This is a genomic window from Solibacillus sp. FSL K6-4121 (assembly GCF_038002585.1).
GTDB lineage: Bacteria > Bacillota > Bacilli > Bacillales_A > Planococcaceae > Solibacillus > Solibacillus faecavium.
This window is the reverse complement of sequence record NZ_JBBOCS010000001.1, coordinates 286,261-343,931: the sequence shown is the minus strand read 5'-3', so window position 1 is coordinate 343,931 and position 57,671 is coordinate 286,261. Positions and strand designations below refer to the sequence as shown.

The window sequence follows — 57,671 nt, the reverse complement described above, 5'->3', positions numbered from 1 at the left end:
TTGGTATGACACGAAGTGGTTTGAAGAAAACGGATGGGAAGTACCAACGGACTTTGACAGCTGGATCAGCTCTATGGAAAAAATTAAAGCCGATACAAAAATTGCACCATTTGTAACGACAGGTCAGCATACACAATACTTCCACCGTGGCGTATTGAATCCTGCTTTTGCTGCAGCAGGCGGTGAAGAGTTATTAAACGATCTAAACAATGGTGTTATAGAGGCTTGGAAAAAACCTGAAACGCTTGAAGTTTTGAAGAAGGTTGAAAAAATTGCAAAAGCGGGCGTAATCGATAGCGGTTTTGCGGCTTACAATCATACGCAATCACAAATGAACTTCTTAATGCATAAAAATGCTTATATTCCAGTAGGTTTCTGGTTGCCAAATGAAATGAAAAATGATACGCCGGACAGTTTTGAATTTGGCTTCACACCAACACCGATGAATGACCCTGGTAAGCCATTAGCACTTGTACCGGATATCCGTACAATTGCCATTGCTGAAAAATCGCAAAATCCGGAAGCTGCAAAGGCATTTTTAGAATTCATCTTTACGGAAGAATATGCGCAGGCATTTGCTGAATCAACGGGTGCGATTATGAACATGAAAGACGTTGACTTGTCTTCGAATACAAATGTTCAGGATTTCTTGAAAAATATTAATGAAATGATCAATAATCCAGGTGCTGTTCATACGTATAAACGTTACACACCAGATGCTGAACTGCAAAAAATTGCAGTTGAAATTACAAATGAAATTAAATTATTAATTATTGATATTTTACTCGGAGATATTACTGCAGAAGAATTCGTTGACAAGATGGTTAAAAAAGCAGAGGAACTAAGAAAATAAGGATCGATGCATATTTTAAATAAGTAATTACAGGAAATAAGGTTGCTAAAAACTTTTTAGCAACCTTATTTAATCAATAGAGGAAGGAGTAACGACAATGACCTTTTCTTCCAAAAGCAAATATTTGTTTTTAGCATTTTGTTTACTGCCGACTTTTCTGCTCTTTTTAATTTTTACTGTTTATCCTATGTTAGGTGGTTTGTATTATTCATTTTTTGATTGGTCCGGAACAAGTGCAAATAAAACATTTATCGGCTTAGATAATTATATTCGTCTATGGAACGACTCCATTATTAAAAAGGCGATAATAAATGACTTTTTCTTCGTATTTGTAAAAGTCATTGGGATCATGACACTTGCTCTATTTTTTGCGGTGGCATTAACACAGTTAAAAATAAAAGAAGCGCCATTTTACCGGATTGTATTTTTCTTTCCTAATATTATGTCTGTAGTAGTTATCGGGATTTTATGGCAGTTTATTTATGATCCAAACATGGGAATTGTAAACAGCTTATTAAATCAAGTCGGATTGACAGAATGGGCCCGCCCTTGGTTAGGAGATAAAACGTGGGTACTTCCTAGTATTGCTATTCCTGCAATTTGGGCAGGGATTGGATTATTTATGCTACTTATTATGGGAGGTATTTCAAATGTGCCGAAAAGTTTATATGAAGCGGCAGATATTGATGGTGCATCCGAATGGCAACAATTTTGGCATATTACGGTCCCACTCGTTTGGCCACAAATAAAAACATCCATCCTTTATATCATTATTACATCTCTTAACGGTTCGTTTGTCCTTGTGCAAGTAATGACAGGTGGTGGCCCGGGAAGCGCTTCAGAAGTAATGGGTTCATATTTATACCAGCGTGCTTTTGAAGATTTCCAATTTGGCTATGGTGCAGCGATTGGTGTTCTAATCTTGGTCGTGTCGCTCATTACCGTTCTCGTGTCTCAATTTATTTTGAAAAAAGAAAAAGTCGAATATTAACGGGGGAATTTAGATGAAAGTAGTTTCACAAATTTTAGTACGTATCCCGTTAATCCTATGGGCGTTTATTGTGATATTCCCATTAATATGGATGTTTATGGGTGCGTTTAAATCGAATGCAGAAATATTCACGTCACCTTGGTCAATACCGACTGATTTTAGTTTTACAAATTTTGAGCGTGCATGGAACGACTATAATATTGGCCGTGCATTTTTAAACAGTTTTTTTGTAACAGTGCTTGGCTCGTTTTTAACACTCATTTTATCCATCCCTACGGCTTATGCGCTAGAACGTATTCGTTCAAAATTTGGTGAAGTGCTGATTAATGTTTATTTAGCTTCAATGATGATTCCATCCGTTTTAGGTTGGATCCCTCTATTTTTCTTATTAATGAAGTTTAATTTACTAGATAATTTGTGGGCGTTATCTCTTGTTTATGCCATTTCACATGTTCCGTTTACGATCTTCATTCTCGTTGGATTCATAGGAAATATTCCTAAAGAGCTGGAAGAAGCAGCAGTCGTTGATGGTATGAGTCCATATGGAATTCTATTTAAAATTGTGACACCGCTTATAAAGTCTGGAATCATGACAGTTACAATCTTGAATGCCATTTCATATTGGAATGAATTTTTCATGGCGTTAATTTTACTGCAAACAGAAAGTAAAAATACGTTAGGTGTTGCGATGAACTTACTGAAAATAGACGCGCAATACGATAGTGCATGGGGTGTGTTATTTGCAGGTCTATGTATTGCTGTTATTCCGGTAATCATTTTCTATTCGATTTTCCAACGCCATATCGTAAAAGGTATGACAGAAGGTGCAATCAAATAGGAGGGGAATCATGTCTTTTTCACGAGTAGAAGAGTTTATTGAAACAGCAATCCATAACAAAGAACTGCCTGGTGCGGTATTGGCTGTGGCAAATGCAAAAGATGTCCTTTACTGTAAAGCATTTGGTATGGCACATACGGAACCCCAAATTTCAATGACGGAACAGACGATTTTTGATTGTGCTTCATTAACAAAAGTAACAGCAACGGCAAGCTCGATTTTATTATTGCTTGAGCAGGGTTTTATTGATTTAGATGATTCCATTAGCTACTACTTTCCGGGGCTTAAATTGATGCATGAAGAAGTTAAGATTCGTCATTTATTAACACATACTAGTGGATTTCAGGCTGAAATTAAGTTTTATAAAGAAGGGATAGCTTATGCTGATGTCATTGAACGGATAGCGCAGGAAACAGGACGGAAAAAAGTTGAACAACAGGTGATTTATAGTGATGTAAACTATATTTTATTAGGAAAACTAATAGAACAGGTTACCGGAATTTCATTAGCAGAATATGCCGATAAAAATATTTTTCAGCCGCTTCGTATGCACAATACCGTATTTAATCCGTCTGTCCAGTTAAAGGGGAAAATTGCTGCTACTGAATATCGTACCTATTTAAAGAAACATCAGTGGGGTGAAGTGCATGATGAAAATGCACTGTATTTTGGCGGAGTAAGTGGGCACGCTGGGTTATTTTCAACTGCAGAAGACTTGGCAAAGTTTGCTCAATCGTTTATGGAAAGTACCCATTCAGTTTTTCACGAGCATACCAAACAATTAGCAAAGCAAAATTTCACTAATAAGCTTGAAGAACAGCGTGGATTAGGGTGGCAATTGTATTCTTCACCTTCATTTTCCGGCCAATATTTAAGAGAAGGTTTTGGGCATACAGGTTTTACGGGCACTTCGCTTTGGATATCGGATGAGAAGCAAATAGCAATTATTTTGTTAACAAATCGCGTTCATTTTGGACGTAGTTGTGAAATACAACGGTTTCGACGGATCGTGCATAACTTAGTTGCACTTGAAAATGAATAGATAAGGTGAGCATATGTCAGAAAAATTATGGATTGGTATAGATGGTGGCGGCACGAAAACAACCGCTGTAATTGGTGACGAAAGTGGACATTTACTTGCAGTTGTCAAAGGAAGTTCCGGCAATTTAACAGCGATTTCAACAGAGCAGTTGTACACACTGATAAATGAATTAATCAATCAGTTGTTAATAAAGACGGGGGCCGCATTTACAGATGTAGAAATGGTATATGCTGCAATGGCAGGAGCAGATCGACAAGCTGAACAACAGAAAATATATGATGCTTTTAAGCAATCAACAGTTCTGGAAAAGCTTAAAATCCAGAGTGATATCCATGCCGCCTTAGCAGCGGGAACTTGGGGCAGAGAAGGTACTTTACTTATTGCCGGGACCGGAGCTATTATATTCGGTTATGAGCAGCAAAAAACTTTTCGTGTTGGTGGCTGGGGCTATTTATTGGGTGACGAAGGAAGTGGCTATCATTTAGGGAAGCTTGCCATTCGTTCCGTATTAAAAGCGCATGATGACAAAGTGCCTTTGAAACCTTTTCAAGAAAAGATATTGACCCATTTTAATGTACTGTCTCCTGACCAGCTCATTACAAAAATTTATGGCAGCTCGAATCCCATAACAGCTATTTCTTCTGTGAGCATGATTGTGCTAGATGCTTTTGAAGAAGAGTTATCAAAATTTATCGTTAGTGCCGTACAAGAAGCTTTACTGGAACTTATTGAAAGTGCCTATTCACGAATTGATCGGACAAAGCCGGTTGTATTTCACGGCGGATTATTTTCGAATAATACATTTTATGAAGCGTTTACCTTACGTTTTTCATCGCGATTCCCGGATTTGATTGCTTTAAAGCCAACAATTTCGGGGACAGTAGGAGCTTACTTATTAGCATTACATGAAAGTAAAGTTGAAGTAAGTGATCCAGTTAAACAAACGATTCAACAAACATGGCGTCTATTGGAAGGTGAGATAACATGAATTACGATCAATTAACGACTGAAAAACGAAATAATGAAACAATGAATTTGGATGTAATGCCTATCTCGAACCTACTTCAAATCATGAATAAAGAAGATATGCAGGTTGTGAAAAGTGTCGAACAAGTTTTACCTACCATAGAGAAAGTAATTAAAAGAGTGGTTGAAAACATAAATAATGGAGGTCGCCTTTTTTATATCGGAGCGGGAACTAGTGGTCGTTTAGGAATGCTTGATGCATCTGAATGTCCTCCTACTTTTATGACCGATCCGGAGCTAGTACAAACGATAATGGCAGGCGGAAAGGATGCATTTTTTCAGGCAGTTGAAAATGCTGAAGATAGTTTGGAAGATGGAAGACACAGATTAAAGGAAAAAAACGTAACGCAGTTCGATTCTATTATAGGTATTACAGCAAGTGGTACGACACCATTTGTAATTGGTGCTTTAAAGTATGCGCAATCTGCTGGTGCCTACACGGTAAGTTTGACGAGCAATATTAATTCTGAAGTAAGCCGCTATGCGGAAGAAGCGATTGAAGTCGTCGTAGGGCCAGAAATATTAACAGGGTCAACACGATTAAAAGCAGCTACATCACATAAAATGATTTTAAATATGATCAGTACGGCATCGATGGTTCAATTAGGCAAAGTGTACGAAAACTTAATGGTCGATGTACATGCAAGCAATAATAAATTAATAGAGCGGGCTAAAAGAATTGTCATCGATGCAACGGACTGCAAATATAAGGAAGCAGAAGAGGTACTTGTAAAAACAAAATTTGCTGTTAAGCCGGCAATTGTCATGCTAAAAACAAATGAAAATTATGAACGAGTAAAACATGCGTTAGAACAAGTAAATGGCCATACAAGGAAAGCTATTTTACTTTTAAACAATAGTTAATATCGAGAGTTGTCATGAGTAATTCTGGCAACTCTTTTTGTTTTTTACTAGAATTTCTGTATAGTGCAATAATATTTCTTATAAAACCATTGTTTCCATTTTTTGTGCCTGTTAAAATTGAAGTGTACTAATATTCAGAAAAAACAAAGGGGGCGGGGAAATGGGCATTTATACAGAAGAGCATGAGATGTTTAGAAAAGCTTTACGCAAAATGCTGGATAAAGAGGCGTATCCTTATTTTGAACAATGGGAAAAGGATCGGGATATTCCACGTGAGTTTTGGCTGAAGCTTGGGGAGAATGGCTTTTTATGTCCAATGGTGAGTGAAGAGTATGGGGGACTTGCACTGGATTTTGGCTATTCTGCTATATTAACGGAGGAACTTGAGCGTGTTGGCGCAGGGTTAGCAAGCGGGATTTCACTTCATTCCGATATTGTGACACCTTATATTGAAGCATACGGGACAACTGCACAAAAGGAAAAATGGCTTCCTAAAAGCATTACAGGCGAGTACATTTCAGCTATTGCTATGACGGAACCGGGTGCAGGCTCTGATCTTGCAGGCATTCAAACGACAGCGAAAAAAGATGGCGAGTTTTATATTTTAAATGGTGAAAAAACGTTTATTACGAATGGCATTCATGCTGATTATGTTGTTGTCGTTTGTAAAACAGATCCGCAGGCAAGTCCGGCATATAAAGGGGTTAGTCTGCTTATTGTAGAGAATGGTACACCTGGTTTCAAGCGCGGAAAAAAACTCGATAAAATCGGGATGCACAGTGCAGATACGGGAGAGCTAATTTTTGAAGATGTACATGTACCGGTAGAAAACTTATTAGGGGATGAAAACCGGGGCTTCTATTATTTAATGGAAAAACTGCAGCAGGAACGATTAATTGTAGCTATTGAAACTCAAATAGAAGCTGAATGTTGTTTACAGCTAACTGTAGATTATGTAAAAGAACGTAAAGCATTCGGGAGTCGTATTGCAGATTTCCAAAACACACAATTTAAATTAGCGGAAATGGCGACGGAAATTGAGCTTGGACGTACATATGTCGATAGTTTAATCGAAAAACATATTGCTGGTAAAGATATTGTGAAGGAAGTATCCATGGCAAAGTGGTGGATTAGTGAAATGGCTAAACGCGTCGTAGCTGATTGCCTACAGTTACATGGAGGATATGGCTATATGGAAGAATATGAAATTGCGAGACGTTACCGAGATATTCCCGTAGCGGCGATTTATGCTGGTACGACGGAAATTATGAAAGGGATTATCGCAAAGCAAATATTAAAATAGATAGACTAAGGGGATGGAATCATGAAAAACGTATATATCGTAGACGGTGCACGTACAGCATTTACAGCATTCGGAGGTTCATTTGCAACAACAGATGCAGTACAGCTTGGTACAAAAACTGCAGTGGAGGCGTTAAAGCGGGCAAACGTACAGCCTGAGCAAGTCGATCATGTCATTTACGGTGGTGTAATTACAACAGGTGCCAACTCGGCATATTTAGCCCGTCATATCGGTCTTTATGCAGGTGTCCCAAAGGAAGTGCCGGCATTAACGTTAAACCGTCTTTGTGGATCGGGTATGCAATCGGTTGTATCGGCTGCTCAGATGATTCAGCTAGGTGAAGGGGATGTTGTACTCGCTGGGGGAGCGGAAAATATGTCCCAATCGCCATATTCAAATTTCGAACAACGCTTTAGTGGTTCGAAACTAGGTAACCTGGAGTTTACAGATATGCTTCAAGCGACATTAACTGACCAGTATACAGGCTCAGGGATGGGCTTGACGGCAGAAAAACTTGCTGAACAATATACGATTTCCCGCGAGGAGCAAGATGCATTCGCACTTCTATCAAATGAACGTGCTGCAAAAGCGCGTCAGGACGGTACCTTTGCAAAAGAGATCGTGCCAGTTGCTGTAGCTACGAGAAAAGGCGAGATTTTAATAGATCAGGATGAACATATTAAAGAAGGCGGCACGTTGGAAAGCTTGGCTAAATTACGCCCGGCATTCAAAAAGGAAGGGTCCGTAACTGCTGCTAACGCTTCCGGTATTAATGACGGGGCAGCAACATTAGTTGTCGCAAGTGAAGATTTTGTAAATGAACAAGGATTAAAACCGTTAGCCCGCATTGTATCATGGGGAATAGCGGGTGTTGACCCGACGATTATGGGAATCGGCCCAGCTCCGGCAATTCGTCAAGCATTGGAGCGTGCGAATTTAACAATTGAAGACATGGATTTAGTTGAAATTAATGAAGCATTTGCAGCCCAATATATCGCAGTGGAAAAGGAACTTGGACTTGACCGTGAGAAAACGAATGTAAATGGTGGTGCAATTGCACTCGGCCACCCAGTTGGTGCAAGTGGAACAAGAATCATCTTATCCGCTGCATACGAACTGCAACGACGCAATGGGAAGTATGCTGTTGCCAGTCTTTGTATCGGTGGCGGACAAGGAATTGCTTTAATTATCGAAAGAGTATAGAAACTAGGCATGCTAGGAGGAAGTTTCTGGCATGCTTTTTGTTGTGGGCGTTTTTATTAGAACAACAATTTCACATATTAGAAAAAGGTATGGGTGGTATTAGAATATCAAAAAATGATTTTAGAACAAGGCAAACCTTTTTTAGCACAATGAAAGGATATATTAGAAAGTCGTAACTTTATTAGAACAAATAAAAATATATTAGACGATATCAAATTATATTAGAAATCCTTGCAACTTTTTCGCCTCAACTTTCTAAAGGAAAGCATACTGAAATAGATTTTTTCATTTGCACTCTACTGCGAAAAATTCAAAACGATTTTAATTTGACACAAACCTTCCTTTTTTTGCTGTAAACCACCGAATCACACCTCGCCAAATTTTACGCATTAATTGCGGAATATGTTACACTAAAGCCAACGAATAAAAGGTGGTAAAACAATATGTCAGCAATCAGTTTATTAAACGAAGATCTTCAAAATAAATGGTCTTTTGAAACGACAATGAAAATTCAGGATGAAATGATTCCAGCGATGGTTGAAGGGAAAGATATCGTAGCAGAATCCCCGACCGGCTCAGGAAAAACATTAGCCTACACATTACCAATTCTAAATAAAGTAGACGGTAAAAAGAAACAAACCCAAGCATTAATCGTAGCACCGTCACAAGAGCTTGCAATGCAAATTGTTGAAGTGATCCGTGATTGGACAGCTGGAACGGATATTACTGTGCAGCAACTAATCGGTGGTGCGAACTCGGCACGCCAAATTGAAAAATTAAAGAAAAAGCCAACGATTGTTGTCGGGACACCAGGTCGCTTAAATGAATTGGCTCGCCAAGGGAAACTAAAGCTTAGAGAAATAGAAACAATTGTTTTGGATGAATGTGATCAGTTACTAAGTCGCGAATACCGAGTAGTTGTAAAATCATTTATTGAAAATGCCGCATTCGGTCGTCAAGTTGTTGTAGTATCTGCAACGATTACAGAAGAAATAAAGCTTGTAGCAGAACGTTTAATGTTCGAGCCAATCAGTATTGAGATTAAGCCAGAAGATATGGTGAAGTTCGGTAAAGTTGTTCACTCCTTTGTAAAAGTAGAGGAACGAGATAAAACAGAGATGCTTCGTCGACTTGCTAATATTGAAGGATTGCGCGGTTTGGCATTCGTCAATAATATTGACCAAGTACTTATGAAACAAAACAAGTTGGAATACCGCGATGCACCAATCGTAGCACTTCATTCAGATATGAAAAAAGACGAGCGTAAAAAAGCGTTGGATGCTTTCAGAAAAGGTGAAGCACGTATTTTAATTGCGACAGATATTGCAGCACGAGGTTTAGATATTTCGGGTTTAACACATGTTATTCATGTCGATGTTCCTCGTACAATTGAGCAGTATACGCATCGTTCTGGCCGTACAGGTCGTGCAGGTGCAGACGGAGAAGTATTAACATTATTATCTTATAAAGATGAAAAGACTTTCAAAAAATGGTTGCGTGATCTTTCATTAAAAGGTGTTCAAAAAGTTTGGACTCAAGGACAGCTTATGGAGGGAAATGCTAAAACAGTTTCGTCAAAAACGGCGCCTCCAGTAAAGAAAGCAACAGAGAAAAAGCCTTATCAACCAAAGACAAATAAAAAAGGCATGACTTTCAGTAAGAAAAAGGAGAAATAATAATTGATGACATTCCAAGAGAAGTTAGAGCAATATGCAGATTTAGCTGTTCGTATCGGAGTAAATGTTCAAAAAGGGCAATACTTATTAATTAATACATCAACAGATACGTTGGATTTCACACGAATTGTAGTGAAAAAAGCATATGAGGCAGGCGCAAGTCGTGTTCATGTAAATTTAACTGATGCAAGCTTTGAACGTGCCTATTATGAAAATGTTACTGTAGAAGAAACAGCCAATTTTCCAAAATGGGTCGTTGCACAACGCGAAGAATTAATCGAGAGTAAAGGCGCACTTCTTTGGATTGATGCGGAAGATCCTGATTTACTGGCAGGCATTGATTCCGAGAAAATAGGTGCTCAGCAGAAGGCAGCAGGTGCAGCGCTTGTAAATTATCGTAAAGCGGTAATGAATGATGATATCGCATGGTCAATTATTGCAGTCCCTTCTCCAAAATGGGCGGCTAAAGTCTTCCCTGATTTAGCTGAGCAAGAACAAGTACCGGCATTATGGGATGCAATTTTTAAAACTGTGCGTATCGGTGAAGGTGATGCGGTTGAAAACTGGAAAAATCATATTGAAACTTTACATGCACGTGCAGCTCAGCTTAATGCTAAGAAATATGCAAAATTACACTACGTGGCACCAGGTACAGACTTAACAATTGAATTACCTGAAAAGCATTTATGGAAAAGCGGTAGTAGTCAATCTCCGAGCTGTACAACATTTATTGCGAATATGCCGACAGAAGAAGTATTTACATTACCTGCAAAGTATGGTGTAGATGGATACGTATCAAATACAAAACCACTTGTATATAAAGGAAATATTATTGATGAATTTAAGCTTACTTTTGAAAAAGGAAAAATTGTGAGTGCTGAGGCAAAAGTGGGTGAGAAATTACTGCAGCAGCTTATCGCTTCAGATGAGGGTTCTACTTATTTAGGGGAAGTCGCATTAGTACCGCATGAATCACCAATTTCAGCATCTAATATTTTATATTACAACACATTATTTGATGAAAATGCATCTAATCATTTAGCGATTGGTGAAGCATATCCAACTTGTTACGAAGGTGGCAAGGAGCTAGAAAAAGGCCAGCTAGAATCGTTAGGCATTAATACATCGATTACACATGAAGATTTTATGATCGGAAGCGCTGAAATGGACATAGACGGTATTTTAGCGGATGGCTCAAAAGAACCGATCTTCAGAAAAGGAAACTGGGCATTCTAATTATAGAAGTGGGGTGAGTAAATGCGGAAAATAATACTTAGCATTATTTTTTGTGTCGTCTTATTTCCAACTGCAACATTAGCCGATGAACGGGAAGTGTATATAGCGCTTGGAGATTCATTAGCAGCAGGACAAACGCCATATAATGAGATTGATGCGGGCTATACGGATTTTAGTGCTTTACAGCTCATGCGCAATGGAAAACTTGCTCATTTTTCAAAAGAGCTTACTTTTCCGGGTTATCGTGTTCAAAATGTCATTGAAACAGTTCAATCTGATAAAGCAAAACAGTTACTAAGTGAGGCAACTTTGATTACTATTTCTGCGGGGGCCAATAATTTACTCCCTCTTATAGAGCATAATCCGGAACAAGGGACAATTGCCTTTTCCCAGCTCAGTGCGGACTTTGCATTAAATGAAGTGCGGATTCAAATGAAGGAACTCCTTTCTTTAACTAAAGAAAAAGCACCGAATGCAGAAATTTATGTATTAGGTTATTATTTTCCTTATGTGAGCCTTCATGAGGAGCAAAAACATGGTGCAGAAAAAGCAGTAAAGTTATTAAATAAAATATTAAAGCAGGAGACCGAGCAGGCGGGGCATGTTTTTGTTGATGTGTTTGATGATTTTAATTTAGGGCAAGCGGATTATTTACCAAGCATTCAAGATATTCATCCGAACCAGCTTGGCTATCGTATTATGGCTAATGAAATGCTAAAGAAATATAGTGGAAATAATATTCTTTCGTTACCTATAGACGCATTGCCTGCGCCAAATCCAAAAACATTTGAAGAAATGTTGCAGATGCAGGAAAATGAATTAGCTGTACAGGAAGAGCAATTTATTGCCCAGCATCATCCGGATAAACCAAAACCTATATATGTATAAATAAAAAGCATTCCAACAAGAAAATCTTGTAAGAATGCTTTTTTAGTATCAATTACTCGCTAATTTTAACTTCACGTAATTGATAGATACTGTCTGTACCTACGTTGAAGCCAGAAACTTTATCCGATACACCTGTTAAAGTATATGGGTGTAATACGAATGCCATTGGCGATTCGTCAGAAATTAATTGTAATGCTTCTTTATAAATTGCTTCACGTGCAGCTGGGTCTGCTTCGCGACGACCTTTTTCTAATAACTCATCCACTTTATCGCTTGAGTAGAATGAACGGTTACCTGGGTCACCATGTTGTGAAGAGTGGAATAATGCATATAGACCGTAATCCGCATCACCAGTAGGGTTAGACCAGCCTAAAATGAACATGTCATGCTCACCAGCAGCTGTTTTTTCCAAGTATGAACCGAATTCCATTACTTCGATTTCAGCTTGAATGTTTAATTGCTTCAAGTTTTCTTGTAAAACAATTGCAACTTGTTGACGAGCAGGGTTATCATTCGTCCAAATTGTCGTTTTAAAGCCGTCCGCATAGCCTGCTTCTTCAAGTAATGCTTTAGCTTCGTCCATGTTATAAGCCATAGAAGTCACATCTTCTGTGTATCCGAAAATACCAGGAGCTAAAGGTGAAATCGCAGGAATACCATAGCCTTCATAAATACCTTCAATTAAAGTCGGGCGATCAATTGCTTTAGAAATTGCTTGACGTACTTTTGGATCGTTGAAAGGTTCTTTTTCAGTATTGAAACCAAGGTATGTTAAAGATGAAGAAGCTGTTTCCAATACAGAAGCGCCATCAAAACTATTAACATTTGCTACTTGACCAGGCTCAACTGCACCAATAATGTGTGCATAACCTGATTGTATTTCCGCAACACGAGTAGCACTTTCTGGTACTACTTTAAATGTTACAGAATCAATGTGTACTGGAGTGCCAGCGTATTCTGCGAACTTAACTAATTTAATTTCAGTACCAGGAGTCCAGCTCTCAAATTTGAATGGACCAGTACCAACCGGGTTTGTTCCGATTACAGAACCAGCTTTAACTGATGAATCAGCTTCCATTGCAGCGTAATCTTCTTCAATCGATTTAGGTGAAATAATACTACCACCATTATGCGTTAAGTGGGCAAGTAATGGTGAGAATGGGTATTCAGTTATAAATTGAACAGTAGATTCATCTACTACTTTTACTTCTGTTACCATTTCGAATAAGAAAGCACGTGGAGATCCAACTTCAGGATCTAATAAACGATCGAATGAAGCTTTTACAGCTTCTGCGTTAAATGCTTCACCGTCATGGAAAGTAACACCTTGCTTAAGCTTAAATTCCCAAGTTAAATCGTCAACTTGATTCCAAGAATCTGCTAAACCAGGAACTAATTCCCCGTTTGCGTCACGATTTACTAAAGTTTCGTAAAGGTTTGATTGTACGTTAGATGATGGTACGTCATTTGAACCATGTGGATCTAATGAACTCGCATCTGATAACTCAGCGATAATTAAGTCACCGCCAGCCGCAGCTTCATCTGTAGTACCAGAGTCTGTATTTGTTTCAGTTCCAGTGTCCTCGCTTTTTGATGTATCTTCTGAATCATCTCCACCAGCACATGCAGCTAACACAAGAGCAAGTGTAAATGTAAGAAGTAGCATCCAAAGCGACTTTTTAGAAAATGACATGTTGGAAGTCCCCCCATTTAATGTTATTTTAGAATATTACAAAAATGTAATTTCTTTAAATAGAATAGCACATATGAGTACAAAGCATCAATATCCAAAAAAGATAAAAAATAGTTAAAGTAGAAAATCAGGACATGATATAGTATTTTATAATAATTATTAATTATTCGGTAAATTGTTATAGTGCTTATGGCTGTAAGAGTAAGTCATAATTTGCATTAAAATAGTATACTATGTTAGTATAATCAAATTATTAAAAAATATAAAAATAATAAAATATTCAGAATTTTAATAAAACATTATTATGTTGAAATGTATACTTTTTACTCTATATACTATTATTTATACTAACTATTTAGAATTTATAGAAGGAATTAAAAATTTGAAAGGATGATTTATATTGAGTACGGTACAAACAGAGAAAAATCCTTCTACAATGAAAAAAAGTAATCCACGTTCGGAAGCTTTTAAAACGTTTATGAAGCGTTTATTAAAAAACAAAGCAGCTGTTGTTGGTGGAATAGTAATTCTTTTTATCATTTTAGTAGGGATATTCGGTCCATTTTTAGTTAAGACCGATCCGAATGCACAAAATATTTTAAACAAACTTCAGCCACCTTCAAAGGAACATTGGTTTGGTACAGATAACTTCGGTCGTGATATTTTCTCACGTATTGTTAATGGAACAAAGCTAACATTAACAGTTGGATTTTTATCAGTATTTATTGGAGGTGTAATTGGGGTAGTATTAGGGATTGTATCCGGATATTATGGCGGTGCAATTGATACGATAACTATGCGTCTTATGGATATCCTGTTGGCGTTTCCTGGTATATTACTAGCTTTAGCAATCGTTTCTGTATTAGGCGGTAGCTTAATAAACGTTATTATTGCGGTCGGTATATTCTCCATACCCGCATTCGCACGTATCGTACGTGGTTCAACGTTACAAGTAAAAAACCTCGAATATATTGATGCAGTAAGAGCACTCGGGGCATCGGATATACGAATTATCTTTAGACATATTTTACCGAATATTATGTCACCAATTATCGTTCAAGCAACTATGCGTATTGCAACGGCAATTTTAACAGCCTCCGGTTTAGCATTTTTAGGTTTAGGCGCTCAGCCGCCAGCAGCGGAATGGGGAGCGATGTTGAGTGATGGCCGTACGTATATGCATAATGCAGGACATATGGTTTTAATTCCTGGCATGATGATTGTTGTCGTAGTATTGGCATTTAATATTTTTGGTGACGGGTTACGTGATGCACTTGATCCAAAGATGAAACAATAGGAGGTGGAACAGTAAATGACTAAATATATTATCCGTCGTTTATTACAAACGATTCCCGTATTGTTAGGGGTTTCTATTTTAGTATTCTCATTGATGTTCCTAATTCCTGGTGATCCTGCTCAAGTAATGGCAGGGGAAGGTGCATCTGAACAAACGGTAGAAAATATACGTGAAAAATTAGGGTTAAATGACCCTGCATATGTACAGTATGGTCGATTTTTAGGGAATGCACTGCAAGGCGATTTAGGTAATTCAATTCGTAGTGGTCGCCCTGTAATGGATGAAATACAGGCGAGATTTTGGATTACGGTGGAAGTAGCTGTTTATGCAACAATAGTCGCTGTGTTTTTAGGTTTAATTGCAGGTATTATTTCTGCTGTACGTCACTATACATTAACTGACGTTTCAATTATGCTTATTGCGTTATTTGGTTTATCAATGCCAAATTTCTGGTTAGGATTATTGTTAATTCAATGGTTTGCATTGGGTAATTTACCATTTGGATGGGATTTACCGGAAATTCTGAAAATGAGACCATCCGGATGGGGTGACTCATGGCGACAAATTATTCTACCGGTTATTACACTCGGTACAGGTGGCGCCGCAATTATTGCACGTATGACTCGTTCATCAATGCTTGAAGTTATTGGACAAGATTATATTCGTACTGCTCGTGCAAAAGGGGTATCCGAACGAATCGTGATTTACCGTCATGCACTTAAAAATGCACTTATTCCAGTCGTAACAATTATTGGATTAGAGTTTGGTGGATTCCTAGGTGGAGCAGTGTTAACAGAAACAATTTTCGCTATTAATGGTATGGGCCGTTTAACAATAGATGCAATTAGGCAAAGGGATTTCCCAATCGTTCAAGGGACTGTACTCGTAATTTCACTTTTATTCGTAATAGTAAACCTGCTAGTGGATATTTCATATAAATTCTTGAACAAACGAATTGACTTAAACTAATAAACGAAAAGAGGTGTGGCATATGAATGAAATGGAAAGTATTTTAGTTGTAAATAATCTACAAACATCATTTGGTACGGACGCTGGAGAAGTCCGTGCAGTTGATGGTGTAAGCTTTACTGTTCCAAAAGGAAAAACTATTGGGATTGTAGGGGAATCCGGTTCCGGGAAAAGTATTACATCTCTTTCGATTTTACGATTACTAGCATCAAATGGTAAAACAAAGGGCGGTGAAGTACTTTTCAAAGGTAAAGACTTACTGAAACTGTCGGAAAAAGAAATGCGTGAAATTCGAGGAAATCAGATTTCGATGATTTTCCAAGAGCCTATGACATCGTTAAATCCAGTTTATACAGTGGGACAACAAATTAGTGAAACAATCAAAATCCATAAAAAGCTAGGTAATAAAGAAGCGATGGCCCAGTCGGTGGAAATGTTGAAACTGGTTGGTATACCATCACCTGAAAAGCGTGTAAAGCAATATCCACACGAACTATCAGGCGGGATGCGTCAGCGTGTAATGATTGCGATGGCATTAGCATGCGATCCGGAAATTTTAATTGCGGATGAGCCAACAACAGCGCTCGATGTAACAATTCAAGCGCAAATTTTAGAGCTAATTAAAGATTTACAAAATCGCTTAGGAATGTCTGTAATTATGATTACCCATGATTTAGGGGTAGTGGCCGAGACATGTGATTATGTTGCGGTAATGTACGCTGGGCAAGTAGTGGAATATTCAGATGTTCGCACACTATTTAAAAATCCTAAGCATCCATATACATTAGGTTTACTAAATTCATTACCACGTCATGATGTGGACCAGGAAAAACTAATTCCGATAAAAGGAATGGTACCGAGCCCACATGAAATGCCGGTCGGTTGTCGTTTTGCTCCTCGTTGTCCAGCGGCGACAGAGCTTTGCCATAAAAAACAGCCGGAGTTGTTGAACACCGGGGCAGACAATTCGGAGCAAATCCGTTGCTGGATATACTCAGAAGAGTGGGATGGAGAATCGGAGGTGACGCTATATGGCGAAAAAAGAACTGTTAAAGGTTGAGGGATTAAAGCAATATTTCCCAATTAAAGGTGGTTTTTTAGGCCGTACCGTCAACCACGTAAAGGCAGTAGATGATATTTCATTTACGATTTATGAAGGGGAAACTGTAAGTATCGTAGGGGAATCTGGTTGCGGTAAATCTACAACAGGTAGAGCAATTTTACGTTTGGAAGAGCCGACAGATGGGTCTGTTGTATTCCAAGGGACAGATATAACAAAAATCCCTAAAGGTGAAATGCGTAAATTCCGTAAGGATTTACAAATCATTTTCCAAGATCCATACGCTTCAATTAATCCACGTCAAACGGTTGCAAGCGTCTTAAATGAAGCGATGCATATTCAGAATGTATTACCGCCGGACCAGCGCCGTGCACGGATTGAACAACTTCTTGAAACGGTTGGATTACGTCCATATCAAGCAGACCGATATCCCCACGAATTCTCTGGGGGGCAACGTCAGCGTATCGGTATTGCCCGTGCATTATCAGTTGACCCAAAGCTTATTATTTGTGATGAAGCGGTATCTGCACTTGACGTTTCAATTCAAGCACAAGTATTGAACTTATTAGAGGAATTACAGGATGAATATGGATTAACATACTTATTCATCTCTCATGACTTAGGGGTAGTACGTCATATTTCTGACCGTATTATCGTAATGTACTTAGGGAAAATTGTTGAGATTGCAGATAAAAACAGTTTGTTTGAAAATCCTCAACATCCATATACGAAAGCGCTTTTATCGGCAATTCCTGTACCAGATCCGGATGCAGTGAAAAGTCGAATCGTATTGAAAGGTGATGTACCGTCACCAATTGATCCGCCACAAGGTTGCCGCTTCCATACACGCTGTCCATTTGCGACAGATAAATGCCGTACGGAAGAGCCAGTTTTACGTACATCTGCCATTATGAAAGATACACATGAAGCTGCGTGTCACTATATGGAAGAAATTTCAGCTGGAAAAATGACAGCAAATTATTAATAATAAGTATAACCACACTGTACGAATATTCGTTCGTATAGTGTGGTTTTTTTAATTTTAGTCATGTACACTTATAGTAAATAAAATAGGAGGCGTTATTCATGAAGATATTTCATACAGCAGATTGGCATTTAGGAAAGCTCGTACAAGGTGTATCAATGACGGAAGATCAGCAATATGTAATCGAACAGTTCATCGAGGAAATAAGAACAGAAAAGCCAGACGTAGTCATTATAGCGGGAGATTTATATGACCGATCAGTACCACCTACTGATGCAATTCAGCTTTTAAATAAAACTTTTAAACAAATATTAATCGATGAAAAAACACCGATTGTCGCAATTGCTGGAAATCATGATAGCGCTACACGTTTAAACTTTGGTAGTGATTTAATGAAGGCAAGTGGATTGCATATTGTCGGTCATCTTGAAAATTACTTTGAACCGGTTATTATGCATGATGAGTATGGGGAAGTGCATTTTTATTTAGTTCCCTTTGCAGAGCCTTCAATTGTACGAAATATTTTTGGTGATGAATCGATTACGACCCATGAAGGGGCAATGGCACGGATTATTGAAGAAATTAAGTTAACAGTTGATCCGGAAAAACGCAATATTATTGTTGGACATGCCTTTGTTACAAAAGATGGGATGCCCGAACAAAATACAAGCGATTCAGAACGTAAATTGACGATAGGTGGTACAGAGTGCATTGACTCAGCATTGTTTGAACCATTTTGCTATACAGCGCTGGGACATTTACATCAGGCGCATTTTGTGGCAAATGAAAAAATACAGTATGCAGGATCACCACTAAAATACTCCGAATCTGAAGTAACACATAAAAAAGGTTTTTTAATAGTTGACCTGAAAGAAGATGGCTCCGTAGCTGTGGAAAAAAAGTTGCTGACGCCGATTCGGGATATGCGCATTGTTTCAGGACTACTTGATGATATTTTACAACATGATAAAAATGATGATTACGTTTTCGTAAAGTTGCAGGATGAAAGTTTTGTTAAAGGGGCCGCTGAACTTGTTCGTACTGTTTATCCGAATGCTTTGCATATTGAAAGAACGGTCGTTTATGAAAAGCTTGAGCAGCAGGCGGATACTTTAAACCGTGTACAAATGAATGATTCGGAATTGTTTGAGCTGTTTTACACAGAAATGACTGGTAAGCATCTAAGTGAGGAAACTAAAGCAATTTATACAGACATTCTTCAGCAACTGATCGATAATGAACGAGAATTACAGGAGGTGCTGTAACGATGAAGCCTATTAAATTATCGATGACAGCATTTGGACCATATCAAACAAAGGAAGTTATCGACTTTACGAAACTTCATGAGCATGGAATATTTGTCGTTTCAGGGGCTACTGGTGCGGGAAAAACGACTATTTTTGATGCGATAACATTTGCCCTTTATGATTCAGGCAGTGGGGAAGACCGTGAAAAGTCTCTTTTTTTACGTAGTGATTTTGCCGATGAGACGATTGATACTGAAGTTGAGCTTGAATTTGAAGTGCGCGGACGTTTATATCGGATTTGGCGAAAATTTGGTCATAATGGGACGAGTGCGAAACGGGAGTTTTTTGAAATTACGGGTGGCGTAGAAGTTCCGGCTGTAGAAAAGTTTCAAGTAAAGCTAATTCAAGCGAAAATAGAAGAGCTGATTGGCTTAACCCAATCTCAATTCAATCAGATTGTGATGCTCCCACAAGGAGAATTTCAGAAACTATTGACATCCGAATCGAAACATAAAGAAGAAATCTTCCGTAAAATATTCAAAACAGAACGATTTACAAAAATGGTCGAGCTTTTGCGTGAGAAAAAAAAGTCTGCCGAAAAGCTATATGATCAATCAATTATGCAGCAAGACAATACCATTCATGAAATTCTATCGCGCCTACCTAATAGAGAATCAGAGCTATTTTCAGCGGTAAATCAAGATGTGATAAATCTATATCAAGTAAAGCAAGCCTTATTATTGGAACAGCAATATTATGAAGAACATTGCAGAACATTAAAAACGGAATATGAGAAATCCAAATTACAATTACAGCAATTAAATGAAACGTATAGTGAACAAAAGCTATTAAATGAGCGTATTGAAAAATACTTATTAAGAAAAACAAAACTTGCAGAGCTCCTGCAGCAGGAACAAACTATGGAAAACGAGAAACAACGTCTTGAGCTTGCAAAAAAAGCAACACATATCGAACCTATAGAGCGTGAACATGAGAAAGTAAAGCTTCAGCTTGAAAAAGCAGAAGTAGCATTACAACGTGCAAAAAAGGATTTTGAACAGGTAAAGTTGCAGCTTCAAAATGCATTGAAATATTATGAAGAACAAAAGCAACATGAACCTTTATTGGATGAGTATTCAAAAACTATTTCACAGTTAGAACAGCTATTACCGATTTATCAATCGATAGATGACCAGCGGAAATCCGTTTTAAAAATAGAGGAAAATCAAAATAACGCAAAACAATTATTTGAAAAGCTTCTAAAAGAAGATATTGCATTAAAAGAACAGCATCAGGAGCAGCGTACAATTATAAATGACCTGGAACAAAAAGTGGCTTCGTACCAGGAAACGTTTGAAGCACATGCAATGATGACTAAGAAAATTGAGCTTGCGAAAGAAACTTTAAAGCTCCAATCTAACGTAGCGGCATTAACGAAAACACTGGCTGAAAAACAACAAATTGCAAATCATTCCCAGGATAAATTAAAGAAGCTGGAACAACAGATACGCAGTAATCATGCTGCATTTCTCGCTACATCTCTTCAACATGGGGAAGCGTGTCCTGTATGCGGAAGCACAGAGCATCCAGCGATCCATAGCAGTGAAGCAATGGATGTCGACGATAATGAATTGACCGTATTACGCCGTGAAAGTGACAATGCACTGCAGAACTTTTATCAAATAAGTTCGAAATTGGAGGTAGAACAAGCGGCATTAAATGAAAAACAGTTGATACTTCAACAGCTGGAAATTGACCCTTCATCTCTTGACGAATACGAGCAGCAACTATCTATATTGACGAATCAATTATCGATGCAAAAACAGCAACAAGCGCAATTAGTAATAGAAAAGAAAAAGTTGGAACAGCTATTGGAAAACAAAGAAGTGCTTCAAGGTCGGATTGAAAAAGGGCAGCAATATGTATCGGAAATTGATCAACAATATGCACAAGAGAAGGGAAAGCTTGAGCAAAGTGAAAAGTCTTTACTGCCGCAATTTTCTACGGTTCAACAAGTTACAGAAGCATTGACAAGCCTCCAGCAAAAGTATCATCATTTGAAAAATACAATACAAAAAGCGTTGGAAGCATTGCAAAATATCCAATTAGAAGAAAAGTCTTGTGAAGTTAATTATCAACATGCAATGAATAATTTAACTGACAAACAACAGGAAAATAAAATAACGCAAGCTTCATTTGAGTCTGTACTCATACAAGAAGGCTTCCATTTAGAAGCATATAAGCAAGCACTGCTTCCATTGCATGTTCAACAGCAAATTCAGGAAACTTTAGATAACTATAAGCAAAGTTTTCATACTTTAACAGTGCAAATTGCAGAAGAACATCAAATGCTAGAAGGAAAAGAATTGGTGGACTTAAAAGCTTTTGAGCAACAAATTACGCTTCTTACAGAGCAAGTAGAAGCACAATATTCAGAAATGAAGTTAGTTCATTCTTACACATTGCAGTGTGGGAAAACTTTAGAAAAGCTTGAAAAGTCAGCTCGACAAATAGAAGATTATAAAGAAAAATTAATGCAAGTTGAACATGTTTATGATTTAATTCGTGGACAGAATGAAGCGAAAATTTCTTTTGAGCGATTCGCGCAAATAGGTTATTTAGAAAAAGTAACACATGCTGCAAACGAGAGACTTCGAGTTTTATCAAATGGTCAATACTTTTTAAAGTCAACGGGTCGCAAGGAAGGAAATGCTCAAAGCGGGTTAAGTATTGATGTATATGATAGTAATACAGGGCAAACACGCGATGTAAAAACATTGTCCGGCGGTGAGAAGTTCAATGCATCACTTTCATTAGCTTTAGGAATGGCGGATGTTATCCAAAGTGTTCAAGGTAGTGTGCATATCGATACAATGTTCATCGATGAAGGCTTTGGTACATTGGATGAAGAGGCATTGCGCCGCGCTATCGATATTTTAATCGACCTACAGCAGACAGGACGCTTAATCGGTGTCATTTCACATGTCGCCGAACTTAAAGCAGCTATGCCGGTCATTTTACAAGTACAAAAGTTAAAAGAAGGCTATAGTAAAACGGAAATTATTATTAAATAAAAGTTTTCAAAAAAAAAAGACATTTCACTCGAATGATAGGGTGAAATATCTTTTTTACGTTAGCGTTTTGTAGCTCGGCGTGTAGCAGTTGCGGGTTGTGGAGTAGAAGATTTTTTATCCATCATTTTCTTTATGATTGGATAAAGTATTGGACCATACTTAATTGCTGTTTTAACAAGTTTGTTAATTTTCATAAGTGTTCACTCCTTAACGAATATCATTTCGTATAAGAAATATACCCAATTATGAAGCTTTCATAAACATTAACGTAGAACTTTAATAGCTTTCACTAAATTCCAAATCCCTACTATTGAAACCATAATAACTAAAACTACAATGGCAATAAAATGTGAACTGACAAAGAAATCTTGCATAGTCAACGTTTCATGCGTTAAAAAAAGTGAAACGAAAAAGTAAATAATATACAAAATACCAAAAGCAATCGGGATAAACTGTGTAATAAAAGCCTTTTTGGAGTGCGCCCTTACAAAATCATCTTTTGAAACTATATATATAATAAACGGCAAGATAGACGGTGCAAAATAAAAGCTTAAATAGCTTAAAGCACTCAAACCTTTTGATTGATTCATTTCATTCACTCCTTTGCTTGTATACGCATCTGTCTGGAATTTAGTTTCAAAAAAATCGGCTGTTGAAAGTTGGAAAATTATTCGATACAATAAGTTTGTTCAAACAATAATTATTTAGATGTACCACAAGGGGAGCCGAGTAAGTCGGCTGAGATTGTGCACGTAACTGCACTGACTCTTTGAACCTGTAAGTTAGCACTTGCGTAGGGATGTGGATAGAAACCGACTGTTCAAACGATAGTCAGGCTTTTGTCCTGATTATCGTTTTTTATTTTTGCAGATGAATTTCTATTCCTTCTTCACTTCTGTTACATCGGAAAAAAGAAAGGAGCATTGTTATGGACAAAAAAAGATTACTTATGATGGTGGAAATAGCGATTTTCGCTGCCGTCGGACTGGTGTTGGATCAAATATCATTTAAAATGTGGGCACAAGGTGGATCGATCAGCTTTGTAATGGTTCCTATTATTTTAATGGCAATTCGTTGGGGGCTAACAGCAGGTCTTGCAACTGGCCTACTAATTGGAATAATGCAAATGATGTTTGGAGCGTATATCGTCCACTGGCTTCAGGCAATTCTGGATTATGGTCTTGCTTTTACTGTAGTAGGTTTAGCCGCAGTTATAAGAAAGCCTTTATTGCAAGCAACACAGTCACTCCATAAAACAAAGATGGCACTCTATATTATAATAGGTACGTTATTAGGTGGAGCTTTACGATTCGTTTGCCACTTACTTGCCGGAGTTGTCTTCTTTAAGGAATTTGCAGGCGACGATAATGTATGGACATATTCAATTCTCTACAACGGTTCCTACATGCTGCCAGCAACAATTATTACAGCTATTATTGCCGTTCTGTTATTCACTTCTGCACCACGTTTATTGCAAAAAGTACAATAAATTAAATTATTATAATAGAACTAGGTTTGCAGTGCGGATTTCCACACTTCAAATCTAGTTTGTTTTTTATTATAAATGTACATTAATCTATATATCATTTTTGCACATAATTCCTGTATTTAAACACATCATTTAAAAAAACAATGAACACTTACAACCGATTTTAAGTATGTTATAGTTAAGGGTAGACATTGTTTAAGAGGAAGGAAGTTACACATGATTGTTACAACTCAAGAAGAAATCCAAGCGTTTAAAAAAATAGGACGTATTTGTGCTGAAATTCGTGAAGCGATGAAAGCTGCGACAGTACCTGGCGTGACGACAAAAGAATTGGATGAAATTGCAGGACGTATGTTTGCTGATGCTGGCGCTATTTCAGGCCCAAAAGGTGAATATGACTTCCCAGGCTATACTTGCATTTCGGTGAATCATGAAGTGGCACATGGTATTCCAGGTAATAAAGTGATTCAAGAAGGAGATATCGTCAATATCGACGTATCAGGTTCTTTAAATGGATATTTTGCAGATACAGGAATTTCCTTTGTTGTTGGAAAAGGCTATGAAGATAAGGAAAAACTTTGTGCTGTAGCAAAATCTGCATTTGAACGTGCAATGACAAAAGTTAAAGCAGGTTCAAAATTAAATCAAATTGGTAAGGCAGTTGAGCGTGAAGCGCGTGATCACGGCCTAACGGTAATTATGAACTTAACAGGTCATGGTTTAGGTAAATCATTGCATGAAGAGCCTAACCACGTATTAAACTATTATGATGCTTGGGATACAACAATTATGAAAGAAGGGATGGTTTTAGCAGTAGAGCCGTTCATTTCTGCAAAGGCAGAGCATATTGTTGAATCCGGAGATGGTTGGACATTTATTACTCCGGATAAATCATTAGTTGCACAAATAGAACATTCGATTATTGTAACGAAAGATAAACCAATTATTTTAACAACATTAGAAGACTAATTAAAAAACGTGGAAGCATATAATGCGGCCACGTTTTTTACTTTTGTTCTATAGGGAGATTAGATTAACATAAAATAATCAAACGATTCAAATAAATTACAGCAACAATTACCATTTCTAAACACTTTCAAGTAAAATATATATAATGATTCGCAATAGAGGGGGCCGTTGAATGCAAAACCTAAACGATCTGGATCTGACATTAAAATTGGATAAGAAGCTCTACAAAAAGCAATTGAAAGAGTTGCAGTATGAAATGCTTAATATACAGCAATTTTTATACAACAATAAAATCGGTCTCATCTTCGTATTTGAAGGCATGGATGCAGCAGGCAAAGGGGGCGCAATAAAGCGATTAACAGAACACATTGATCCACGTGGTTTAATCGTTTCACCAATTTCCGCGCCACAGCCACACGAAAAGCGTTATCACTATATGCACCGTTTTTGGCGGAAGCTGCCTCAGCATGGCCAGATTGCCATCTTTGACCGTTCTTGGTATGGTCGTGTATTAGTGGAACGCATTGAAGGCTTTGCAAAAGAACATGAATGGAAGCGTGCTTATAACGAAATAAATGACTTTGAAAAGCAATTAACGGATGAAGATTATATTATAGTTAAGTTCTGGGTTCATATTGATGCGGATGAGCAATTGAAGCGCTTTATGGAAAGAGCGGCAGACCCATATAAATCATGGAAACTCACAGATGAAGATTGGCGAAATCGTGAAAAGTTCCATTTATATATGGAAGCGGCAGATGAAATGTTTGCTAAAACAAATACAGAAAATGCCCCTTGGTGTTTAATCCCTGGCAACGATAAATTTTATGCTCGAGTACAAGTGCTAAAAGAAGCGGTTGCTCAAATCGAAACACAAATTACTAAACGAGGTCTTCAGCTTACCAATGTTTTTGAAAAACATAAGGTACTTGCGGCAGATAGTGAAAAACCTGAATTTATAGAAATACAGCCAAAGCCAAAAAAGAAAAAATCAAAAACAGATAAGTAAGTTTGGCTGTGAAATGTAGGTGAGTTAAATGAAAAGCTTAATCAAGCTATTTCGAAAGAAGGAGGGTCCAATGGTTCAACTTATTGGGCAACAATGTTCATTGCGTACATTTACACTGTCTGATGCAAGAGCATTGACTAAGCTATTAGTGGATAATAAATTTTATTGGTCAACATACGAGCCGTTACATCGGGATGAATTTTATACAGAAGAGACACAGTACAAGAAAATAATGGAAAGCATGCATCTTTTGCAAACAAATAGAGAGTTTTCGTTTGGGATCTTCCATAATGAAACAGGTAGACTGATTGGTCATATTTCGCTCTATTCAATAAAACGATTGCCATACTCCAGCGGTTTTATCGGATATTCTATGGATGAAAAATTTATAGGAAGAGGCATTGTAACCGAAGCGGTACGTTTAGTAATGGAGTTCGCATTTTCAACTTTAAATATTCATCGTATTGAAGCATATGTCGCTCCTCAAAATGTGGGATCTATACGCGTTTTAGAGAAGTCAGGATTTACGAGAGAGGGTTTACTCCGAGAATTATTATTTATTAATGGTAAATGGGTTGACCATTATATGTACGCAATATTACAGCGAGAATATATAAATAGGTGATTTTATACAGTTGTATGATTATAAAAAAAGCTATAGCACTTACCCAAAAAAGTCCTGTGGGTAAGGCTATAGCTTATTATTTTACTTCTTCAGATCCATCAGTTACTAAATCTAATTTACCAGTTGCAGGATCAATAATAAGACCGTGTACAGGAACACCAGCAGGCATTAATGGATGTTTTCTTACTAAGTCAACGCTTTTTAAAACACTCGTTTTAATATCGCCGAAACCACGTAACCATTCTTTTAAATCTACGCGTGCATAATTAATAACATCTATCGTTTCTTGTTTTACTCCACGTTCAAGCATATGACCGATCATAACATTTGAATCAACGGCACTCATACCGCAATCATAATGACCAATAACATATACTTCATCAGCCTGTAATTCATACACGGCTACTAATATACTGCGCATAATGCCACCAAATGGGTGATTTACGATTGCGCCAGCACTTTTAACAACTTTTACATCCCCGTTGCGCAAGTTCATTGCTTTTGGTAATAATTCTACTAAACGCGTATCCATACAAGATAAAACAACAATCTTTTTATCAGGGAATTTCGTTGTTGCGTATTCTTCATATTGCTTTTCAGCAACAAACTTTTCATTAAACTCTAGAATATTTTGTAATGCAGACATTTATTCGTACCCCTTTCGTTTCTGTATTCATTTTAAAATATTATTTAGATAATTCAAATAAATGCGCACAATTATAGTTAAAAATCCAATAAATAAAGAGAACTAAAGCAGTAATTCAGCAATAAAAAACAACCGCTCAAATAGAACGGTTGTGAAAAATATTAATGATGGTGGTGACCATCTAGTGATTTTTCGTTTGGCGCGAATGCATTAGCCTTTGAATCTACTATAACAGAGTCATGAGATTGTAATCCGATTCGTAAGTACATAATAAACATTACTAAAAGAACGAGAATAACTGCTGAGAAACCTAAAACTAACGTATAATAATCAGACAAAAACGGATGACGGTGATCAAACATCATAAAAACTCCTCTCTATTTAATAATAAGAATCATTAACCAATTATAACCTAATAAATTGGAACATTGTAGGGGGATTTATGCATTTACTACAGAATAAATTGTAAATATGGCGACATCTTGAAGATTTAGAATGCCCAGTTTCCATCACGGAAAACAGCTTCTGCCTGACCATCTTCAGTAATGCCATCGATATTCATTTGCGCAGAACCAATCATAAAATCAACATGCGTAATACTGTTATTTAATCCGTGTTTTTCTAATTCTTCCTGTGACATCGTTTTCCCGCCTTCTAAACAAAATGCATAAGCACTGCCAATGGCTAAGTGGTTTGATGCATTTTCATCGAATAGTGTATTGTAAAATAAAATATTCGATTCAGAGATAGGTGAATGGAAAGGTACAAGTGCCACTTCCCCTAAATAATGAGAGCCTTCATCTGTTGCTACAAGGTTTTTCAAAACTTCTTCGCCTTGTTCAGCTTCAACTTTTATAATACGCCCTTTTTCAAATGTAATTTTAAAATTATCAATTATATTGCCACCGTAGCTAAGTGGTTTTGTACTAGATACATACCCGTTTACACCATTTTTATGCGGTACTGTAAAAACTTCTTCAGTTGGCATATTAGCCATGAATTCTTCGCCTTTTTCATTGACACTGCCTGCACCGCACCATAAATGACCTTTAGGAAGCTCTATCGTTAAATCCGTTCCAGGCGCTGTATAATGCAGCTTTGCATAGTTTTTATTATTTAAGTAATCTACTTTTTCATGTAAGTTATCATTATGCTCTGCCCATGCTTGAACAGGGTTGTCTAAGTCAGCTCGTGTCGCTTTAAAAATAGCCTCCCATAATGCTTCCACTTGTTCATTTTCAGGTAAATCTGAAAATACTTTTTTAGCCCATTGTTTAGAAGGAGCTGCAATGACAGTCCAGCTGATTTTATCTGACTGTACGTACTGGCGGTATTTATTTAACGCGATTCCGGCTGCTTTTTGGAAAGTAGCAATACGTTTTGAATCGATACCAGCTAGTAGATCAGGACTTTGCGAAACGATGCTCATAAATGCTGCACCTTGTTCAGCCAGCCACTCACGCTCCTGGACTTTCCATGGAGGGAAGAAATCAAAAGAATCATCCGGTGCTAACTCGTAACGAGTACGCGTAATTTGGTCATCTGTATAATCTACAAATACTTGCTTTGCTCCAGCCTCATAGGCGATTTTAGTCACGACCTGTACAAAAGGTGCTGATTCAATAGAAGCTGCGATATACAAATATTGATTTGGTTGAATATTTACACCGATTTTTACAGCTAATTCCGCATACTTTGTTAACTTACTTTCGAACATTGAATTCATTTAAACATTCCCCCAGTAATTGTTATAAAATGTGTTATTTTTAAATACACCCTTATCAAAACAATGAAGATTGTGATAAAAATAATAAATGTATCGAAAAATATAAAAATTGTTCTAATACTAGTGTAAAGGAAGTTAATAAAAAGATAAATATACCGAAATAAGAAAAGACATAGTAATTTGGAGGTACTACATATGGATATATCATCGGTTGTTGGGATTATACTTGCCTTTTTCGCTCTTTTACTAGGGATGTTTATGAAAGGCGTAACACCTGACGCATTATTAAATCCTGCCGCTATTTTAATTATTATCTTTGGTACGATTGCAGCGGTAACAATCGCGTTCCCAATGAAGGAATTAAAACGAATTCCAAAACTTTTTAAAATTTTATTTACAGAAACAAAATTAGCTAGTGATATTGATTTAATCAAAATGTTTTCACAGTGGGCAGATTTAGCTCGCCGTGAAGGGTTATTGGCTCTGGAAAGCAAGGCATCTGAAATTGAAGATCCCTTTCTGAAAAACGGCTTAACACTAGCAATAGATGGTCAAAATGCAGACTATATTCGCGATGTGCTGTCAGAGGAAGTAGAAGCAATGGAAGACCGTCATGGAAGTGGTGCCGCGATTTTTACGCAAGCAGGTACATATGCACCAACTCTAGGTGTATTAGGGGCCGTAGTAGGCCTTATCGCAGCGCTAAAAGATATGGGGGATATCGATAAATTAGGTGTAGCAATTTCTGCTGCCTTTGTTGCTACCTTATTGGGTATCTTTACAGGGTATGTGTTATGGCATCCATTTGCCAATAAGTTAAAACGTAAATCTTCTGTAGAAGTTAAGCAAAAGCAGATGATGATTGAAGGTATTTTGTCTGTACTTGAAGGTGAAGCTCCTCGAGTAATCGAGCAAAAGCTTGCTTCATATTTAACAATGGAAGAACGTAAGCAAATTACCGAAAGCGGGGCGGGTGGCCTTGGCAAAGAAGCGTAAAAGACATAAAAAGCATGAGGAACATGTTGATGAGTCCTGGTTAGTTCCCTATGCAGATATTTTAACATTATTATTAGCATTATTTATTGTACTATTTGCATCAAGTTCAGTAGATGAAAAAAAACTACAGCAAATGTCTGCTGTATTTAATGAAATTTTCACTAGTGGTACTGGAGTTATGGACAACCCTTCAGTAGTTCAAACGCCTAATGGTTCGACTTCCAATATTCAATCAGGTGCTTCTAAATATATGGAAGACCAAGAGCGGCTATTAGAAACACAAAATCGTGTGGACGAATTCATTGCAATTAATGAATTAGAAAATCAGTTTGAAACGAAATTGACAGAAGAAGGTTTACTAATTACGATTCGAGATAGTATTTTATTTGATATGGGGCGTGCCGAAGTAAAGGGCGAGTATGCGACTATTGCCGATGAAATTGCACAACTGTTAATGTTTGACCCACCACGTAATATCGTTATTACTGGTCATACAGATAATGTTCCGATTAATAATTCAGAATTTGAATCTAATTGGGATTTATCAGTTATGCGTGCAGTGAATTTTATGAAGGAAATTGTTACGAGTAACGAAAATCTTGACCCCAAATACTTCAGTGTAAAAGGCTTCGGGGAATTCCAGCCAATCGCCTCCAATGATACTGAAGATGGTAAAGCAAAAAACCGCCGTGTTGAGGTTCTTGTTCAACCACGTATAGCTGAAAATGGAGATTTAATAGTAGAGTAGTAAAATGCTGTTTAGAGAGAGTTCTTTCTAAACGGCATTTTTTATTTTGACATCCACTAAACAAAAGTTTATAATCATAAACAAATGTTTCTTTCGAGGTGAAGTAGTTGAATGAAAAAGAAAAGCTAATCTTCCAATTGATAAAGAAAAATCCTTATCTGTCTCAACAGGAGATGGCAGAGCAATTAGGGATGTCGAGGCCAGCACTTGCAAATATCATCTCCTCACTGATTAAGCGCGGAGAAATTCTAGGACGAGCGTATGTCTTGCCAGAAAAAAAACATATTATCGCAATTGGCGGTGCCAACGTCGACCGTAAATTTACAATTGAGCAAGATGTTCAGTTAGGTACGTCCAATCCTGCTTCTGTAACTGAAACGGTTGGTGGAGTAGCTCGTAACATTGCTGAAAATATAGGACGATTAGGTAACCATGTTTCATTAATTACCGTGATGGGTGATGATCATGATGCCACATATATTGAACAGAATTGTAATGCTACGATGAATCTTGATTTAGTTGAAAAATTAAAGGATTATAAGACGGGATCTTACACAGCTGTATTGGCGCATTCTGGGGAACTAGTAATATCCATGGCGAATATGGAAATATATGATCAACTCTCACCAACTGTTCTAAAGAAGTATGAATCCATAATGCAAAATGCGAGCTGTTTAATAATTGATTTAAACTGCCCGTTGGAAACAGTGGAATATGTAAAGGAGTTTGCCCATGAGCGCAAAATTCCATTCGCTATTATTCCTGTTTCATCCCCTAAGATGAAAAACATGCCAGAAGATTTACAAGGGGTTCATTACGTTATCTGCAATCGTGATGAAGCAGAAATGTATTTGCATATGAATTTGGAAACATATGGTCATTATGAAAAGGCAGTAAAAGCTATGTTACAAAAAGGGGCAGAATATGTTGTCCTTACATTAGGAGAACATGGAGTAATGGCTGGTCATGATAACAAAGTGACGCATTATAAAGCCATTGCAACAAAAAAAATTGTAGATGTTACGGGTGCGGGAGATGCTTTTGTAAGCGCATTTTTACATGGAGTATTAAACAATGAGGACTTTAAAGAAGCAATACAACTTGGTTTAACGAATGCATCAAAAACATTACAATCAGACAAAACAGTACGCGAAGATTTAACAAAGGAAAAATTAATTGAGTGGAGGAATTTATAATGGAACAATATTTATCATATTCACAAGAGGTATTAGAAGCAAAAGAGAAAGGTTTACCAATTGTAGCTCTTGAATCAACAATCATTTCTCATGGTATGCCATATCCTCAAAACGTACAAACAGCTCGTGAAGTAGAACAAATTATTCGTGATGGTGGTGCAGTACCCGCAACAATCGCATTAATCGACGGGAAAATTAAAATTGGTTTATCCGATGAAGAGTTGGAAATGTTCGGTAATGCACAAGGTGTAGCAAAAACAAGCCGTCGCGATATTGGCTATTTACTTGCAACAAAAAAAATTGGAGCAACAACTGTAGCAGCAACAATGATCTGCGCAGAGTTAGCTGGTATTGAATTATTCGTAACAGGCGGTATTGGCGGAGTTCACCGTGGCGCCGAAACAACGATGGATATTTCTGCAGACTTGGAAGAATTAGCAATGACAAATGTAGCTGTTGTATGTGCAGGTGCAAAATCCATTTTAGATATCGGCTTAACATTAGAATATTTAGAAACAAAAGGTGTACCAGTAATCGGATACGGCACTGACAAATTACCGGCGTTCTATGCACGTGAGAGTGAATTTGATGTAAACATTCGTGTTGATTCAGCAGAAGAAACTGCAGCTATTCTACGCGCAAAATGGGATTTAGGCTTACGTGGTGGGGCATTAATCGCCAACCCAATTCCAGTTGAGGATGCTATGGAATCAAGCGTAATGGATACTATTATCGACAATGCACTAAGAGAAGCAAAAGAACAAGGTATTGCAGGTAAAAATGTAACACCATTCCTACTGGGCAAAGTGAAGGAACTGACTGAAGGTAAGTCACTTGATGCAAATATTGCATTAGTAAAACACAATGCACGTGTAGGCGCAAAAATTGCTGTCGAACTTAATAAGTAATCGTATTTCCTGGGGAATAGTTATGAAATAAAAGGAAGCTCGTCGAAAAATATCGATGAGCTTCCTTTTGTTGCTTCCTTTTATTTACGAAGGGAGCCTAATTCTGCAACAATAGCATTCATTTCGCTAGGGCTGAACGAGTCTCGTTTCATAACCATTTCATATAGATATTGTAGATCCTCGTATTTATCTTCATCGAATGCCTCTGATTGCATAGCGTCAACGTTTACCATACGTAGTTTTTCTTTGATTTGTTCTATCATATAATTGACATTTTCTTGTGATGGGTTGGATAAGTCCATTTTTTTGCCCTACCTTTCAATGTTTACAAAAATATCATTTCATGCAAGGCACTTCTTGTCAACCCGTAAAAATTTTGAGAATACTTTTAAAAATAGCGAACATTCGCTAAAATGAGTGTAGATAAGTTTTATAGGAAATTTTTATGGGAATATGAAAGCATACACAGGAGGAGAGTAAACAATGAAAAGTAAACTATTACCGTTTATAGCAATTGGAGCAGTAACTGGTGCAGCAATCAGTATGTTAGATAAACAAACAAGGGAGCATACTGTAAAGACAGCTAAAAATGCAAAAGATACGGTTGTTTATTATGCTGAAAACCGTGACGAACTATTAGCGTTAGTTGAATCGAAAATTGAGCAAGCTCAAACAGTTTACGGAACAGTAAATGATAGTATTCAATCTATTATGCAAAATGGCAATGATATTAAAGAATTGCCAACTACGATTCAAAGCATGGTTTCCGAAACGATTGATGCATTTTCAAAAAAGGATGAACAAGCTGGCTAATTAAATTCGCCTTAGTGTAAATATGTACAGATTTTTTCTTGGAGTTATTTCGATATCTGGGACATCTGTTAGGGCGTTATCCGGATAGAAAGGTATTCAGTATATCTTTTTTCTGGGTAATTCAAAAGGTGGTGGCTGTATGGAAGAGAAAGAAGAATTTAAAGAAAAGATTTCACTTATTAAATCATATGTTTCACCTGACCCTAGTCAAATAAATGTTTTAACGACAAAAGGTTTTTTTCAGGATTTAATATACCGTATTCAAAAAGTTGATATGTCGGGGATGGGTGCACTACTTGCTTATTTCTTTTTACTATCATTTTTCCCGATGCTTATTTTTATGGTAACACTCTTACCATATTTAAATTTAGAACAAGGGCAAGTATTCGATTTCTTGAGTGATATAATGCCTGAGGAAGTTTATGTTCTTATTGAAGGGACACTTTCGGAAGTACTAACCAACCAAAATGGCGGTTTACTTTCAGTTGGTATTATCGGTACAATTTGGTCTGCCTCGCGTGCTGTAGACGCACTGATGAAAACATTAAATCGTGCCTATGATGTTGAAGCTAGAGCAGGTTTTATAAATCGTATTTGGTCTCTTTTATTTACTATTTCGTTAGTAATTATTATTTTAATTGCTCTTGTCTTGCCGGTTTTTGGACAGCAAATTGAAAATGTAGTGTTCGGCTATTTTGGTATAGAAGAATCACTGGCAGGTCTTTGGAATACGCTTCGTTGGATTATGCCGCCTACCCTTATTTTTCTTTTATTAACGGTTATGTATTGGATTGTTCCTAATACTGATCCTCGATTAACAATTGTTAGTGTTGTACCAGGTTCGATATTGGCAACACTAGGCTGGCTTACATTAACTTATGGTTTTTCATTTTATATTAACAATTTCGGCAATTTTAGTGCTACTTACGGCAGTATTGGCGGGGTCATTATACTAATGCTTTGGCTGTACTTTACAGGAATGATTTTAATATTGGGTGGAATATTAAATGCCACATTCCAAAAAAGACAGATTGCCAAGAAAAATAAAAAGAATGCAAAGACACCTGTTTTCTAAATTGTTTTGTCACATAAAAAGCACGACGCCATAAATATTTAGGCGTCGTGCTTTATTTATGGTTATTGCCAGTTGGTTATTTTAAGTAGCAAGCCATTAAACATTTTTGCTCAACATACGCAGGCCATTTAAAATAACTAAAATCGTGCTTCCTTCATGACCAATAACCCCAAGAGGGAGGCTAATCGCCTGGAAAAAGTTCGAGATGATGAGAATTGCGATGACTGTTAACGAGAAAATTATATTTTGCTTAACGATTCGTTGCATTTTCCGCGAAAGCTTAACAGCGTAAGCAATTTTAGAAAGGTCATTTTTCATCAATACAACATCGGCTGTTTCGAGTGCCACGTCCGTACCGCCACCCATGGCAATCCCAACAGAAGCAGTTGCTAGCGCTGGGGCATCGTTAATCCCATCACCTACCATACCAACATTGCCGTACGATTGCTTATACTGCTTTATATGTTCGACTTTTGTTTCAGGTAAACATTCTGCAACATAGTTTGTCACACCAGCTTCATTTGCAATTGTTTTTGCTGTCGCTTCATTGTCACCGGTAAGCATCATAACGTCAATACCAAGTTCCTTTAGTGCAGCAACTGCTTTTTTCGCTTCATCTCGTACTATATCTTTTAGGGCAATCAATGCTGCAATTCCGTTTTGGTCTTTTAAAAACACAACTGTCTTTCCTTCATTCCCTAATTGCTGCAATGCTCTGTCCGAAAAAGAAACGGCCAAATCTTTACCGACAAAATCGGGCTTTCCAATTGTATAATGTAGTTCTTTATATTGTGCCTTTATCCCATAACCCGGGATATCTTCAATCGTTATATTTTGTGGGACAATGACATTTTGTTGTTTAGCGAATGAAGTAATCGCTTGTGCAAGAGGGTGGTTTGATTGTCCTTCAATGCCCGCGATTAATGCCAATGTCTCATCTTTATTTAAATCCTCACGAACGATAAAATCTGTTACGGCTGGTGTGCCTTGTGTAAGTGTTCCGGTTTTATCGACAGCTAAGACACGTAATGTATTCAAATGTTCTAAATGTAAGCCACCTTTAACTAAAATACCGTTTCTGGCACCATTTGAGATGGAAGATAGGGTAGCTGGCATAATGGATGCTACAAGGGCACAAGGAGATGCCACTACCAACAGTACCATTGCGCGGTATAAAGTTGTCGTCCAATCCCAGCCTAATAAATAGTGGGGCAAAAACATCATGATTCCGACTGATATTAATACTCCTTTTACATAAATACCTTCAAAGCGTTCAATAAATTGCTGTGATGGGGACTTTTCACTTTGCGCAGATTGTACAAGCGTAATAATTTTTTGGAATAAGGTTTCTCCGCTTTGCTTCGTTACACTAATAGTTAAAACTCCATTTAAGTTCACTGTTCCTGCATACACTTCATCGTCAATATTTTTCGTGATCGGCATTGATTCACCTGTAATAGCTGCTTCATCGACAGTTGATATCCCTTTATATACTTTTCCGTCTGCAGGAATTCGTTCTCCAGGCTTTACTAAAATATGGTCATTTACTTTTAAATCTTTTACAGATATTTTAATAGGTTCAAATCCACCTCGTACAAGCCATGCTTCTTCAGGCTGTAATTCCATTAAAGAGGAAATTTCACGATGGCTTTTGTTCATCGCATATGTTTCAAGGGCGCCACTTAAGGCAAATATAAAGATTAATATGGCACCTTCCATCCAGTATCCAATAATGGCTGATCCGATGGCAGCCAAAATCATTAACATTTCAACATTTAAAGATTTGTTTTCAATTGTATCTTCAATGCCTTCTTTTGCTTTGGCATAACCGCCAATTACAAAAGCTGTTAAATATGCAATGACAGCTGCGGTTGTTTGATCGGTGGATTCCATCCTCCATGCCAGCAAAATAATAAAGCCGGAAACTAAGGCAGCGATCAATTCTTTATGTTCTATAATTTTCTCATTTAATGATAACTTTTCTCGATTAGAATTTTTCATATATACCTCCTTGATAATGAGTATCATTGTTAAATCAACTGATAATGAATTTCAATTATATTATAAGTATTTTCTTATTTAATAATAATTATAATATAAGCATCATATTTTGTAAATAACATACAATAAATAAGAATAATAAATACCAACTTGACTTATAAGGATTATAGAGTAATATAGTTAAGTACATTTTATTAAATAGGAGGAGTTAAAGTTGAATTTATTCGTTTTACTTAATATTGCCTTGTTGATCATTGTTATTACATTTTTATACTTCCTTAAAACAAAGCATGTTAAATTTTCTAATCGTGTATTTATCGCATTAGGATTAGGGATTTTACTCGGAATAGGGCTACAATTTGCATACGGCGTGGAGTCCGATGCAATTACAGAGACTATGCCTTGGTATAACATCGTTGGGAATGGTTATGTACGATTATTACAAATGATTGCAATGCCTTTAGTCTTCATTTCAATATTAGCAGCATTTACTAAAGTAACATTCGGGAAGAATTTAGGGAAAACAGCAGCGGTTATTTTATCTGTACTAATAGGTACTACAGCAATAGCAGCTGGTTTAGGTATTGCATCTACAGTTGCATTTGATCTAGATGCCACACAAATTATGCAAGGGGAAGCAGAAATTGCACGTGGGGAATCATTAGTGGAACGTTCGGCGGAGGTTACGTCGTTACCCGAACAAATTTTAACAATGTTCCCGGCAAATCCATTTGCAGATCTAACGGGATCTCGCGCAACATCAACAATTGGAGTTGTTATTTTTGCTGCGTTTTTAGGCTTTAGTTATTTAACGCTTCGTCGTAAAGAAGAAGAAACAGCAGCGAACGTGAAAAAAGGTGTAGACGCTATATATGGTTTAATAATGGGAGTAGTACGCATTATCTTACGCTTAACTCCATATGGTGTAGCTGCAATTATGGCACGTACAGTTGCAACGAGTGATTTAGGGGCGATTATGGATTTAGGTAAATTCATTTTGGCATCATATGTTGCATTAATTGCTATGTTCTTATTGCATCTAGTTATAGTAGCATTAACAGGATTAAGTCCGTTAACATATGTAAAAAAATCAGCAGAAGTATTACTGTTTGCCTTCACTTCACGTTCAAGTGCAGGTGCATTACCATTAAATATTCAAACACAAACAAAGCGTCTTGGTGTTCCGGATGGGGTTGCAAACTTTGCGGGTTCCTTTGGTTTATCGATTGGGCAAAATGGTTGTGCTGGAGTATATCCAGCGATGTTGGCGGTTATGATTGCCCCAACAGTAGGTATAAATCCATTATCGCCAGGGTTTATTGCAACATTAATATTAATTGTAGCAATTAGCTCATTCGGTGTAGCAGGTGTTGGCGGTGGTGCAACATTTGCTGCAATCATCGTTCTTTCTGCAATGGATTTACCGATAGCGTTAGCAGGTATTTTAATATCGGTAGAGCCGTTAATCGACATGGGTCGTACAGCGCTTAATGTAAGTGGCTCTATGGTTTCGGGAGTTGTATCTAGCCGGGTAACAAATGAACTAGATACAGATATTTATAACGAGCCGGCAGATAAAGCACAATTAGTTCAGTAAAATAAAAATAAAAAGTCGTACAGAATCATTTAGATTCTGTACGATTTTTATATGAATCAAATAAGTGAGTGCGCTGAAAATATGAGGCGGAAAAAAGTAACCATAACATTATAAGAAGAAATATATATATAAAGCCGTATGTGACATGAGGAAAAATAATGTAGACATATGTTGTATAAAGAATAGCGACCAGTAAACTGCGCTTGTATTGATAAGTTGTACTAAATTGTATTTGGGTTGCTATAAATAATGCGTTAACAAATACTTTGGTAAAAAACATTTAAACACTCCTTGTTCCATTTATTACAAAATAATATAACATAAATGATATATCAATAAACAGAATATTTTAAAAGTGAAACATAAAAAAACAACTCACCCCAAAATGATTTGAAGTGAGTTGTTAAAATTATATAAACTTAAAATACACGTTCTGCATGCAGCGCTAACTTATCTAATGAAGATTTTTCTACATCTGCATGCAATGAGTTCCCGTGAGAGTCCATTGTTACTACAGCTGTGAATCCTTCTACAGATAAGTGCCACATTGCTTCTGGAATACCGAATTCCATTAAGTCTACTCCATCAACTGACTTAATGCAGTCTGCGTAGTACTGTGCAGCACCGCCGATAGCATTTAAGTAAACACCACCGTGCTCGTTAAGTGCTTTTAATGTTTTTGGTCCCATACCGCCTTTACCCATAACAGCACGGATACCGAATTTTTTCATGATGTCGCCTTGGTATGGCTCTTCACGAATTGAAGTTGTTGGACCAGCAGCTTTAACGACCCAGTTGCCTGCTTCGTCTTTTGCCATTACTGGACCACAGTGATAAATAATTTGACCGTCTAAATCTACTGGTGCTTCGACACCTTCACCGATTAAGTGATGGTGGATTGCGTCACGACCTGTGTACATACGGCCAGAAATTTTTACTACGTCCCCAACTTTAAGTGAACGGATTTTTTCTTCTGTAATTGGTGCAATAAGTTCAACTACTTTATTGTCCGAGTTGTCTTGTTTTACTTCGTCACGGAAAGTAATTTTTTCCCCATCTTGGTAGTGCCAGTTCGTGATTTCACCAGTCGCTGGATCGATATCGATTGCCATACGACGGTAAGCCCAACAGTTGTAAGCTACAGATACGAAGAATGATGCTGGTAAGCGGTCCATTACACCGATTTTACAACCAAGTAATGTAGCTTCACCACCGAAGCCCATTGTACCAACGCCAAATGTATTTGATTTTTCTACGATGTACTTTTCTAATTTTGCTAAGTCTTCAATTGGATTCACATCATCTACATGACGGAATAACTGCTCTTTCGCTAAATCATATCCAGAAGAGCGGTCGCCACCGATACCGACACCGATGAAACCAGCCGAACAGCCTTGCCCTTGTGCTTGCCATACAGAGTGTAAAATACATTTACGGATACCATCTAAGTCACGACCAGCGCGCCCTAAACCTTCTAATTCTGTAGGTAATGAATATTGGATGTTTTTGTTTTCACAGCCGCCACCTTTTAAGATTAGCTTCACTGTAATATAGTCATTTTCCCATTGTTCAAACTTGATAACTGGTAGACCTGCTCCGATGTTTGTACCAGAGTTCTTACCAGTTAATGAATCAACTGAGTTTGGACGTAATTTAGCATCCCCAGTAGCTGCTGCGATAGCAGTTTGGATAGCTTTTTTAATTTCGATTTGGTTTACACCAACTGGAGTATATACTTTAAATGTTGGTAGACCAGTATCTTGACAAATTGGAGACACATTGTCTTCAGCCATTACAATATTTGTAGTAATCGTGTCTAATGACATTGCTGCACGAGTTCCCGCATTTTCTGCTTCTTTGGCAGCTTTAATAGCGCGGCGTACGTCTTTTGGTAAGTTTGTAGATGTTTCAGTTACTAAAGAATAAAGACTTTTTTCTAAAGTTTCTAAGTATGCCATCTTATTTTTCCCCCCAGAAAAATATGTTTATTTTTGTCGTTAAATGAATCGTCGACATAGGTCAGAACATAATCTTTCACGATATAGTGAAAATTACACTCTTTCTAATAATCCATCTTACATTATAACTCTTTTAAAATAGAAAAAAAAGAGCGCTTACACGAATGAATGTCAAAACACATAAAATTAAGGCGGATAATAGCGGATGTAGTCAAAAGAATGAAAAAAGAGGGTATCGGGAAGTTAGTTAATGACATATAGCTTGTGTCGAGAACGAGAATCAAAGGAGCGCGGAAATTTATAGCGAAGAAAGGCTGTGTAAAAGTAAAGTACACTTTTACACAGCCTTTTAAGATTTTTATTTTTCTTCGCGTGATTGGAATTGGTCCATTTTATCTTCTAAATCATCCATCATTTGAATTAAGCGATCGATATCTTCTAGTTCAGTTGTTTCAGGGTCAATAGCATCCAACACTTCAAGGAAAATTTCTAAACGTTCCTTTAGATACGTTACTTGCTGCTCTTTATTCGTAATTGGCTTCATAGTTAGTAATGCTCCTTTTGTGTTTACATACGAACATTATACTACGTTCTACTGGAAAAGTTAATTGACAACTTGCGCTAGAGAGAATTTATATACCTTATCTATTAAATTAGCTTAAAAAATTAGGAAATTATATAGTACTTGTTAATTATTTTAAGATTCTATGTATTTTGAATATTTACAATATTGAAGTCTTGTGATAAAGTAAACTCATACTTAAAGAAGAGGAGATGGTCGGAAAAAAATTGTATAGACAAACTCAAAAAAAGGAGGACGTTTAAACATTTTCGGCAATTAGTCGAGACGACTGTTTACGCAAGAATAAAATGGAATTAAGTGATATTTAAAACCCTAGTTAACTTTTAGAGATAAAGTTGGCTAGGGTTTTATATTTTTCTGAACTGTTTATTGAGTTCTCCCCATTTATAAATGGCTATGATACGATAGAATGTATGAATCAAGGGAGAATAATGAAATGAGTTATAATCAGCGAAGATTTATTATTTTAGTTATTATCGTATCAATTTCAGGCTTTTCGCAAGGTATGCTATTGCCGCTTATTTCAGTCATATTTGAAGGGGATGGCGTGTCATCTACACTTAATGGCTTGAATGCAACAGGGTTATACATAGGGACTTTATTAATTTCCCCATTTATTGAGCAGCCTTTACGCAAATACGGGTACAAACCCATTATTGTATTTGGCGGGGCGTTAGTTTTTATATCATTAATGTTATTTCCATTTTGGAAAAGTGTTATGTTCTGGTTTATTTTGCGATTATTAATCGGAATCGGTGATCATGCATTACATTTTGCAACCCAAACATGGATTACAACGTCGACAGCTTCTCATAAACTTGGAAAAGCCATGTCTATATATGGATTATCTTTTGGGATAGGGTTTGCGGTTGGTCCGTTATTTGTACCGCTGATTAAAATATCCGAAAGCTTTCCGTTTATTGTGTCATCGGGATTATGCCTATTAGCATGGTCTTTAGTATTTCTTGTTAAAAATGAGAAGCCGGAAACGTTGGCAGGAGATGCAAATCAAAATAGTTTTTCACGTTATAAGTTGGCAGTGAAATATGGATGGATTGCATTTTTGCCCCCATTTGTATACGGTTTTTTGGAGTCCTCTCTAAATGCTTTATTCCCGGTTTACGCGTTACGAAAAGACTTTAATATAGCATATGTTTCTATCATTTTAGCGAGTTTTTCAATTGGAGCTATCTTAATGCAATTTCCACTAGGTGCATTGGGTGATAAAATTGGACGCCGTAAAGTCATCGTTTCAGGATTAATGGTAGGCAGCACCTTTTTCTTTATCGGCAACTTTTGGGAGAATTCCGAAATATTTGTTGCGGCTACCTTTTTATTAGCCGGGATGAGTGTTGGTTCAATGTTCTCGCTAGGCATAACCTACATGACAGATTTGACGCCTAAAGAATTATTGCCAACGGGTAATTTACTTTGCGGTATTTTCTTTAGTCTGGGAAGTTTATCGGGACCATTATTAGGGGGATTGTATTTGGAAGTTTTTCCAGACAGCGGATTTTTATTTGTTATTTCTGTAATGCTGTTAGCTGTTGCGATTGTAATATTATTTGGTAAAACAAAAAAACTTTCTATATAGTAAAAAGCAGACGTTCCAATTAAGGACGTCTGCTTTTTACTGAAAAGAATATGATCGTTGTTAAAATCATTGCTAAAATTATGTAGATAAATACATTTAAATAATTTACACCACCGAATGTAACAGCGGCCTGCAATGAGCTGGCTGAAGTTGCGGAATTTTCATCATTACTAGGAAAGATAAAGCCTCCGAGTGATGAAATACCCCAATAAGAGAGAATGAATGTAATAATTACAAATATAATATTTTTCATTTAAATACCTCCTAGCAAATTCTATTTTACATGAAAAATGAGAGAATTTGGGGACAGATACGAAAAACACCTTCATCAAAATTATTTTGATGAAGGTGTTAGCTATTATTTCTTTAACGTTAATTTTACAACACATTCAACTTGTGCTGTTTGGGGGAACATATCAACTGGCTGAATGTACTCCACTTTATACGCTTTTGATAAGTCTTTCAAATCACGTGCCAGCGTAGACGGGTTACACGATGTATACACGAAACGCTTAGGTTTTATTTTTAATACTGTTCTAATAAAGCCTGGCTCCAATCCTGTACGAGGAGGATCTACACAAATTACATCTGGACGATAATCTTCTTTTGACCAACGGAATAGCCATTTATCGGCCGAGCCTGGGAAGAAACGTACATGTTGTAAATTATCATTTGTGCGGGCATTATATTTTGCATCAGCAATTGCTTCATCGACATTATCCATACCGCGTACTTCACGAGCACCTTCTGCAAGCCACATACCAATTGTGCCAACACCACAGTAAGCATCAACTACATTTTCTTTTCCAGTAAGTGCAGCAGCTTTTTTTATTTCATTATATAAATGAACTGTTTGCTCTGGGTTTAGCTGGAAAAATGCACGAGTTGATAAATCAAATGCAAATTCGCCTAATTTTTCATGAATGGCATCTTTACCATCTAATACATACGTATCACTACCAAAGATAAGAGATGTTTTTTCACGATTTACGTTTTGTGTAATTGATACGATAGAGGGATCAATTTTTTTGATGCGTTCAATTAACTCCTCTTTATGCGGTAATTCATGACGAGTTGTCACAAGACAGACTTGTGTTTCACCAGAACGCATACCTGTACGCACTACAATAGTACGTACTAACCCATTTAATGATTTCCCATCATAAATAGGGATATTTAATTTTTGTAAAATTTTACGTGTAGCTACTGTAATTTTTGATGTTACAGGATGTTGCACGAGGCAATCGTTAATATTTAAAAGTTGATTCGTTCCTTCTGCAAAAAGTCCAGCATAGACACGCTTACCTTCTTTACGCACTTGGAATTGAGATTTATTACGGTAGTGCCAAGGGTTATCCATACCGATAGTTGGACGGATTTCGGCTGTTTCTGCAATATCCTTTGCATATTTTTCAAATGCTTGAATAACGATATCACGCTTGTTAACTAGTTGAGCATCATACGTCATATGCTGTAATTGGCAGCCTCCACATTCTGAATAAACAGGGCATGGTGCTTCTTGACGGAATTCGCTCTCTTTACGAATGTTCAATATTTCGGCTTCGGAAAACTTTGGAGATACTTTTGTTAACCTAACTGTTACTTCTTCTCCAGGAATAGCCCCTTTTACAAATACTACATTACGTTTATAAAACCCTACACCTTCACCATTAATACCTAGGCGCTTTATTGTTAACGGGAACTTTTGCCCGACTTCCATTTTTAATTCACTCAAGTTTTTACACGTCCTTTAAATAGAGTGACTCGCACCAAAAATTAGTGCGAGCCACTTCCTTCTTTTCATCATTTCAGTATAACGGAAATTGTAATGGAAAGAAAGGAACGCAACTTTCCTAATATGGAGATATTTTTTCGTGCTCAAGTACTAAGTCATCCAGAGAGCCGAATGTGTAACCTTGGGCTTTTGCATCTTTTATAAATTGCGGTATTGCTTCGGCATTATCCTGTGCGACAGTATGCATCAGAATTATTGCACCTGGATGAAGCTGTCCCATTAGTGCATCATAAGCATATTGGGCACCACGTCGCTCATCCTTTAACCAGTCTTTGAAGGCGATCGACCAGAACATATGGCGATAACCAGCTTCATTACCAACTTTTAATACTTCTTCATTAAAAATTCCTTCTGGTGGTCGGGCATAGTACGTACGTTTTACACCAGTTAGTTCATTTAACTTATCATCAAATTTTTTCCATTCAGTTTTCATTTCAGCAGCAGATAGCCGAGCCATGTTAGGATGACCGTAAGAGTGGTTCCCGATAATATGTCCATCTTTGACCATTGTTTTTACTAAATCGGTCGCACTCGTCAAATAGTGACCAGTCAAAAAGAATGTAGCCGGTGCATTTTCTTCCCTTAGCGTATTTAAAATGCTTTCGGTATAGCCATTTTCGTAGCCATTATCGAATGTTAAATAAACAATTTTCTTCTCTGGGCTACCTTTATAAATAGCACCGTATTTGTTCATTAATGTTTCTAAAGGTTCTCCAATTTCCACTGGCTCGCCATTTTTGCTCGGTTTAAAGCCCCAGTGAAATTCCTCAGCCTCGGCTACTGAAATAAATGATACTAATGCAACGAGTAAAACGAAGCTAATTCCTAAAATGTGTCGTTTCATTAAAAAAGCAACCTCCTTTTACAAGTAGGTTGCGTGAAATGCCACGTTTTATTCATTTATATAAATTACGAATGGCATCTTCGACAGATACGAACTGAAATTCAAAATTAGCATTTAATAATTTTTCCGGAAATACGTGCTGCCCTTCAAGAACAAGAATACTTTTTTCACCAAGTGCAAGCTTTAAAACTGTGCTTGGAACAGGAAGCCAATGAGGGCGATTTAGTGCTAAGCCAATTGATTTCCCGAATTCTTTCATTCTTTTCACATTCGGTGTTGTAAAATTAATTGGTCCGGATAAGCTTTCGTCTGAAATTAGGAACAGCATAGCTCTCACTACATCTTCTATATGAATCCAACTTAGCCACTGATTACCCGATCCGATAGTTCCGCCGATGCCAAGTTGATAAGGAAGCACCATCATAGGCAATGCGCCTTCACCGTTTTGTAAAATGACACCAAACCGAGTTAAACAAGTACGAATACCGAGTTGCTCAGCTTGTAGTGCTTTTTCTTCCCAGTGTGCAACAACTTGCCCTAAAAAATCATTTGCTTTTTCATTAGACTGCTCTGTGTAGACAGCAGTTTCTGATACCGGATAAATCCCGACTGCGCTCGCATTAATTAAAATCTGAGGTTTATATTGTAAGCGTTGCAATATACGGATTACTTCATCTGTTGCATTCATTCGACTGTTATAAATCTTTTCCTTTTGTTCTTCTGTCCATCGACCATCGTTTAAAGATACACCAGCCAAATTTATAAAAACATCAGTGTTTTCAACATAAAGCTCAGGGGTCGCGTCGTCATTTAACCATTGAACGTACTGAATACCGTTTTTAAACTGTTGCTCGCCACGTGTCAATATTATTACGTCATGTCCGTTTTCAATTAGCCGCTCACTTAATTTACGACCAACCATTCCTGTCCCGCCTGCAATAGCAACTCTCACAAATAACACCCTCCTTTAATTAGTCTAGTTAGTTAAGTATACCGTTTCATGAAAGAGAAAGTAAAAACATGTATACTAGAATGAACAAGGTTATTGTGAGGTGTGCATAGTGCAAGTAATAACAAAAATCGGACGGCAAAAAAACAATCAACAACGTTATAATATATATTTAAACGAAAAATATTCGTTTGCGGTCGATGAAGGTACACTTATTAAATTTGGTCTGCAAAAAGGCAAAGTACTTGAGCAGATGGAAATAGATGAAATACAATATGAAGATGAGATTGCAAAGGCATTTAATAAGGCGCTGAATTTTTTAAGCTTTCAAATGCGCAGTAAACATGAAGTGAAAACAAAGCTGTTACAATTAGGTTATGGGGAAGCTGTCATTCAGGAAGCTATTCATAAACTAACAGGCTTAGGTTTTTTGAATGATGAAAGTTACTCAAAAGCACTCCTTGAAACGAGAAAGCGTACTGCCAAAAAAGGCCCCGCAGCTATCCGACAAGACTTCATAAAAAAAGGCATTGATAAAGAATTGCAGCAACAAGTATTGGGAACATTTAGTCATGATGAGCAACTGAAGATTGCAATGGAATTAGCAGAAAAAGCAATTAGGTCCAATGAAAACAAAACACCGACTCAAGTGAAACAAAAAATCCAGGATGTACTCCTCCGCAAAGGCTATTCTTATTCCATAGTGACTGAAATACTTGAACAAATAAAACTTGAACGCCATGATGAAGATTGGGAGCTATTAATCGAAAATCAGGGCGATAAACTTTGGCGCAAATATGCATCGAAGCTAACTGGATTTGAGTTGCATCAAAAAGTAAAGCAAGCTCTGTATCAAAAGGGCTTTCCGATAGATAAAATAAAAGAATATATTGATCAAAAGGAGCAACACCAAAATGAATGAATTAACTTATAGTAGAATGTCGGATCAAGAATTACGCCAAGAAGTTGCCAATTTACGTGAAAGAGCACGAAAAGCTGAGCAATTAGGGATAGTAAATGAATATGCGGTTTTTGAGCGCAAAGCACTGATGGCTGAAGCCTATTTAGTCGATCTTTCAACAATTATTCCCGGGGAGTTATACCGTTTAAATGGTTCACCCGGTGAATTTTTTCAAGTAGATTATTTAAAAGGGCGTTTCGCATGGGGACACCGATTAGGTTCTGAACGTTTTGAAGAGGCATTACCCGTATCAATGTTACGTCCGGTAAAGGAAGGGAAGTAAAATGGAAGAGATTTATCAAAAACTGACAAAGCAACTTTTGGACAAAAATCCAAACTTGCCAACAGGTCGTGCCCGTACATGGGTGGAACTATTATGCAGTGATTTTGAATCAACCTCGGCAAAGGCCGGTGCAAGTTATCGCGGCACGGAATATACAGGACAATTAGTCAGTCAGTTAATTGAAAGTTATGGAGATAAGCTTCACCTATTCGCAGCGAAAAATCCAAAATATGCTCATTTATTGAATGATAGTGAAGATACATTGAACTAAAAAACCACCAGTTTATGCTGGTGGTTTTCCCCGTTTAATAACCAAAATGAGTTGGTTTTAGAGGGTTTGTCATTTATTCATTTCCAGCGCCTATTTGTAAACGCTTTTGTAACTTTTCTTCCGTAAATATCCAACCTGTATAAGAATTTACGATGTTAAGTTCTTTATCTAAATGTGCGACGGCAACGAATGGGTAGCGGTCGTTACTGCGATAGCGCAAATCAATTAATCGAAGTTCCGTTATTCCATTTTCAAGCTCGGAAATCTCCCATCTATAGAGTGGGGAAAATGATAAAAACGCATCAAGATTCGGATCTTTAATCGCTTTTTCAACGAGCTCTGTTTTTGGAATAGGCTCAATTTTGAACTTGTCATAGATGTTGACAGTTCTTCGATAAGCACGGCCTACGTAAAAATGCGTTTTTGACTTTGCAGCTATTTTCCAATGGAAGAAACGCATTGTCGGAGCCACAATGACAAATTCCTCATCTTGCAATTCGTGATGAACGGCAGACTTAATTGCCTTTTGAATGGCAAAGCGTAAAATATAGTAAACAAAAATAATTAGATACATTATAGTAAATGTTAAAACGGGTTCTGTACCGAATAGCCAAAGTAGAATACCTATACAATGAATCCCAAATATAAATGGATCGAATGTATTGATAACACCGAGTGCTACCCATTTTTTTGAGAATGGGCGTAAAGCTTGGGTACCGTATGCATTAAAAATGTCGACAAAGACATGTAAAAATACTGCAATCTGAGTCCATAACCATACATTAAACAAATGAGCGTCAGGTAGAATAATGGCGAGTGCACCTGTTATTAATAAAGGCCATAATAAAACAGCAGGGATCGAGTGTGTAATTCCCCGATGATGTCGTATATAGATTGCGTTATTGCGAAATTTCAAAACCGTATCAATATCAGGTGCCTGCTGACCAATAATCGTTCCGGCCATAACAGCGGTAAATGTTATTGAATGGCTAGCAACAGTGGGGTCAACAAGTGCTAGGCCACCAATAGCAATACCCATTACAAAATGTGTGCCTGAATCCAAAGTTATCATCCCCTCGATCATCAAACCGTTCCAGAACGGAAATATATAGCTTATTTCAATGTATAAACATTAAAGAAGGTAAGCCTCAACGTAATTTATTTAATAATATACCCTTTTTTAAGGAAATAAAATCGAATTTTTGGAGGACATTTTGAACTATCCATATATAAAACAATTTCGCCAAGCATTAGTTACATGGTATTTAGAGGAACAACGAGATTTGCCGTGGCGTCATACGAAAGAGCCCTATCAAATTTGGGTTTCTGAAGTGATGCTTCAACAAACAAGGGTGGACACAGTAATCCCATACTACAATCGATTTATAGAAAAATATCCGACAGCGGAAAGTTTAGCATACACGCCGGAAGAAGAGCTTCTTAAGATGTGGGAGGGTCTTGGCTATTATTCCCGTGTGCGCAATTTACAGGCTGGTGTTAGAGAAGTTGTCGAAGTTTACGGCGGTAAAGTACCGGATAATCGGGTAGATATTTCAAAGTTAAAAGGTGTTGGGCCATATACAGCAGGCGCAATTTTAAGTATTGCTTATGGTAAGCCGGAGCATGCTGTTGATGGGAATGTTATGCGCGTATTGAGTCGCGTGTTAAATATTGATGCAGATATTGCATTACCAAAAACGAAGAAAATTTTTGAAGAGGCAGTAACAAAGTTAATTGATGTAGAAAATCCCTCCGCCTTTAACCAAGGATTAATGGAATTAGGAGCATTAATCTGTACTCCGACGTCCCCAAAATGCCTACTATGTCCAGTACGTGATTATTGCACTGCCTTTCATGAAGGTAACCCGGCAAGCCTACCGGTAAAATCCAAAAAGCTAAAGACAAAAGATATCCATTATGATGTTTACGTAATTCGCGATCAAGATGGACGTTATCTAATGGAAAAAAGGTTGGAAGAAGGACTGCTTGCAAACATGTGGCAATTTATAATGGTTGAACGTGATGAAGATGAAAATAGTTTAACCAAAGTTGAAAAACAATATAACGTGGTCTTAAACAGGCAATTAGTCGAGCGAATTATTAGTTTTAAACATATCTTTTCCCATTTGAAATGGCATATCAACAGTTATTTAATTGATGCAATTGAAACTGGGGAAGTGAACCAGTTAAATACAGCCTTTTTGACGAAGGAACAAATCGAAGGTATACCAATGCCTGTTCCGATGTTAAAAATTTGGGGGAAATTAAACTGAAAAAAAATGTGCATAATTCATTCACCCTCCGACCACAATAATGGTCATGGAGGTGAAAAAATATGAAGCGAAACGATCAAAACAACCGTAATAACCAACAAAATCGTAACAACCAGCAACAAAACCAAAATCAATTCCAAAACCAAAACAATCGTGAGGAATTTGGTGAAGATCTAAACTTTAATAATTTTAACCAAAACCAAAACAACCAAAACAACCAAAACAACCAAAACAACCAAAACAACCTAAATAACCAAAATCAACAAAATAATAACGAAGAATTTGGTCAAGAGTTGAATTTTAATGAAGTTCAACGACAAAACCAAAAACAAAATCGTGAGCAAGAACAACGTAACGCTCAATTTAATAAGCGTAATAACAATAACTTCTAATTTGAAGTAGAAGAGGGTGTTCTGAAAGTGTCGACTTTCAGAGCATCCTCTTTGTTTTGGGATGAACCACTATCATTTTTCCGAATTTTTCACACAAAATTGAAAATAATTGCATTCTAACTACAAGTTTTGTTAAAGCATTGTTATAATACAATAAAGACAGCTAAGACGAAAAGGTGGGCTTTAAGATGGCATTACCGGTTGAAGGAGAAACAATCCAAATACATAGTTATAAGCACAATGGTAATATCCACCGTGTCTGGCAAGAAACGATGGTATTAAAGGCAACAAAAAATATCATTATCGGTGCGAATGAAAAAACACTTGTAACCGAATCAGATGGTCGCACATGGTTAACGCGTGAGCCATCGATTTGTTACTTCCATGCTGAGCATTGGTTTAATATTATTTGTATGCTGCGTGAAGATGGAGTGTATTACTACTGCAACATTAGTTCACCATTTGTGTTTGATAATAATTGCTTAAAGTATATTGACTATGATTTGGATGTAAAGGTGTTTCCTGATATGAGTCATGCATTGTTGGATGAAGATGAATATGAACAGCACAAGTTGGAAATGAATTATCCTGAAGTCATTGATAAAATTTTAAAGCGCAATGTCAAAACATTATTGAGCTGGATTGAACAGCGTCGTGGTCCATTTGCTCCAGACTTTATTGAATCGTGGACAAACCGCTATGAGCTATTAAGTGAAATTCAGGCAAATAAAGAGTAAACAAAACACAAGTGACTTTTTAGGTTGCTTGTGTTTTTCTTTTGGGTAAAGTCCAACTATAAATAGTAATTGAAAAATTATGATATGATAGTTGCTGTTGCAAAATTTCTGAGGGGAAGTGTTCTTTGCATTGGATAGTATTAAACGTTATATGCGGTTCGTAAAGCCGTATAAAATGCTCTTATTTTTAACAATCGTCATCGGTATACTTAAATTTGCAATACCGTTATTTTTACCATGGCTATTACAAATAATTATAGATGATATTTTATTAAAAGAAGGTCTGTCTACAGAAGAAAAAATGAGGCAGCTATTTACATGGATTGGTATTGCACTCGTTGTATTCTTTATTATTCGACCACCCATCGAATATTACCGTCAATACTTTGCGCAAAATTTAAGTAATAATATATTATTTGATATACGTAAAGAATTGTATGGGCACTTACAAAAGTTGAGTTTAAAGTATTATGCAAATACCCGTGCTGGAGAAGTAATTTCAAGGGTAATTAATGATGTCGAGCAAACCAAAAACTTTGTCATGACAGGATTAATGAATTTATGGTTGGATTTAGCAACAATTTTAATCGTCATTGCCATTATGTTTACGATGGATGTAAAGCTGACAATTGTTTCGTTAATTGCACTTCCGTTTTACGCTTTTAGTGTTAAATACTTCTTCGGTAAATTAAGAAGGTTAACTAAGGATAGATCCCAGGCCTTAGCAGGCGTTCAAAGTTATTTACATGAGCGCGTCGCAGGGATGAGCATTATAAAAAGTTTCACATTAGAAAAGCATGAGCAAAAAATATTTGATGATACAAATGGTGAGTTTTTAAATAAAGCATTAGCCCACTCACGTTGGAATGCGAAGTCTTTTGCAGTCGTCAATACAATTACAGATATGGCACCGTTAATCGTTATTGGATATGCAGGTTACCAATATTTACAAGGTGCACTTTCAATTGGTGTACTAGTTGCTTTTTATGCATATATTGAACGCCTTTATGGTCCTTTACGTCGTTTAGTAAGCTCGTCAACAACATTGACACAATCTATTGCCTCGATGGACAGGATGTTTGAGTTAATGGACGAAAAATACGATGTCCAAAATAAACCGAATGCACTGCTACTTCCACCAGCAAAGGGTAAACTTCAATTTGAAAATGTCACTTTCCAATACGAAAAAGATGGGAAAATAATCTTGAATAATGTGGATTTTACCATTGAGCCGGGACAAACTGTTGCCTTTGTCGGGATGAGCGGTGGAGGGAAGTCCACGATCGTCAGCTTAATCCCACGTTTTTATGATGTAACAGAGGGCGCAGTAAAAATTGATGATTACAATGTTAAAGATGTAAGTATAGAATCTTTACGTTCACAAATTGGGATAGTATTGCAAGATAATATTTTGTTTAGTGACTCAGTAAAGCAAAATATTTTAATGGGTAATCCAAATGCAACAGATGAAGAAATAGTTGCAGCTGCTAAAGCGGCAAATGCTCATGATTTCATTATGAGTTTACCTGAGGGCTATGATACTAAAGTCGGTGAGCGGGGAGTCAAACTTTCTGGAGGTCAAAAACAACGGGTAGCAATTGCAAGGGTATTTTTGAAAAACCCTCCAATACTAGTATTGGATGAAGCAACTTCAGCGCTTGATTTGGAAAGTGAAGCACTTATTCAGGATTCACTCGACCGATTAGCACATGATCGTACGACAATCATTATTGCGCATCGACTATCTACAATTACCCATGCACATAATATATTTGTTATAGAGCATGGGAAAGTAGTTGAAGCAGGAACCCACCAACTACTAATGGAGCAAGAGGGAGCATATTATAACTTATTCCAAGTACAAAAATTAGATTAAAACCTAAAAGCTATGTTGAAACAATAATTCAGCATAGCTTTTTTATTGATTTAATATTCATAATATTCAATAAATTATATCACGATAATGTTGTAAATTTCCAATTGGTATAATATCATATTTTCAAATACTTTTAATCTTCAGAATATTGAGGTGGTTGAATGAGTCGAAAAGCTGTGTTGGAAGTGAGAGAGTTAGAAACTACATTTTTTTCGGACAGCGGAAAGGTTGCTGCTGTTGATCGAATAAGCTTTTCAATTCATGAGGGGGAAATTCTTGCCATCGTAGGAGAATCTGGTTGTGGGAAAAGTGTAACTTCTCTTTCCATAATGGGTCTTGTACCTAGTCCTCCGGGAAAAATAACGAATGGTAGCATTTTATTGAAAGGTCAGGATATCTCGAAATTCTCTGATAAGCAAATGCGAAAGATTCGAGGTAATGAAATCGCTATGATTTTCCAGGAGCCTATGACTTCGCTTAATCCATTATTTACGATCGGAAATCAGTTAATTGAAGCTATACGCATCCATCATCCGAAATGGTCGAAAAAGGAATCTACTGCGCGGGCAATAGAAATTATGAAACTAGTAGGATTACCAAGAGCAGAGCAACTGATTAAGGATTACCCCCATCAGCTATCCGGCGGGATGAGGCAGCGCGTTATGATTGCAATGGCTCTTGTATGTAATCCAAAAGTGCTCATTGCGGATGAACCAACAACTGCACTAGATGTAACGATACAAGCCCAAATTTTAAAATTAATGCGTGATTTAAATGAACGTTTGAACACCGCGGTCTTATTAATTACGCATGATTTAGGGGTCGTTGCTGAAACGTGTGAGCGCGTCATTGTAATGTATGCTGGTCAGATTGTGGAAGAAGCACCGGTTAATGAAATATTTAAAAACCCCCAGCATCCATATACAAAAGGGCTCATTCAATCTGTACCTGATATGCGCTATAAGAAGGATACGCTTTATTCCATTCCCGGTAATGTACCAAAGCCAGGTTCTATTTCAGAGGGGTGCCGTTTTGCAGCACGCTGTGAATATGCATTTGAACGGTGTTTAACTAGTAATCCCCCATTATATGATGCTGCAGGGGCACATAGAGCACGATGTTTCTTATTGGAAATGGAAGAAGGGGGGATTTCACATGTCGAAAGTGCTGCTGAAAGTTGATCATTTAAAGAAGTATTTTCCAATTCGCCATGGGATGTTTGCCCGACATGTTGGAGATGTAAAGGCAGTCGATGATGTGTCATTCGAACTTTATGAAGGAGAAACACTTGGGATTGTCGGGGAGTCAGGATGCGGAAAGTCTACAACCGGTCGCGCAATTATGCGATTACATGAACCGACAGAAGGAAAAGTGTTCTTTGATGGTATTGAGCTTACAGATTTAAATAGTGAGCAAATGCGAAAAGTTCGAAGAGATATACAAATGGTATTCCAAGACCCGTACGCATCGTTAAATCCGAGGCATACGGTAGAAAAAATTTTGGAAGAACCGTTAATTGTCCATGGCATCGGCAATGCGAAGGAAAGAAAAAATAAGGTTCGAGAATATTTGGAAATTGTAGGACTGAGCTCATACCATGCGAAGCGTTATCCTCATCAGTTTAGTGGAGGGCAACGGCAGCGTATTGGAATCGCAAGAGCGCTTATGACCAATCCGAAACTGATTATTGCTGATGAGCCAGTCTCGGCACTTGATGTATCAATTCAAGCGCAAGTATTGAATTTAATGCAAAGATTGCAGGATGATTTAAAGCTCACTTATATATTTATTGCACATGATTTAGGTGTTGTACGGCATATTAGCGACAGAGTAGGTGTGATGTATTTAGGAAGGCTCGTTGAAATTGCTGAAAGTGAATCACTGTATCATGAGCCGCTTCATCCCTATACACAAGCGTTATTATCCGCTGTGCCAATACCGGACCCAGTATATGAAAGAGAGCAACTATTACTAAAGGGTGATATTCCGAGCCCATCCAATCCACCAACAGGGTGTACTTTTCATACGCGCTGTCCGCATACTATGGAAAAATGCAAACAAGTTATTCCTATGCTCCAGAAAATCAAATCGGGTCATTCTGTTGCGTGTCATTTATATGAAACGCCGCAATGATAATAGATTAAAAGAAAAAGAATCTAGGGGGTTGTTTTATTGAAGAAAGGTAAAGTGTATTCATTAAGTCTCATTATGCTATTAATGATGGTTCTATTTTTGGCTGCTTGTGGTGCTGATGATGGAGAGACATCGACAGCGGAGCCAGGTACAGACTCAAATGCAACAAATACAGAAAGTGATGCGACAGACAATTCGAATTCTTCAACACCTCAAGTATTAGTATTTGGTCGCGGAGCAGATTCGGTTTCGCTCGATCCAGGTATTGTAACAGATGGCGAATCATTTAAAGTAACACAAAACTTGTTTGAAACGTTATTAAATTTCGGAGAGCAGGATACAACGATCAACCCTGGTCTAGCAAAAGAGTGGGAAGTTAGTGAAGACGGTCTAACTTACACATTCCAGCTTGAAGAAGGTGTAATGTTCCATGATGGAACAGATTTCAATGCTGAAGCGGTTATTAAAAATGTTAACCGTTGGAAAGGTGGAAAAGAGGAAGATTTCTACTACTTCAACTCAATGTTTAAAGCTGAAGGGGAAGACATTATTAAAGATGTAACAGCAGAAGGAGATTATACTGTTGTATTTACACTATCCCGTCCGCAAGCACCATTCCTTAAAAACATAGCAATGAGCCCGTTCGGTATTGCTTCACCAACAGCATTTGAAGCAGCGGGTGAGAGCTTTGGTGATCAACCGGTAGGAACAGGTCCATTTAAATTTGTTGATTGGAAACGTAATGACTCAATTACAATTGAGAAGTTTACCGAATACTGGCAAGAAGGTTTACCGAAATTAGATAAAGTTATTTTCCGTTCAATTCCGGATAACTCTGCGCGCCTAAATGAATTAATGGCAGGTAACATTGATTTAGCAGATGGGATTAATCCTTCAGATGGAAAAACAGTGGAAGGTAATTCTGAATTACAACTTATTGAACGCCCATCTATGAACATCGGCTATTTAGGATTAACGAATACTCGTGCACCTTTTGACAACAAATTAGTGCGACAAGCGGTTAACTATGCCATTGATAAACAAGCTATTGTAGACGCGTTCTTTGAAGGTCGTGCACAAGTAGCAGCGAATCCAATGCCATCGTCAATTAGTGGTTATAACGATGCGATTTCTCCGTATCCGTATGATCCGGAAAAAGCGAAAGCATTATTAGCAGAAGCTGGCTATGACGGAAAAGAAATTGAGCTATGGGCTATGCCTGTACCACGTCCATATATGCCGGACGGTGCTAAAGTAGCGGAAGTTATTCAGAAAAACTTAGAAGATGTAGGCATTCCATCAAAAATCGTAACATTTGAATGGGCGACATATTTAGAAAAAGCGAAAAATGGAGAAGCAGATGCGTTCATGCTTGGATGGACTGGCGATAACGGAGATGCAGATAACTTCATTTACACATTATTGGATAAAGACAATATCGGCTCAAATAACTATGCGTACTATTCTAATGATGAAGTGCATGAGTTATTAATTAAAGCACAGTCAGAAACTGATGAAAATGTACGTAATGATTTATACAAAAAAGCACAGGAAATTATTCATGAAGATGCACCGTGGGTACCACTTGCTCACTCAACGCCTTTACTTGCAGCTAAAGCAGGGGTGAAAGATTTCCTTCCACATCCAACAGGTTCTGATAAATTAACTAAGGTTTCATTTGAATAATAGAGGCTTTATTTAAGTGAAAGGGGAGGTAATACGCCTCTCCTTTTTTCTACTAGTAGAAACATACATTCAAAAAAGGGGTGAAGAGCATGCTTCACTACATTGGCAAACGTCTACTGCATTTAATACCCGTATTACTCGGTATGACCTTTTTAGTATTTTTAATTATTCGTGCCATTCCAGGTGACCCAGCCCAAGTAATTTTAGGCCAGCAAGCTACCGCGGATGCTATAGCAGCGCTTCGCCTAAAGCTAGGGCTCGATAATCCATGGTATGTTCAATACTTTGATTATTTAAAAGGGATATTTACAGGTAATTTAGGTGACTCATTAAGAACAAGACAACCAATTGCCACTGAAATTTGGCCGTATTTGGCTGCTACATTTGAACTTGCACTTTTCGCTATGATTATTGCTGTTATTGTCGGAGTAAATGCTGGAATTATTTCTGCATGGTTTCAAAATTCCTGGTTCGATTACATGGCAATGATTGTTGCTTTAATAGGAGTATCCATGCCAATATTTTGGTTAGGATTGATGGAACAATGGGCATTTAGTATCCAACTAGGATGGTTGCCAACTTCGGGTCGTGAGGAAGTACGAGATCCGGTTACTGCCATTACGCATTTTTATTTAATCGATACATTAATGCACGGTAGATTTGATCAGTTTGTTGATGTAATCAAGCATTTAATATTGCCGGGCGTTGCACTAGCGACAATACCTACAGCAATTATAGCTCGTATGACAAGAGCGTCCATGCTGGAAGTTATGCGATCAGATTTCGTTCGTACAGCTCGTGCAAAGGGGCAAAAAATGTTTATTGTTGTTTATAAACACGCTTTGAAAAATGCCTTAATTCCTGTGTTAACAGTAGTAGGTTTACAAACGGGGATGCTTTTAGGTGGTGCCATATTAACTGAAACTATTTTTAGTTGGCCTGGAATAGGACGCTATATATATGAAGCGATAGGATTCCGAGATTATCCTGTCATTCAGTCGGGCATTTTAATTGTTGCCTTTTTATTCGTCATGATTAATTTAATCGTTGATATTTTGTATACAGTAATCGATACACGCATTAAATACAACTAGGGAGGAGGCGCATAGCATGTCTGAAATCATACGAAATCAAGTACGACAAATTGAAGTTGGAGAAAAAGTAAAAGGGCCATGGCAAGAAGCATGGACGAGTTTCAAAAAAAGTAAATCAGCCTTAGTGGGCAGTGCAATTGTTATATTTTTTGTCCTTATTGCTGTTTTGGGCCCTTTTATAGCACCCCAAGGAATTAAT

The 57,671-nt window shown here is 37.3% G+C and carries 56 protein-coding genes and 1 riboswitch (2 of these 57 only partly in view); of the genes, 41 read left to right on the top strand and 15 right to left on the bottom strand.

The window, feature by feature from the left end:
- The 11 genes from MHH95_RS01860 to MHH95_RS01810 all read left to right on the top strand — a co-directional run.
- A protein-coding gene (locus MHH95_RS01860; protein WP_340726222.1) for an extracellular solute-binding protein crosses the window boundary here: on the top strand, window positions 1-853 show its 3' portion. The gene continues 551 nt to the left of window position 1, outside the view; only the last 853 of its 1,404 coding nucleotides appear in the window; the start codon falls outside the window, past its left edge; it ends in the stop codon at window positions 851-853.
- A 97-nt stretch (window positions 854-950) separates the two neighbouring features.
- A complete protein-coding gene (locus MHH95_RS01855) occupies window positions 951-1,844 on the top strand; it encodes a carbohydrate ABC transporter permease (RefSeq protein WP_340726221.1) in 894 nt (297 codons plus the stop codon).
- 13 nt (window positions 1,845-1,857) lie between these two features.
- Window positions 1,858-2,682, top strand: a complete 825-nt coding sequence (locus MHH95_RS01850) for a carbohydrate ABC transporter permease (protein ID WP_340726220.1) — start codon at window positions 1,858-1,860, stop codon at window positions 2,680-2,682.
- 10 nt (window positions 2,683-2,692) lie between these two features.
- Entirely contained in the window at window positions 2,693-3,724 is a 1,032-nt protein-coding gene (locus MHH95_RS01845; protein ID WP_340726219.1) for a serine hydrolase domain-containing protein, read from the top strand.
- Window positions 3,725-3,737: 13 nt separating this feature from the next.
- Window positions 3,738-4,712, top strand: a complete 975-nt coding sequence (locus MHH95_RS01840) for an N-acetylglucosamine kinase (protein ID WP_340726218.1) — start codon at window positions 3,738-3,740, stop codon at window positions 4,710-4,712.
- Window positions 4,709-5,614, top strand: coding sequence for an N-acetylmuramic acid 6-phosphate etherase (murQ, locus tag MHH95_RS01835; protein WP_340726217.1), 906 nt, complete (start codon window positions 4,709-4,711; stop codon window positions 5,612-5,614). The genes MHH95_RS01840 and murQ overlap by 4 nt, the downstream gene beginning before the upstream one ends.
- Window positions 5,615-5,774: 160 nt before the next feature.
- Window positions 5,775-6,917 (top strand): acyl-CoA dehydrogenase family protein, encoded by a 1,143-nt coding sequence (locus tag MHH95_RS01830; RefSeq protein ID WP_340726216.1) that lies wholly within the window; start codon window positions 5,775-5,777, stop codon window positions 6,915-6,917.
- A 21-nt stretch (window positions 6,918-6,938) separates the two neighbouring features.
- Window positions 6,939-8,120 (top strand): acetyl-CoA C-acetyltransferase, encoded by a 1,182-nt coding sequence (locus MHH95_RS01825; protein ID WP_340726215.1) that lies wholly within the window; start codon window positions 6,939-6,941, stop codon window positions 8,118-8,120.
- A 443-nt stretch (window positions 8,121-8,563) separates the two neighbouring features.
- Window positions 8,564-9,796, top strand: a complete 1,233-nt coding sequence (locus MHH95_RS01820) for a DEAD/DEAH box helicase (RefSeq protein ID WP_340726214.1) — start codon at window positions 8,564-8,566, stop codon at window positions 9,794-9,796.
- Window positions 9,797-9,802: 6 nt separating this feature from the next.
- Window positions 9,803-11,032, top strand: a complete 1,230-nt coding sequence (locus MHH95_RS01815) for an aminopeptidase (RefSeq protein ID WP_340727288.1) — start codon at window positions 9,803-9,805, stop codon at window positions 11,030-11,032.
- 21 nt (window positions 11,033-11,053) lie between these two features.
- On the top strand, window positions 11,054-11,920 hold the full coding sequence (locus MHH95_RS01810) for a GDSL-type esterase/lipase family protein (RefSeq protein ID WP_340726213.1): 867 nt from the start codon (window positions 11,054-11,056) through the stop codon (window positions 11,918-11,920).
- A 52-nt stretch (window positions 11,921-11,972) separates the two neighbouring features.
- Here MHH95_RS01810 and MHH95_RS01805 read toward each other — a convergent pair whose 3' ends face one another.
- Window positions 11,973-13,613, bottom strand: coding sequence for a glutathione ABC transporter substrate-binding protein (locus MHH95_RS01805; RefSeq protein WP_191700984.1), 1,641 nt, complete (start codon window positions 13,611-13,613; stop codon window positions 11,973-11,975).
- A gap of 436 nt (window positions 13,614-14,049) precedes the next feature.
- On the opposite strand from MHH95_RS01805, the gene nikC (MHH95_RS01800) reads away from it, so the two are divergent.
- From nikC (MHH95_RS01800) to MHH95_RS01775, 6 genes are all read left to right on the top strand, one after another.
- Complete coding sequence (gene nikC, locus MHH95_RS01800) at window positions 14,050-14,910, top strand: nickel transporter permease (protein ID WP_340727286.1); 861 nt, start codon at window positions 14,050-14,052, stop codon at window positions 14,908-14,910.
- Between the two features lie 15 nt (window positions 14,911-14,925).
- Entirely contained in the window at window positions 14,926-15,879 is a 954-nt protein-coding gene (locus MHH95_RS01795; RefSeq protein ID WP_191700985.1) for an ABC transporter permease, read from the top strand.
- 22 nt (window positions 15,880-15,901) lie between these two features.
- Window positions 15,902-16,939 carry an ABC transporter ATP-binding protein gene (locus MHH95_RS01790; protein ID WP_340726212.1) on the top strand — a complete coding sequence of 346 codons (1,038 nt, stop codon included), beginning with the start codon at window positions 15,902-15,904 and terminating at the stop codon, window positions 16,937-16,939.
- Complete coding sequence (locus tag MHH95_RS01785; protein ID WP_191700986.1) at window positions 16,911-17,924, top strand: ABC transporter ATP-binding protein; 1,014 nt, start codon at window positions 16,911-16,913, stop codon at window positions 17,922-17,924. The genes MHH95_RS01790 and MHH95_RS01785 overlap by 29 nt, the downstream gene beginning before the upstream one ends.
- 101 nt (window positions 17,925-18,025) lie before the next feature.
- On the top strand, window positions 18,026-19,189 hold the full coding sequence (locus MHH95_RS01780; RefSeq protein WP_340726211.1) for an exonuclease SbcCD subunit D: 1,164 nt from the start codon (window positions 18,026-18,028) through the stop codon (window positions 19,187-19,189).
- 2 nt (window positions 19,190-19,191) lie between these two features.
- Window positions 19,192-22,245 (top strand): SMC family ATPase, encoded by a 3,054-nt coding sequence (locus MHH95_RS01775; RefSeq protein ID WP_340726210.1) that lies wholly within the window; start codon window positions 19,192-19,194, stop codon window positions 22,243-22,245.
- Window positions 22,246-22,304: 59 nt separating this feature from the next.
- Here MHH95_RS01775 and MHH95_RS01770 read toward each other — a convergent pair whose 3' ends face one another.
- Window positions 22,305-22,439, bottom strand: coding sequence for a hypothetical protein (locus MHH95_RS01770; protein WP_340726209.1), 135 nt, complete (start codon window positions 22,437-22,439; stop codon window positions 22,305-22,307).
- 69 nt (window positions 22,440-22,508) lie between these two features.
- Window positions 22,509-22,835, bottom strand: coding sequence for a DUF4870 domain-containing protein (locus tag MHH95_RS01765; protein WP_340726208.1), 327 nt, complete (start codon window positions 22,833-22,835; stop codon window positions 22,509-22,511).
- 118 nt (window positions 22,836-22,953) lie between these two features.
- Window positions 22,954-23,062: riboswitch (TPP riboswitch) on the top strand.
- Between the two features lie 111 nt (window positions 23,063-23,173).
- Here MHH95_RS01765 and thiT point away from each other — a divergent pair.
- The 4 genes from thiT (at window position 23,174) to MHH95_RS01745 (ending at window position 26,337) form a co-directional block, all read left to right on the top strand.
- Window positions 23,174-23,734 (top strand): energy-coupled thiamine transporter ThiT, encoded by a 561-nt coding sequence (thiT, locus tag MHH95_RS01760; RefSeq protein WP_340726207.1) that lies wholly within the window; start codon window positions 23,174-23,176, stop codon window positions 23,732-23,734.
- A 216-nt stretch (window positions 23,735-23,950) separates the two neighbouring features.
- The gene (map, locus tag MHH95_RS01755) at window positions 23,951-24,703 is read left to right on the top strand and encodes a type I methionyl aminopeptidase (protein WP_340726206.1); all 753 of its coding nucleotides are present in this window, start codon (window positions 23,951-23,953) and stop codon (window positions 24,701-24,703) included.
- Between the two features lie 172 nt (window positions 24,704-24,875).
- On the top strand, window positions 24,876-25,712 hold the full coding sequence (locus MHH95_RS01750) for a polyphosphate kinase 2 family protein (RefSeq protein WP_340726205.1): 837 nt from the start codon (window positions 24,876-24,878) through the stop codon (window positions 25,710-25,712).
- A gap of 70 nt (window positions 25,713-25,782) precedes the next feature.
- Complete coding sequence (locus MHH95_RS01745; RefSeq protein WP_340726204.1) at window positions 25,783-26,337, top strand: GNAT family N-acetyltransferase; 555 nt, start codon at window positions 25,783-25,785, stop codon at window positions 26,335-26,337.
- Between the two features lie 76 nt (window positions 26,338-26,413).
- Here MHH95_RS01745 and MHH95_RS01740 read toward each other — a convergent pair whose 3' ends face one another.
- From MHH95_RS01740 to MHH95_RS01730, 3 genes are all read right to left on the bottom strand, one after another.
- Window positions 26,414-26,983: a beta-class carbonic anhydrase gene (locus tag MHH95_RS01740; RefSeq protein ID WP_340726203.1), complete on the bottom strand. Its 570-nt coding sequence runs from the start codon at window positions 26,981-26,983 to the stop codon at window positions 26,414-26,416.
- Between the two features lie 161 nt (window positions 26,984-27,144).
- The gene (locus MHH95_RS01735; RefSeq protein ID WP_191701038.1) at window positions 27,145-27,345 is read right to left on the bottom strand and encodes a hypothetical protein; all 201 of its coding nucleotides are present in this window, start codon (window positions 27,343-27,345) and stop codon (window positions 27,145-27,147) included.
- Between the two features lie 128 nt (window positions 27,346-27,473).
- Window positions 27,474-28,709 (bottom strand): aminopeptidase, encoded by a 1,236-nt coding sequence (locus tag MHH95_RS01730; protein ID WP_340726202.1) that lies wholly within the window; start codon window positions 28,707-28,709, stop codon window positions 27,474-27,476.
- Window positions 28,710-28,904: 195 nt separating this feature from the next.
- On the opposite strand from MHH95_RS01730, the gene motA reads away from it, so the two are divergent.
- The 4 genes from motA (at window position 28,905) to MHH95_RS01710 (ending at window position 32,557) form a co-directional block, all read left to right on the top strand.
- On the top strand, window positions 28,905-29,705 hold the full coding sequence (gene motA, locus MHH95_RS01725) for a flagellar motor stator protein MotA (RefSeq protein ID WP_340726201.1): 801 nt from the start codon (window positions 28,905-28,907) through the stop codon (window positions 29,703-29,705).
- The gene (gene motB, locus MHH95_RS01720) at window positions 29,689-30,453 is read left to right on the top strand and encodes a flagellar motor protein MotB (RefSeq protein ID WP_340726200.1); all 765 of its coding nucleotides are present in this window, start codon (window positions 29,689-29,691) and stop codon (window positions 30,451-30,453) included. The genes motA and motB overlap by 17 nt, the downstream gene beginning before the upstream one ends.
- A gap of 107 nt (window positions 30,454-30,560) precedes the next feature.
- Window positions 30,561-31,649: a PfkB family carbohydrate kinase gene (locus MHH95_RS01715; RefSeq protein ID WP_340726199.1), complete on the top strand. Its 1,089-nt coding sequence runs from the start codon at window positions 30,561-30,563 to the stop codon at window positions 31,647-31,649.
- The gene (locus MHH95_RS01710) at window positions 31,649-32,557 is read left to right on the top strand and encodes a pseudouridine-5'-phosphate glycosidase (RefSeq protein WP_340726198.1); all 909 of its coding nucleotides are present in this window, start codon (window positions 31,649-31,651) and stop codon (window positions 32,555-32,557) included. The genes MHH95_RS01715 and MHH95_RS01710 overlap by 1 nt, the downstream gene beginning before the upstream one ends.
- 80 nt (window positions 32,558-32,637) lie before the next feature.
- Here MHH95_RS01710 and MHH95_RS01705 read toward each other — a convergent pair whose 3' ends face one another.
- Window positions 32,638-32,859 (bottom strand): DUF1128 domain-containing protein, encoded by a 222-nt coding sequence (locus MHH95_RS01705; protein WP_339214149.1) that lies wholly within the window; start codon window positions 32,857-32,859, stop codon window positions 32,638-32,640.
- Window positions 32,860-33,040: 181 nt separating this feature from the next.
- On the opposite strand from MHH95_RS01705, the gene MHH95_RS01700 reads away from it, so the two are divergent.
- Window positions 33,041-33,370 carry a YtxH domain-containing protein gene (locus tag MHH95_RS01700; protein WP_191701001.1) on the top strand — a complete coding sequence of 110 codons (330 nt, stop codon included), beginning with the start codon at window positions 33,041-33,043 and terminating at the stop codon, window positions 33,368-33,370.
- 139 nt (window positions 33,371-33,509) lie between these two features.
- A complete protein-coding gene (locus MHH95_RS01695) occupies window positions 33,510-34,445 on the top strand; it encodes a YihY/virulence factor BrkB family protein (protein WP_339214148.1) in 936 nt (311 codons plus the stop codon).
- Window positions 34,446-34,541: 96 nt separating this feature from the next.
- Here MHH95_RS01695 and MHH95_RS01690 read toward each other — a convergent pair whose 3' ends face one another.
- On the bottom strand, window positions 34,542-36,446 hold the full coding sequence (locus MHH95_RS01690; RefSeq protein WP_340726197.1) for a heavy metal translocating P-type ATPase: 1,905 nt from the start codon (window positions 36,444-36,446) through the stop codon (window positions 34,542-34,544).
- A gap of 214 nt (window positions 36,447-36,660) precedes the next feature.
- Here MHH95_RS01690 and MHH95_RS01685 point away from each other — a divergent pair, with 214 nt between their 5' ends.
- On the top strand, window positions 36,661-38,043 hold the full coding sequence (locus MHH95_RS01685; protein ID WP_191701004.1) for an L-cystine transporter: 1,383 nt from the start codon (window positions 36,661-36,663) through the stop codon (window positions 38,041-38,043).
- A gap of 419 nt (window positions 38,044-38,462) precedes the next feature.
- Here MHH95_RS01685 and MHH95_RS01680 read toward each other — a convergent pair whose 3' ends face one another.
- Complete coding sequence (locus MHH95_RS01680) at window positions 38,463-40,001, bottom strand: fumarate hydratase (RefSeq protein ID WP_340726196.1); 1,539 nt, start codon at window positions 39,999-40,001, stop codon at window positions 38,463-38,465.
- A gap of 358 nt (window positions 40,002-40,359) precedes the next feature.
- On the bottom strand, window positions 40,360-40,545 hold the full coding sequence (locus tag MHH95_RS01675) for an SE1561 family protein (protein ID WP_191701006.1): 186 nt from the start codon (window positions 40,543-40,545) through the stop codon (window positions 40,360-40,362).
- 475 nt (window positions 40,546-41,020) lie between these two features.
- Here MHH95_RS01675 and MHH95_RS01670 point away from each other — a divergent pair, with 475 nt between their 5' ends.
- Window positions 41,021-42,178: an MFS transporter gene (locus MHH95_RS01670; protein ID WP_340726195.1), complete on the top strand. Its 1,158-nt coding sequence runs from the start codon at window positions 41,021-41,023 to the stop codon at window positions 42,176-42,178.
- A gap of 19 nt (window positions 42,179-42,197) precedes the next feature.
- Here the strand turns inward: MHH95_RS01670 and MHH95_RS01665 are convergent, their stop codons facing one another.
- The 4 genes from MHH95_RS01665 to MHH95_RS01650 all read right to left on the bottom strand — a co-directional run bounded on the left by MHH95_RS01665 (window position 42,198) and on the right by MHH95_RS01650 (window position 45,769).
- A complete protein-coding gene (locus tag MHH95_RS01665) occupies window positions 42,198-42,431 on the bottom strand; it encodes a carboxypeptidase (protein WP_340726194.1) in 234 nt (77 codons plus the stop codon).
- Window positions 42,432-42,536: 105 nt separating this feature from the next.
- Window positions 42,537-43,898 carry a 23S rRNA (uracil(1939)-C(5))-methyltransferase RlmD gene (gene rlmD, locus MHH95_RS01660; RefSeq protein WP_340727285.1) on the bottom strand — a complete coding sequence of 454 codons (1,362 nt, stop codon included), beginning with the start codon at window positions 43,896-43,898 and terminating at the stop codon, window positions 42,537-42,539.
- A 133-nt stretch (window positions 43,899-44,031) separates the two neighbouring features.
- Window positions 44,032-44,817 carry a polysaccharide deacetylase family protein gene (locus MHH95_RS01655; RefSeq protein ID WP_340726193.1) on the bottom strand — a complete coding sequence of 262 codons (786 nt, stop codon included), beginning with the start codon at window positions 44,815-44,817 and terminating at the stop codon, window positions 44,032-44,034.
- Between the two features lie 52 nt (window positions 44,818-44,869).
- Window positions 44,870-45,769: a TIGR01777 family oxidoreductase gene (locus MHH95_RS01650; RefSeq protein ID WP_340726192.1), complete on the bottom strand. Its 900-nt coding sequence runs from the start codon at window positions 45,767-45,769 to the stop codon at window positions 44,870-44,872.
- A gap of 109 nt (window positions 45,770-45,878) precedes the next feature.
- On the opposite strand from MHH95_RS01650, the gene recX reads away from it, so the two are divergent.
- From recX to MHH95_RS01635, 3 genes are read left to right on the top strand one after another with little or no spacing between them, the layout of a single operon-like run.
- Window positions 45,879-46,688 (top strand): recombination regulator RecX, encoded by an 810-nt coding sequence (gene recX, locus MHH95_RS01645; RefSeq protein ID WP_340726191.1) that lies wholly within the window; start codon window positions 45,879-45,881, stop codon window positions 46,686-46,688.
- Window positions 46,681-47,010: a YfhH family protein gene (locus MHH95_RS01640; protein ID WP_340726190.1), complete on the top strand. Its 330-nt coding sequence runs from the start codon at window positions 46,681-46,683 to the stop codon at window positions 47,008-47,010. Before recX ends, MHH95_RS01640 begins: the two co-directional genes overlap by 8 nt.
- Before the next feature lies 1 nt (window position 47,011).
- A complete protein-coding gene (locus MHH95_RS01635) occupies window positions 47,012-47,281 on the top strand; it encodes a YfhJ family protein (RefSeq protein WP_340726189.1) in 270 nt (89 codons plus the stop codon).
- Window positions 47,282-47,354: 73 nt separating this feature from the next.
- Here the strand turns inward: MHH95_RS01635 and MHH95_RS01630 are convergent, their stop codons facing one another.
- Window positions 47,355-48,344: a metal-dependent hydrolase gene (locus tag MHH95_RS01630; RefSeq protein WP_340726188.1), complete on the bottom strand. Its 990-nt coding sequence runs from the start codon at window positions 48,342-48,344 to the stop codon at window positions 47,355-47,357.
- Window positions 48,345-48,495: 151 nt separating this feature from the next.
- On the opposite strand from MHH95_RS01630, the gene mutY reads away from it, so the two are divergent.
- The 9 genes from mutY to nikC (MHH95_RS01585) form a co-directional block, all read left to right on the top strand.
- The gene (mutY, locus tag MHH95_RS01625) at window positions 48,496-49,554 is read left to right on the top strand and encodes an A/G-specific adenine glycosylase (protein WP_340726187.1); all 1,059 of its coding nucleotides are present in this window, start codon (window positions 48,496-48,498) and stop codon (window positions 49,552-49,554) included.
- 62 nt (window positions 49,555-49,616) lie between these two features.
- Entirely contained in the window at window positions 49,617-49,946 is a 330-nt protein-coding gene (locus MHH95_RS01620) for a hypothetical protein (RefSeq protein ID WP_340726186.1), read from the top strand.
- 188 nt (window positions 49,947-50,134) lie between these two features.
- Window positions 50,135-50,683, top strand: coding sequence for a nucleoside tri-diphosphate phosphatase (ntdP, locus tag MHH95_RS01615; protein WP_191701017.1), 549 nt, complete (start codon window positions 50,135-50,137; stop codon window positions 50,681-50,683).
- Between the two features lie 151 nt (window positions 50,684-50,834).
- Window positions 50,835-52,559 carry an ABC transporter ATP-binding protein gene (locus tag MHH95_RS01610; protein ID WP_340726185.1) on the top strand — a complete coding sequence of 575 codons (1,725 nt, stop codon included), beginning with the start codon at window positions 50,835-50,837 and terminating at the stop codon, window positions 52,557-52,559.
- Window positions 52,560-52,720: 161 nt separating this feature from the next.
- Window positions 52,721-53,740 (top strand): ABC transporter ATP-binding protein, encoded by a 1,020-nt coding sequence (locus tag MHH95_RS01605; protein WP_340726184.1) that lies wholly within the window; start codon window positions 52,721-52,723, stop codon window positions 53,738-53,740.
- Window positions 53,715-54,692 (top strand): ABC transporter ATP-binding protein, encoded by a 978-nt coding sequence (locus MHH95_RS01600; protein ID WP_340726183.1) that lies wholly within the window; start codon window positions 53,715-53,717, stop codon window positions 54,690-54,692. Before MHH95_RS01605 ends, MHH95_RS01600 begins: the two co-directional genes overlap by 26 nt.
- 39 nt (window positions 54,693-54,731) lie before the next feature.
- A complete protein-coding gene (locus MHH95_RS01595; RefSeq protein WP_340726182.1) occupies window positions 54,732-56,378 on the top strand; it encodes an ABC transporter substrate-binding protein in 1,647 nt (548 codons plus the stop codon).
- Window positions 56,379-56,467: 89 nt separating this feature from the next.
- The gene (locus tag MHH95_RS01590; protein WP_340726181.1) at window positions 56,468-57,472 is read left to right on the top strand and encodes an ABC transporter permease; all 1,005 of its coding nucleotides are present in this window, start codon (window positions 56,468-56,470) and stop codon (window positions 57,470-57,472) included.
- A gap of 16 nt (window positions 57,473-57,488) precedes the next feature.
- A protein-coding gene (nikC, locus tag MHH95_RS01585) for a nickel transporter permease (RefSeq protein ID WP_340726180.1) crosses the window boundary here: on the top strand, window positions 57,489-57,671 show its start. Its footprint extends 711 nt past the window's final position; the window shows 183 of its 894 coding nt (coding positions 1-183); it begins with the start codon at window positions 57,489-57,491; its stop codon lies off the right edge, out of view.

Excerpts from the sequence above, each read along its gene's own strand:
- MHH95_RS01855 (WP_340726221.1), top strand. The coding sequence starts at position 951 with ATGACCTTTTCTTCCAAAAGCAAATATTTGTTTTTAGCATTTTGTTTA.
- MHH95_RS01850 (WP_340726220.1), top strand. The coding sequence starts at position 1,858 with ATGAAAGTAGTTTCACAAATTTTAGTACGTATCCCGTTAATCCTATGG.
- MHH95_RS01845 (WP_340726219.1), top strand. The coding sequence starts at position 2,693 with ATGTCTTTTTCACGAGTAGAAGAGTTTATTGAAACAGCAATCCATAAC.
- MHH95_RS01840 (WP_340726218.1), top strand. The coding sequence starts at position 3,738 with ATGTCAGAAAAATTATGGATTGGTATAGATGGTGGCGGCACGAAAACA.
- murQ (WP_340726217.1), top strand. The coding sequence starts at position 4,709 with ATGAATTACGATCAATTAACGACTGAAAAACGAAATAATGAAACAATG.
- MHH95_RS01830 (WP_340726216.1), top strand. The coding sequence starts at position 5,775 with ATGGGCATTTATACAGAAGAGCATGAGATGTTTAGAAAAGCTTTACGC.
- MHH95_RS01825 (WP_340726215.1), top strand. The coding sequence starts at position 6,939 with ATGAAAAACGTATATATCGTAGACGGTGCACGTACAGCATTTACAGCA.
- MHH95_RS01820 (WP_340726214.1), top strand. The coding sequence starts at position 8,564 with ATGTCAGCAATCAGTTTATTAAACGAAGATCTTCAAAATAAATGGTCT.
- MHH95_RS01815 (WP_340727288.1), top strand. The coding sequence starts at position 9,803 with ATGACATTCCAAGAGAAGTTAGAGCAATATGCAGATTTAGCTGTTCGT.
- MHH95_RS01810 (WP_340726213.1), top strand. The coding sequence starts at position 11,054 with ATGCGGAAAATAATACTTAGCATTATTTTTTGTGTCGTCTTATTTCCA.
- MHH95_RS01805 (WP_191700984.1), bottom strand. The coding sequence starts at position 13,613 with ATGTCATTTTCTAAAAAGTCGCTTTGGATGCTACTTCTTACATTTACA.
- nikC (WP_340727286.1), top strand. The coding sequence starts at position 14,050 with ATGAAAAAAAGTAATCCACGTTCGGAAGCTTTTAAAACGTTTATGAAG.
- MHH95_RS01795 (WP_191700985.1), top strand. The coding sequence starts at position 14,926 with ATGACTAAATATATTATCCGTCGTTTATTACAAACGATTCCCGTATTG.
- MHH95_RS01790 (WP_340726212.1), top strand. The coding sequence starts at position 15,902 with ATGAATGAAATGGAAAGTATTTTAGTTGTAAATAATCTACAAACATCA.
- MHH95_RS01785 (WP_191700986.1), top strand. The coding sequence starts at position 16,911 with ATGGCGAAAAAAGAACTGTTAAAGGTTGAGGGATTAAAGCAATATTTC.
- MHH95_RS01780 (WP_340726211.1), top strand. The coding sequence starts at position 18,026 with ATGAAGATATTTCATACAGCAGATTGGCATTTAGGAAAGCTCGTACAA.
- MHH95_RS01775 (WP_340726210.1), top strand. The coding sequence starts at position 19,192 with ATGAAGCCTATTAAATTATCGATGACAGCATTTGGACCATATCAAACA.
- MHH95_RS01770 (WP_340726209.1), bottom strand. The coding sequence starts at position 22,439 with ATGAAAATTAACAAACTTGTTAAAACAGCAATTAAGTATGGTCCAATA.
- MHH95_RS01765 (WP_340726208.1), bottom strand. The coding sequence starts at position 22,835 with ATGAATCAATCAAAAGGTTTGAGTGCTTTAAGCTATTTAAGCTTTTAT.
- thiT (WP_340726207.1), top strand. The coding sequence starts at position 23,174 with ATGGACAAAAAAAGATTACTTATGATGGTGGAAATAGCGATTTTCGCT.
- map (WP_340726206.1), top strand. The coding sequence starts at position 23,951 with ATGATTGTTACAACTCAAGAAGAAATCCAAGCGTTTAAAAAAATAGGA.
- MHH95_RS01750 (WP_340726205.1), top strand. The coding sequence starts at position 24,876 with ATGCAAAACCTAAACGATCTGGATCTGACATTAAAATTGGATAAGAAG.
- MHH95_RS01745 (WP_340726204.1), top strand. The coding sequence starts at position 25,783 with ATGGTTCAACTTATTGGGCAACAATGTTCATTGCGTACATTTACACTG.
- MHH95_RS01740 (WP_340726203.1), bottom strand. The coding sequence starts at position 26,983 with ATGTCTGCATTACAAAATATTCTAGAGTTTAATGAAAAGTTTGTTGCT.
- MHH95_RS01735 (WP_191701038.1), bottom strand. The coding sequence starts at position 27,345 with ATGTTTGATCACCGTCATCCGTTTTTGTCTGATTATTATACGTTAGTT.
- MHH95_RS01730 (WP_340726202.1), bottom strand. The coding sequence starts at position 28,709 with ATGAATTCAATGTTCGAAAGTAAGTTAACAAAGTATGCGGAATTAGCT.
- motA (WP_340726201.1), top strand. The coding sequence starts at position 28,905 with ATGGATATATCATCGGTTGTTGGGATTATACTTGCCTTTTTCGCTCTT.
- MHH95_RS01710 (WP_340726198.1), top strand. The coding sequence starts at position 31,649 with ATGGAACAATATTTATCATATTCACAAGAGGTATTAGAAGCAAAAGAG.
- MHH95_RS01705 (WP_339214149.1), bottom strand. The coding sequence starts at position 32,859 with ATGGACTTATCCAACCCATCACAAGAAAATGTCAATTATATGATAGAA.
- MHH95_RS01700 (WP_191701001.1), top strand. The coding sequence starts at position 33,041 with ATGAAAAGTAAACTATTACCGTTTATAGCAATTGGAGCAGTAACTGGT.
- MHH95_RS01695 (WP_339214148.1), top strand. The coding sequence starts at position 33,510 with ATGGAAGAGAAAGAAGAATTTAAAGAAAAGATTTCACTTATTAAATCA.
- MHH95_RS01690 (WP_340726197.1), bottom strand. The coding sequence starts at position 36,446 with ATGAAAAATTCTAATCGAGAAAAGTTATCATTAAATGAGAAAATTATA.
- MHH95_RS01680 (WP_340726196.1), bottom strand. The coding sequence starts at position 40,001 with ATGGCATACTTAGAAACTTTAGAAAAAAGTCTTTATTCTTTAGTAACT.
- MHH95_RS01675 (WP_191701006.1), bottom strand. The coding sequence starts at position 40,545 with ATGAAGCCAATTACGAATAAAGAGCAGCAAGTAACGTATCTAAAGGAA.
- MHH95_RS01670 (WP_340726195.1), top strand. The coding sequence starts at position 41,021 with ATGAGTTATAATCAGCGAAGATTTATTATTTTAGTTATTATCGTATCA.
- MHH95_RS01665 (WP_340726194.1), bottom strand. The coding sequence starts at position 42,431 with ATGAAAAATATTATATTTGTAATTATTACATTCATTCTCTCTTATTGG.
- rlmD (WP_340727285.1), bottom strand. The coding sequence starts at position 43,898 with ATGGAAGTCGGGCAAAAGTTCCCGTTAACAATAAAGCGCCTAGGTATT.
- MHH95_RS01655 (WP_340726193.1), bottom strand. The coding sequence starts at position 44,817 with ATGAAACGACACATTTTAGGAATTAGCTTCGTTTTACTCGTTGCATTA.
- MHH95_RS01640 (WP_340726190.1), top strand. The coding sequence starts at position 46,681 with ATGAATGAATTAACTTATAGTAGAATGTCGGATCAAGAATTACGCCAA.
- MHH95_RS01635 (WP_340726189.1), top strand. The coding sequence starts at position 47,012 with ATGGAAGAGATTTATCAAAAACTGACAAAGCAACTTTTGGACAAAAAT.
- MHH95_RS01620 (WP_340726186.1), top strand. The coding sequence starts at position 49,617 with ATGAAGCGAAACGATCAAAACAACCGTAATAACCAACAAAATCGTAAC.
- ntdP (WP_191701017.1), top strand. The coding sequence starts at position 50,135 with ATGGCATTACCGGTTGAAGGAGAAACAATCCAAATACATAGTTATAAG.
- MHH95_RS01610 (WP_340726185.1), top strand. The coding sequence starts at position 50,835 with ATGCGGTTCGTAAAGCCGTATAAAATGCTCTTATTTTTAACAATCGTC.
- MHH95_RS01605 (WP_340726184.1), top strand. The coding sequence starts at position 52,721 with ATGAGTCGAAAAGCTGTGTTGGAAGTGAGAGAGTTAGAAACTACATTT.
- MHH95_RS01600 (WP_340726183.1), top strand. The coding sequence starts at position 53,715 with ATGTCGAAAGTGCTGCTGAAAGTTGATCATTTAAAGAAGTATTTTCCA.
- MHH95_RS01590 (WP_340726181.1), top strand. The coding sequence starts at position 56,468 with ATGCTTCACTACATTGGCAAACGTCTACTGCATTTAATACCCGTATTA.